At 68.0% G+C, this 57,671-nt stretch carries 40 protein-coding genes, 1 tRNA gene and 2 pseudogenes (2 of these 43 cut by a window edge); 29 read left to right on the top strand and 14 right to left on the bottom strand.

Annotated features, from left to right (window positions below; translation table 11 throughout):
• Nucleotides 1-426 carry the 5' portion of a DUF4245 domain-containing protein gene (locus AC1DC5_RS15950; RefSeq protein ID WP_476865786.1) on the bottom strand. Its footprint begins 321 nt before the window's first position, so the window shows 426 of its 747 coding nt (coding positions 1-426); the start codon lies at nt 424-426; its stop codon lies off the left edge, out of view.
• Between the two features lie 206 nt (nt 427-632).
• On the opposite strand from AC1DC5_RS15950, the gene glpX reads away from it, so the two are divergent.
• Both glpX and galE read left to right on the top strand, forming a co-directional pair.
• Nucleotides 633-1,655, top strand: coding sequence for a class II fructose-bisphosphatase (glpX, locus tag AC1DC5_RS15955; RefSeq protein WP_186329239.1), 1,023 nt, complete (start codon nt 633-635; stop codon nt 1,653-1,655).
• A gap of 109 nt (nt 1,656-1,764) precedes the next feature.
• Nucleotides 1,765-2,739, top strand: a complete 975-nt coding sequence (galE, locus tag AC1DC5_RS15960; RefSeq protein ID WP_441405786.1) for a UDP-glucose 4-epimerase GalE — start codon at nt 1,765-1,767, stop codon at nt 2,737-2,739.
• A 350-nt stretch (nt 2,740-3,089) separates the two neighbouring features.
• On the opposite strand, the gene AC1DC5_RS15965 is transcribed toward galE, so the two are convergent.
• The 5 genes from AC1DC5_RS15965 to AC1DC5_RS15985 are packed head-to-tail and all read right to left on the bottom strand — an operon-like array spanning nt 3,090 to nt 8,840.
• The gene (locus tag AC1DC5_RS15965) at nt 3,090-4,082 is read right to left on the bottom strand and encodes a lipid II:glycine glycyltransferase FemX (RefSeq protein ID WP_441405787.1); all 993 of its coding nucleotides are present in this window, start codon (nt 4,080-4,082) and stop codon (nt 3,090-3,092) included.
• Between the two features lie 4 nt (nt 4,083-4,086).
• Complete coding sequence (manA, locus tag AC1DC5_RS15970; RefSeq protein ID WP_441405788.1) at nt 4,087-5,373, bottom strand: mannose-6-phosphate isomerase, class I; 1,287 nt, start codon at nt 5,371-5,373, stop codon at nt 4,087-4,089.
• A 56-nt stretch (nt 5,374-5,429) separates the two neighbouring features.
• A complete protein-coding gene (locus AC1DC5_RS15975; RefSeq protein ID WP_476865787.1) occupies nt 5,430-7,079 on the bottom strand; it encodes an LCP family protein in 1,650 nt (549 codons plus the stop codon).
• Nucleotides 7,080-7,089: 10 nt separating this feature from the next.
• Nucleotides 7,090-7,695, bottom strand: coding sequence for a 5-(carboxyamino)imidazole ribonucleotide mutase (purE, locus tag AC1DC5_RS15980; RefSeq protein WP_441405790.1), 606 nt, complete (start codon nt 7,693-7,695; stop codon nt 7,090-7,092).
• Nucleotides 7,692-8,840, bottom strand: a complete 1,149-nt coding sequence (locus AC1DC5_RS15985) for a 5-(carboxyamino)imidazole ribonucleotide synthase (protein ID WP_476865831.1) — start codon at nt 8,838-8,840, stop codon at nt 7,692-7,694. The genes purE and AC1DC5_RS15985 overlap by 4 nt, the downstream gene beginning before the upstream one ends.
• Nucleotides 8,841-9,060: 220 nt before the next feature.
• Between AC1DC5_RS15985 and AC1DC5_RS15990 the strand changes: the two genes are divergently transcribed.
• Nucleotides 9,061-9,624 carry a GtrA family protein gene (locus AC1DC5_RS15990; protein ID WP_476865788.1) on the top strand — a complete coding sequence of 188 codons (564 nt, stop codon included), beginning with the start codon at nt 9,061-9,063 and terminating at the stop codon, nt 9,622-9,624.
• Between the two features lie 24 nt (nt 9,625-9,648).
• Here AC1DC5_RS15990 and AC1DC5_RS15995 read toward each other — a convergent pair whose 3' ends face one another.
• Complete coding sequence (locus tag AC1DC5_RS15995) at nt 9,649-10,353, bottom strand: TIGR03089 family protein (protein WP_476865789.1); 705 nt, start codon at nt 10,351-10,353, stop codon at nt 9,649-9,651.
• Between the two features lie 14 nt (nt 10,354-10,367).
• Between AC1DC5_RS15995 and AC1DC5_RS16000 the strand changes: the two genes are divergently transcribed.
• From AC1DC5_RS16000 to AC1DC5_RS16015, 4 genes are all read left to right on the top strand, one after another.
• Nucleotides 10,368-10,589: a hypothetical protein gene (locus tag AC1DC5_RS16000; protein ID WP_476865790.1), complete on the top strand. Its 222-nt coding sequence runs from the start codon at nt 10,368-10,370 to the stop codon at nt 10,587-10,589.
• Between the two features lie 115 nt (nt 10,590-10,704).
• The gene (locus tag AC1DC5_RS16005; RefSeq protein WP_441405794.1) at nt 10,705-11,247 is read left to right on the top strand and encodes a WhiB family transcriptional regulator; all 543 of its coding nucleotides are present in this window, start codon (nt 10,705-10,707) and stop codon (nt 11,245-11,247) included.
• Nucleotides 11,248-11,276: 29 nt separating this feature from the next.
• Nucleotides 11,277-14,669 carry a glycosyltransferase gene (locus AC1DC5_RS16010; protein ID WP_476865791.1) on the top strand — a complete coding sequence of 1,131 codons (3,393 nt, stop codon included), beginning with the start codon at nt 11,277-11,279 and terminating at the stop codon, nt 14,667-14,669.
• Complete coding sequence (locus AC1DC5_RS16015; RefSeq protein ID WP_476865792.1) at nt 14,656-16,419, top strand: DUF5719 family protein; 1,764 nt, start codon at nt 14,656-14,658, stop codon at nt 16,417-16,419. The genes AC1DC5_RS16010 and AC1DC5_RS16015 overlap by 14 nt, the downstream gene beginning before the upstream one ends.
• A gap of 49 nt (nt 16,420-16,468) precedes the next feature.
• Here AC1DC5_RS16015 and AC1DC5_RS16020 read toward each other — a convergent pair whose 3' ends face one another.
• Entirely contained in the window at nt 16,469-17,005 is a 537-nt protein-coding gene (locus tag AC1DC5_RS16020) for a metallopeptidase family protein (protein WP_441405797.1), read from the bottom strand.
• 106 nt (nt 17,006-17,111) lie between these two features.
• On the opposite strand from AC1DC5_RS16020, the gene AC1DC5_RS16025 reads away from it, so the two are divergent.
• The 6 genes and pseudogenes from AC1DC5_RS16025 to AC1DC5_RS16050 all read left to right on the top strand — a co-directional run.
• Nucleotides 17,112-17,501, top strand: coding sequence for a DUF3499 domain-containing protein (locus tag AC1DC5_RS16025; protein WP_441405798.1), 390 nt, complete (start codon nt 17,112-17,114; stop codon nt 17,499-17,501).
• 82 nt (nt 17,502-17,583) lie between these two features.
• The gene (locus AC1DC5_RS16030) at nt 17,584-17,814 is read left to right on the top strand and encodes a Trm112 family protein (protein WP_476865793.1); all 231 of its coding nucleotides are present in this window, start codon (nt 17,584-17,586) and stop codon (nt 17,812-17,814) included.
• A 114-nt stretch (nt 17,815-17,928) separates the two neighbouring features.
• Nucleotides 17,929-19,416 carry an adenosylhomocysteinase gene (gene ahcY, locus AC1DC5_RS16035; protein WP_441405800.1) on the top strand — a complete coding sequence of 496 codons (1,488 nt, stop codon included), beginning with the start codon at nt 17,929-17,931 and terminating at the stop codon, nt 19,414-19,416.
• Nucleotides 19,417-19,543: 127 nt separating this feature from the next.
• A complete protein-coding gene (locus AC1DC5_RS16040) occupies nt 19,544-20,776 on the top strand; it encodes a L,D-transpeptidase (protein ID WP_476865832.1) in 1,233 nt (410 codons plus the stop codon).
• 156 nt (nt 20,777-20,932) lie between these two features.
• Nucleotides 20,933-22,132 (top strand): L,D-transpeptidase, encoded by a 1,200-nt coding sequence (locus tag AC1DC5_RS16045; RefSeq protein WP_441405801.1) that lies wholly within the window; start codon nt 20,933-20,935, stop codon nt 22,130-22,132.
• A gap of 201 nt (nt 22,133-22,333) precedes the next feature.
• Nucleotides 22,334-23,482: pseudogene (locus AC1DC5_RS16050) on the top strand (TIGR01906 family membrane protein); the annotation flags it as partial.
• A gap of 321 nt (nt 23,483-23,803) precedes the next feature.
• Here AC1DC5_RS16050 and AC1DC5_RS16055 read toward each other — a convergent pair.
• Nucleotides 23,804-25,555 (bottom strand): annotated as a pseudogene (locus tag AC1DC5_RS16055) (AMP-dependent synthetase/ligase); the annotation flags it as partial.
• Nucleotides 25,556-25,613: 58 nt separating this feature from the next.
• Nucleotides 25,614-27,326 (bottom strand): dolichyl-phosphate-mannose--protein mannosyltransferase, encoded by a 1,713-nt coding sequence (locus AC1DC5_RS16060; RefSeq protein ID WP_476865794.1) that lies wholly within the window; start codon nt 27,324-27,326, stop codon nt 25,614-25,616.
• Nucleotides 27,327-27,538: 212 nt separating this feature from the next.
• Between AC1DC5_RS16060 and rsmI the strand changes: the two genes are divergently transcribed.
• Together rsmI and AC1DC5_RS16070 are read left to right on the top strand one after the other, a co-directional pair.
• Nucleotides 27,539-28,399 carry a 16S rRNA (cytidine(1402)-2'-O)-methyltransferase gene (gene rsmI / locus AC1DC5_RS16065; protein WP_476865833.1) on the top strand — a complete coding sequence of 287 codons (861 nt, stop codon included), beginning with the start codon at nt 27,539-27,541 and terminating at the stop codon, nt 28,397-28,399.
• 191 nt (nt 28,400-28,590) lie between these two features.
• Nucleotides 28,591-30,090, top strand: a complete 1,500-nt coding sequence (locus tag AC1DC5_RS16070; protein ID WP_476865795.1) for an NAD-dependent succinate-semialdehyde dehydrogenase — start codon at nt 28,591-28,593, stop codon at nt 30,088-30,090.
• Between the two features lie 25 nt (nt 30,091-30,115).
• On the opposite strand, the gene AC1DC5_RS16075 is transcribed toward AC1DC5_RS16070, so the two are convergent.
• The 3 genes from AC1DC5_RS16075 to AC1DC5_RS16085 are packed head-to-tail and all read right to left on the bottom strand — an operon-like array spanning nt 30,116 to nt 35,195.
• Entirely contained in the window at nt 30,116-32,638 is a 2,523-nt protein-coding gene (locus AC1DC5_RS16075) for a transglutaminase TgpA family protein (RefSeq protein WP_476865796.1), read from the bottom strand.
• Nucleotides 32,635-34,143 (bottom strand): DUF58 domain-containing protein, encoded by a 1,509-nt coding sequence (locus AC1DC5_RS16080; RefSeq protein ID WP_476865797.1) that lies wholly within the window; start codon nt 34,141-34,143, stop codon nt 32,635-32,637. The genes AC1DC5_RS16075 and AC1DC5_RS16080 overlap by 4 nt, the downstream gene beginning before the upstream one ends.
• Nucleotides 34,144-34,154: 11 nt before the next feature.
• The gene (locus tag AC1DC5_RS16085) at nt 34,155-35,195 is read right to left on the bottom strand and encodes an AAA family ATPase (protein ID WP_476865834.1); all 1,041 of its coding nucleotides are present in this window, start codon (nt 35,193-35,195) and stop codon (nt 34,155-34,157) included.
• Between the two features lie 441 nt (nt 35,196-35,636).
• Here AC1DC5_RS16085 and AC1DC5_RS16090 point away from each other — a divergent pair, with 441 nt between their 5' ends.
• The 5 genes from AC1DC5_RS16090 to AC1DC5_RS16110 all read left to right on the top strand — a co-directional run bounded on the left by AC1DC5_RS16090 (nt 35,637) and on the right by AC1DC5_RS16110 (nt 42,042).
• The gene (locus AC1DC5_RS16090; protein ID WP_441405807.1) at nt 35,637-36,524 is read left to right on the top strand and encodes a TatD family hydrolase; all 888 of its coding nucleotides are present in this window, start codon (nt 35,637-35,639) and stop codon (nt 36,522-36,524) included.
• A gap of 281 nt (nt 36,525-36,805) precedes the next feature.
• Entirely contained in the window at nt 36,806-37,981 is a 1,176-nt protein-coding gene (locus AC1DC5_RS16095) for a ubiquitin-like domain-containing protein (protein ID WP_476865798.1), read from the top strand.
• A gap of 244 nt (nt 37,982-38,225) precedes the next feature.
• A complete protein-coding gene (gene rsmA / locus AC1DC5_RS16100; RefSeq protein WP_476865835.1) occupies nt 38,226-39,065 on the top strand; it encodes a 16S rRNA (adenine(1518)-N(6)/adenine(1519)-N(6))-dimethyltransferase RsmA in 840 nt (279 codons plus the stop codon).
• An 81-nt stretch (nt 39,066-39,146) separates the two neighbouring features.
• On the top strand, nt 39,147-40,109 hold the full coding sequence (locus AC1DC5_RS16105) for a 4-(cytidine 5'-diphospho)-2-C-methyl-D-erythritol kinase (RefSeq protein ID WP_476865799.1): 963 nt from the start codon (nt 39,147-39,149) through the stop codon (nt 40,107-40,109).
• A 106-nt stretch (nt 40,110-40,215) separates the two neighbouring features.
• Complete coding sequence (locus tag AC1DC5_RS16110; RefSeq protein ID WP_476865800.1) at nt 40,216-42,042, top strand: ABC-F family ATP-binding cassette domain-containing protein; 1,827 nt, start codon at nt 40,216-40,218, stop codon at nt 42,040-42,042.
• Between the two features lie 547 nt (nt 42,043-42,589).
• Here AC1DC5_RS16110 and AC1DC5_RS16115 read toward each other — a convergent pair.
• The gene (locus AC1DC5_RS16115; RefSeq protein WP_476865836.1) at nt 42,590-43,189 is read right to left on the bottom strand and encodes a TetR/AcrR family transcriptional regulator; all 600 of its coding nucleotides are present in this window, start codon (nt 43,187-43,189) and stop codon (nt 42,590-42,592) included.
• Between the two features lie 211 nt (nt 43,190-43,400).
• Between AC1DC5_RS16115 and AC1DC5_RS16120 the strand changes: the two genes are divergently transcribed.
• The 9 genes from AC1DC5_RS16120 to AC1DC5_RS16160 all read left to right on the top strand — a co-directional run.
• Nucleotides 43,401-43,472 (top strand) — tRNA-Gln (locus tag AC1DC5_RS16120).
• Nucleotides 43,473-43,683: 211 nt separating this feature from the next.
• On the top strand, nt 43,684-45,174 hold the full coding sequence (gene glmU / locus AC1DC5_RS16125; protein ID WP_441405811.1) for a bifunctional UDP-N-acetylglucosamine diphosphorylase/glucosamine-1-phosphate N-acetyltransferase GlmU: 1,491 nt from the start codon (nt 43,684-43,686) through the stop codon (nt 45,172-45,174).
• A 5-nt stretch (nt 45,175-45,179) separates the two neighbouring features.
• Complete coding sequence (locus tag AC1DC5_RS16130) at nt 45,180-46,160, top strand: ribose-phosphate diphosphokinase (protein WP_441405812.1); 981 nt, start codon at nt 45,180-45,182, stop codon at nt 46,158-46,160.
• Nucleotides 46,161-46,469: 309 nt separating this feature from the next.
• A complete protein-coding gene (locus tag AC1DC5_RS16135; protein ID WP_441405813.1) occupies nt 46,470-47,069 on the top strand; it encodes a 50S ribosomal protein L25/general stress protein Ctc in 600 nt (199 codons plus the stop codon).
• 111 nt (nt 47,070-47,180) lie between these two features.
• The gene (gene pth / locus AC1DC5_RS16140; protein ID WP_441405814.1) at nt 47,181-47,768 is read left to right on the top strand and encodes an aminoacyl-tRNA hydrolase; all 588 of its coding nucleotides are present in this window, start codon (nt 47,181-47,183) and stop codon (nt 47,766-47,768) included.
• A 188-nt stretch (nt 47,769-47,956) separates the two neighbouring features.
• Nucleotides 47,957-50,698, top strand: a complete 2,742-nt coding sequence (locus AC1DC5_RS16145; protein WP_476865801.1) for a helix-turn-helix transcriptional regulator — start codon at nt 47,957-47,959, stop codon at nt 50,696-50,698.
• Nucleotides 50,685-53,390, top strand: coding sequence for a helix-turn-helix transcriptional regulator (locus tag AC1DC5_RS16150; RefSeq protein WP_476865802.1), 2,706 nt, complete (start codon nt 50,685-50,687; stop codon nt 53,388-53,390). Before AC1DC5_RS16145 ends, AC1DC5_RS16150 begins: the two co-directional genes overlap by 14 nt.
• 873 nt (nt 53,391-54,263) lie before the next feature.
• Nucleotides 54,264-56,999 (top strand): LuxR C-terminal-related transcriptional regulator, encoded by a 2,736-nt coding sequence (locus AC1DC5_RS16155; protein ID WP_476865803.1) that lies wholly within the window; start codon nt 54,264-54,266, stop codon nt 56,997-56,999.
• A gap of 62 nt (nt 57,000-57,061) precedes the next feature.
• Nucleotides 57,062-57,671, top strand: partial view of a helix-turn-helix transcriptional regulator gene (locus AC1DC5_RS16160; RefSeq protein ID WP_476865804.1) — the start only. Its footprint extends 2,084 nt past the window's final position; 610 of the gene's 2,694 nt are visible here — the first part of the coding sequence; the start codon lies at nt 57,062-57,064; its stop codon lies off the right edge, out of view.

Genomic DNA, 57,671 nt, shown 5'->3' on the forward strand with positions numbered 1-57,671 from the left:
GAAGGATTCCTTGGGGGTGAGGAAGCCGACCTCCCAGGTGGGGACGCCGCTTCCCGTTCCGGACTCCCAGCGGGCGTAATTTGCGCGGAATGTTTCGCCGGTGTCCGGGGCCGCGGGTGTGAATCCTGCCACATCTGCAGCGTTCCGCGCCACGGCGCTGACATTGATGTCCGGGCGGTAGCCGTCGGTCTTTGGCGTCGGGTTCATCAGGACGATCGGCAGGAACGTGGCGATGCTCAGGACCAGCGCAATGATCATGCCGATCACGGAGGCATTCGCGCGCTTCGCCGCTCCCGCGGTCAGGACAGGCTTGACGGGCGGCTGGCCGGCCGCGCCGGGCGCTTCCCGGCTGGCAGTGCCGGCGGGGGAGGCTGGGGCTGCGGGGGGCGTTTCCTGCAATTCACTCACCCCTCTATAGTCGCCCATTCCGGTCCGATCTCACATTCGGTGGTGCCGGGCGGGGCAGGTCCTGCCGTTTCACGGAATGGTCATTCCGAGACGCAGCTTTTCGCCGCGACTATGATCAGTAACAGACGAGATCACTAACCAACGAATCACCGCGACGGATCGACCTGTCCGTGCGGCTTCAATGATCGCCACTCGAAGAAGAGGTTCACGTGACACCAGCGCCAATGACCCAGAAGTACTCCACGCTCTCCCCGTCCCTCGCCGTCGGCATCGACGAGCCGGACCGCAACCTTGCTCTGGAACTGGTCCGCGTCACCGAAGCCGCCGCCATCGCAGGCGGCCACTGGGTCGGGTTCGGGGACAAGAACAAGGCCGACGGCGCCGCCGTCGACGCCATGCGCTCCTTCCTCCAGACCGTCCACTTCAACGGTGTCGTCGTGATCGGCGAAGGTGAAAAAGACGAAGCCCCGATGCTCTTCAACGGAGAGCGCGTCGGTGACGGCACGGGCCCCGAGTGCGATGTCGCCGTCGACCCGATCGACGGAACCCGCCTGACGGCCCTGGGCATCAACAACGCCCTGGCCGTCCTCGCCGTCGCCGAGCGCGGCTCCATGTTCGACCCCTCCGCGGTGTTCTACATGGAGAAGCTCGTGACCGGTCCGGAAGCCGCCGACATGGTTGACCTGCGCCTGCCGGTCAAGCAGAACCTGCACCTGATCGCCAAAGCCAAGGGCGTCAAGGTCAACCAGCTCAACGTGATGATCCTTGACCGCGACCGGCACCGCCCGCTCGTGGAGGAAATCCGCGAGGCCGGTGCACGGACCAAGTTCATCATGGACGGCGACGTTGCCGGCGCCATCGCCGCAGCCCGTTCCGGTACCGGAGTGGACGCCCTGATGGGGATCGGCGGTACGCCGGAAGGCATCGTCGCGGCCTGCGCCATCAAGTCCCTCGGCGGCGTGATCCAGGGCCGCCTGTGGCCCACCAGCGACGACGAGAAGCAGAAAGCGATTGACGCCGGCCACGACCTGGACCGGGTGCTCTCCACCAACGACCTTGTCTCCAGCGACAACTGCTACTTCGCCGCCACGGGCATCACCGACGGCGACCTGCTCAAGGGCGTGCGCTACTCCAAGGACAAGGTCCTCACCCAGTCCATCGTGATGCGCTCCAAGTCCGGCACCATCCGTTTCGTGGATGGCGAGCACCAGGCCAGCAAGTGGGAAGGCTACGCGCGCAAGGGCTAACACCTGCCGCAACAGCCTGAACACCCGGATCCCGGGGCGCGTTCCGCGCCCCGGGATCCGCCGTTTCCGGGAGCGCCGGCGAGGCGGCGGGATTGGGTAGGGTGGAACCATGACATGGCTCGTAACAGGTGGCGCAGGATATATCGGTTCACACGTGGTTTCCGCTTTGCGCGGGGCCGGGATCCAGGCGGCGGTGATTGATTCGCTCTCCAGCGGGCACCGCGAGTTCGTCCCGGACGACGTGCCTTTCGTGCACGGCACCATCCTCGACTCGGAGCTCGTGGCCCGCACCATGCTGGACCTCGGCGTCACCGGAGTGATCCATCTCGCCGGCTTCAAATACGCCGGTGTTTCCGTGCAGGAGCCGCTGCTCACGTATGAGCAGAACGTCACGGGCACGGCGGAACTGCTGAAGGCGATGGAGCTCGCCGACGTCGACAAACTGGTCTTTTCCTCCTCCGCAGCCACCTACGGCACCCCCACCGGGGACATCGTCACCGAAGACACCCCGACGAACCCCGAATCCCCCTACGGGGAGAGCAAACTCATCGGCGAATGGCTGATCCGGGACCAGGGCAGGGCCCGGGGACTGAAGCACACCTCGCTGCGCTACTTCAACGTCGTCGGCTCCGGCTCGCCCGAGCTCTACGACACGAGCCCGCACAATCTCTTCCCGATCGTGCTCCGCGCGCTGACCGCCGGGAAAACCCCGCGGATCAACGGCACCGACTACAACACCGCCGACGGTACCTGCGTGCGGGATTACGTCCACGTGGCCGACCTGGCCACCTCGCACGTCGCTGCAGCCCAGGCCCTCGCCGCCGGCAAGCCCCTGGAACGCGTCTACAACCTCGGGTCCGGCGACGGCCTGTCCGTCCGCCAGATCATGACGGCGATGGCCAAGGTCACCGGCATCGACTTCGAGCCGGAGATCGGCCCCCGCCGGACCGGAGACCCGGACCGGATCGTGGCCGACGGCTCCCTCGCCGCACGTGACCTGGACTGGAAGATGCGCCACTCCGTCGAGGACATGGTCGCCAGCGCCTACGAAGCGCAGAAGAAAGCAGCCACCGCCGGAAACTAGCGTCCCGGGTGCCGCGCTCTCTCCCCGGGAGGACATGCCCAGTGCCCACGCTCAGGAATGGACACAGTGGGTTTGTGTCCACCAGCCCCGGCTGACGCGGGACATGTCCAGTGGTGGGCCCAGGTCCGTGCTGCCTCCGGTGGACATGCCCAGTCCTCACGCGCCGGGTGTCACCGCGTCCACGGGACATGCTCAGTGGTTATGCCCCGGTACGAGGTGTGTCAGGGGGACATGCTCAGTCCTCACGCCCAGGAATGGGCATAGGGGGTATATGTCCACCCGCCAAGTCCAGCGCGGCGCATGTCCAGTCGGGCGTGGTGGGTCAGGCGCTGGAAATGCCCTGCTGAGGTCTAGCGGCGGAGTGTGCTGCGCAGCCGGGCGGGCACGGTCCGGGCCGCCTTGGCCCCGCGGCGGGCGGCCTGCGCGCACTTCCTGGCCAGCTGGTACCCGCTGTAGCGGAACTTCCTCACCGGCAGGTCCCAGGTGCCGGGGTACGCCACTTCGCGCCCGCCGAACGATTTCTTGAAGGCCGTGAAGCCGGCCCATTTGTGGTCGGGCTGATCCGCGGGGGCGACGCCCCAGAGGTCCACATGCTTCAGGCCCTTTTCCTTGGCATCGGCCATCAGCGTGACCAGCAGCGGGATCCCGGCGCTGAGCTTCCTGTGTGTATCGTCCAGTGCCGCGTGGGCATAGGTGCGGGTGTCTGCGGAGTCGTAGGCAAGGGCGGCAGCGATGGGCTCGCCCTCGAGCTCAGCGACGAAGAGTGTTGCGGCACCGGCAGGCATCAGTGAGCGGGCAACCTGGGTCAGGTATTCGTCGCTCTGTGGCTTGAAACCGTTGCGGGCCGCCGTCATGTGCAGGAATGCCAGCAGTACGGAGATCTCGTCGGGGTCCTGGCTGGAGCGGAACGTCACGCCTTTCTTGTGGATGTTCCGGTACAGGTTGCGGTTCACCGGCTTCATGTCCGCCAGGACGTCCTTGAAATCCCGGTCCAGGTCAACAATCCAGCTCAGTTCGGGCTGCTGGTTGGCCGGAGCAGGGCGGAGGCCCCGCGTGCGCAGCACGGCATCGGCGTCGGCGGCCGGGAAGCCGGCATCGACCGGTTCAATCCGGACAAACACCGCCCCGCAGCTGCGGGCCAGGTCCGTCAAAGCCGCCAGGGCGGCGTCGAACGCGGCGAGGGAAGCGGCCGCCGGGCCGTAGGGTGCGTAAAGGAGTTTCCCGGCCGGGTTGCTCTCCTCGATGGCCAGGAAGCTCCAGCCGGGGCCGGAGCGCTGGTGTACGGTCCGTCCCAGGCCGCGCTGGAAGTCGGCCCACGGCGGGCTCTGCAGGAAGTGGTCCACGGTCTCAGGCTTTCAGGGCGGTGGTGACGGCGAAGGCAAGGGCAGTTCCGGTGGCACCGGACATGGCGTGCGCATTGACCGGCGCCTCGGCCGCCGCCAGGAAGGCGCTGGCGCCGCGTTCCAGCCGCAGCTCGCCCTTGGGGGAGTCGAGGAGCACGGATCCGGACACCACGATGATGACCGCGGCCCCCGACTGCGCAACCGGGACGGGTTCCGCGCCGGGTTCCAGCTCGATGCGCTGCAGCTGGAATTCACTGAACGGCGGCCGGAAGACCTCCTGCCCCAGCATCGTGGTCTCCGGGCTGAGCATCGGAACGCCGACGGCTTCAAAGGAGATGGTGCGGAGCAGTTCCGGCACGTCCACGAACTTCGGAGTCAGTCCGCCCCGCAGCACGTTGTCGGAGGAGGCCATGACCTCGATGCCGAGCCCGTGCAGGTAGGCGTGGACGTTGCCGGCCGGGAGGTAGACAGCCTCGCCCGGCGCCAGCGAGATCCGGTTGAGCAGCAGCGAGATCAGGACGCCCGGATCGCCCGGGTACTGCGCGTTGAGCGTGACGACGGTGGCAAGTTCCGCCTGGTGCGGCGCCGTCGGGGCGCCGGAGGTCAGGGCCGCCACAATCGCGGCCGCGGCTTCCGTCACTTCGTCGCCGCCGGCGATCAGGCGCTCGAAGGCCGAGCGCAGGGCGGTGTGCTCCTCGGGATGCGCCAGATCCTCCAGCAGCAGCGGAACGAGGGGAGGAAGCTCGAGGCCGGCGAGTTCAAAATCCGCCACCAGCAGCTCGAAGACGGCGCGCGCGTCCGACGCCGGCCGGAAGCCGCACAGCGCCTCGAACGGTGTCAGCGCGTAGATCATCTCCGGCTTGTGGTTGTCGTCCTTGTAATTGCGTTCCGCTGCGCTGCGGTCGACGCCGGCGGCCTCTTCGCGGGCGAACCCTTCCCGTGCCTGCTGGAGGGTGGGGTGCACCTGGAGCGAGAGGGGGCTGTCGGCGGCCAGCACCTTGAGCAGGAACGGAAGCCGGGGGCCGAATTCGGCCACGCTGTCGCTGCCCAGATGGTGCTCCGGGTCTTCCCCGATCAAGGTATCCAGCGCCCGGCGTCCGCCGCGGCCCTCGACCGCCGCGTGCGCGCCCGCGGATCCGGCCGGGCTGAGCGCCACCGACGGTGAGTCCGGGTGCGCGCCTATCCAGAGTTCCGCCTCGGGGCCGCCGGAAGCCGGCCTGCCAAGCAGCCCGGCGATCGCCGTCGTGGAGCCCCAGGCATAGGGCCGGAGGACGTTCTCGAGTTCGTACACTGCCTGGGGGTCCCAATCTGTTGCGGAAGGCTGCTAAGGATAGTGTGGCCGCGGAACTAGAGCGGCGCGCACTGGCCGTTCGTGGCGACCAGGTTGCGGATCGACTGTTCGTCGCCGTTGAGCTTGAACTGGTTCAGCATTTCTTCGGTGATCGGCTCGCCGTCCGGCGTCGTGGTCATCGGTGTGAAGTCCGACGGCGGCGGCGGCGCGGGCTGGGTGCCGGGCAGTGCGCCCGGCAGCGCCCCGGCTGCTGACAGTGGTCCGGGCGCCGGGTACTGCTGGCGGATGCCGTCTTCGGCGGCGCCCGCCGCGGGGGCAGGCGCGAGGAGCGCATCGACCTTCTGGTGGATCTTGTCGAAGTCGGGGACGGTCGAGAAGGAAGCGTCGAAGTCGGGCGGTCCGATGGTCAGCCGGCTCATTTGCTGGCCCTTCGCCTTCATGGCGAGGTCCACGAAACTCCCGAGCTGGCTGGAGGAAATGTTGGAGTCGACCACCTTGGTGCCCGCCTTGACGATGTCCTCGAACTTGGACAGCAGGGTTGCCGGATCCAGCTGCTTGAGCATGGCCTGCTGGACGCACTGCTGGCGGGCAATGCGCGCGTAGTCGTCCACGAATTCGCGCGAACGGCCGTACCAGAGGGCGTGGTAGCCGTCGAGCGTATTGTCGCCTGCCGGGATCCAACCCAGCGGCATGCCGTGGATTCCGCTGGCCTCGTCGATCGTCTCGCCGCTGATCGGGACCCAGCCGCCTGCCTTGATCCGGATGCCGCCCATGGCATCAATCAGCCTGGCGAAGCCGTCCATGTCGACCAGCACGTAGGCCTGGACCTTGATGCCCAGGCTTCCGGACACCGCTTCCATCGTGGCCTGGGCGCCCGGGTCCTCCACCCCGGGGTACAGGTCCTTGTGTTCGTTGGTGACCTCGGTGTTGATGGCGTTGATGAGGCATTCATTGCCGCAGTCGTAGCCGTCGGGATATATCGTGCGCATGGGCGAATCTTCGCTGAACTGCGCGTTCTGCAGATTGCGGGGGACGGAGATGATGGCGGTCGCGCCGGTCTTGGCATCCACACTGATGACCGAGAGGCTGTCCGGCCGGCGGCCGGTACGGTCGGCCCCGGCGTCGCCGCCCATCATCAGGAAGTTGTACCGGCCTTCGGAGGGTTCCATCGCCGGTCCGGAGGAGAAAATGTCGGAAATGGCGCCGCGGCTGACGTTGAGCAGGTAGGCGGCGTAGCCCAGCGATCCGCTGCTGAGGATCATCGCCAGCACCAGCGTGACCACGACGGCGGGGCGCGCCTTGGGGGCCAGCAGCACGGGACGGATCAGCCGCAATGTGTTGATGAAGAGCAGGGCCCAGCCGACGGCCAGCGCCACCAAGCCGATGATGAGCACCAACGAGGCAAAGGAGTTGGTGAACAGGTTGATCAGCGTCGACCGGGAGGCCACAAGGAGCACTGCCGCAAGGACGGCCAACACCCAGACTGTGAGCGTGATGCGCAACGCGATCCGCCCCAGCCGCCTGTCCCCGGCCACGGTCTGGGCGCTGCCGGGCACCAGGAGGGTCATCAGGATCAGCAGGAACGCACGCTTGGTCAGGACCGACGCAGACGCCCCGGCGGGATAGCGGACCGGATCCGTGAGGGACGGTGCAGACGCACGCTTCTGTGGCGCCGGCAGACGGGAGGGGGCGTACCTGTTGGTCATCTGGTGATCCTTAACGGCTGCCCCGGGCGACGGCGTTTGCGTCGGCGAACACTTCGCTCGCCTTCTGCCGCAGGTTCGCGCCCTTCCGGGTGGCGACGTCGTTGAGCTCCTGGGCGAAGTCGACCAGGGCGGCGCGGAGCTGTCCAGCCAGGGGATCCGTGCCCGAAGCCAGCATGCGCACAGCCAGGAGTCCTGCGTTCCGGGCCCCGCCGATGGAGACGGTTGCAACCGGGACACCGGCCGGCATCTGGACGATGGACAGCAGGGAGTCCATGCCGTCGAGGGTTTTGAGCGGCACCGGGACACCGATGACCGGCAAGGGCGTGACGGAGGCGAGCATGCCCGGCAGGTGCGCGGCGCCGCCGGCGCCGGCGATGATGACACGGAGGCCGCGCTCATGGGCCGTCTGGCCGTACCGGATCATTTCGAGCGGCATACGGTGTGCGGAGACCACATCGGCCTCAAAGGGGATCCCGAACTCGGCAAGGGCCTCGGCCGCGGCCTCCATCACCGGCCAGTCGGAGTCTGAGCCCATGACGAGCCCGACGATGGGGCCCTCGGCCCCGGCATCCGCCGGGAACTGGACGCCGGGTTGGGCCGTGCTGCTGGTGCTCATGCGTTCTCCTCGTGGGCTCCGGCTGCGGTGCGCGGCTGGGCCCTTCCGTTCCGGATGATGTTGGCGACCGTGGTGGCGCGTTCGCGCACCGAGTCGACGTCTGCCACGGAGCCGCCGACCAGGTTAACGTGGCCGATCTTGCGGCCCGGGCGGACGGCCTTGCCGTAGCAGTGGACCTTCGCCGCGGGTTCGCTGGCCAGGGCCGCGGGGTAGGCGGAGAACAGATTCTGGTTCTCGCCGCCCAGGAAGTTCTTCATCACAACCACCGGGCTGAGCAGGTCCGTGGCGCCGAGCGGCAGATTGAGGATTGCCCGGAGGTGCTGTTCGAACTGGCTCGTCACCGAGCCGTCCTGCGTCCAGTGGCCGGTGTTGTGAGGGCGCATGGCGAGCTCGTTGATCAGGAAGCCTGCTCCCACACCGGGCGTCTCGAAGAGTTCCACGGCCATCACACCGGTGACGCCGAGTTCGCTGGCGATCCGGAGGGCGGCGTTCTCCGCCGCGGCCGCGACCTCCAGCGGGATGTCCAGGGCCGGGGCGATGACTTCGTCGCAGACGCCGTCGACCTGGATCGTGTGCACTACTGGCCAGGCCCGTGCCTCGCCGTCGGGGGTCCGGGCCACGAGGGCAGAGAGCTCGCGGCTGAATTCAACCTTGGCTTCCACGAGCAGCGGGGACATCGACTCGAACCAGTCGGAGGTTTCCGCCGCGTCTGCCGCGGAGTCCACGATCCGCACGCCCTTGCCGTCGTAGCCGCCGCGCGGGGTTTTCAGGACGACCGGCCAGCCGGTCTCGTCGCCGAACGAAATAAGCCCGTCGACGTCGTCCACCGAGGCCCACGGGGGGTTGGGCAGTTCAAGCCTGTCGATGGCGGCCCGCATCACGAGCTTGTCCTGGGCGTTGACCAGGGCGTCCGGTCCGGGGTGGACGTTGACGCCTGCCCGCTGCAGGGCACGAAGGTGCTCCGTGGGGACGTGCTCATGGTCGAACGTCAGGACGTCCAGGCCGCGGGAAAACTCAAGGAGATGGTCCAGATCGGTGTAATCACCGACCGGGGCGTTGGCCACGGCCGAGACGGCCGAGACGTCCTCGCCTTCGGCAAGGACGCGGAGCTCGAAGCCCAGGGCTGTGGCCGCCGGGGCCATCATTCGGGCGAGCTGGCCGCCGCCAACCACACCGATCACAGGAAAAGTCACAAGTCCCAGCCTACCGAAAGCCTCGCCATATCCCGGCTTTTTGAATTTCCCGTGCGGGTGACGCGGGGTATTCCGCCGCTTTCAGGCGGACCCGGACCCGGGCTCCCGGCTTTCGGCGCTAAAATGGGCCGTTGGGCCAATGGCCGACAGTTCAAGACGGCCACGGAGGGTCATGATTAATACACTTACGGAGCGCATGCGCGGGCTCGCCTCGCTTTTCTGGCGCGAAGTGGCCAAGTTCGGTGCGGTGGGCGGTGTTGCGTTCATCATTGACAACGGACTCACGTACTACCTGATGCACGGCCCGATGACGGACAGCGAGGCCAAGGCCCGGTTCGTCGGCGCCAGCATCGCCACCGTCTTCTCCTGGATCGCGAACCGCTTCTGGACCTTCCGGCACCGCCGCCAGGACAACGTGGTGCGCGAATTCCTCATGTTCATCCTGATCAACGGCATCGGCATCGGTATCTCCACCGGATTCACCGCCCTCGCCAAGTACGCCTTCGGCGTCACGGACAAGAACATGCTGTTCGCAGCCGGGGTCGTTGGCATCCTGGTAGCTACCGTGGTGCGCTTCTTTGCGTACCGCTTCCTCGTCTTCAACAAGGAACTCGACGAAGAGCCGGAGTTCTCCCACGACCACGAGATCATCGAACGGCACCCCCACACCAAGCCGGGGGTCCGCGTCGAGAGCGTGGCCGTCAAGGATCCGGAGCTGCCGGGCCCGCAGCTCTAGACGGCCCGCGGTATGAGACGGCGCTCAGTTGCCGTTGACGCGCTCGTCGGCGAGCAGCTTCTCCGTCACCACGACGTCGGGGTGCACCAGCACCACTGATCCGTCGCCGTGCCAGGCGCCCAGCGACTGGGCCAGGGCGGACTCGAGGCCGTCGCCGGCGGGCACCAGCAGGCGCACGCCGTCGTCGTGCGCCGCCGCGAAGCCGTCCAGCAGGTCACCATGGGTGTGGGCCGTCCCGGTGGAGGCCAGCACGGCACGGCGCGTCGCTTCCGGATCCACGTGCGCCATAAAAACGTCCCCGTGGGAGCGCACATCGGCGGCATAGTCGACGACGCCGGTGGGCAGCACTCCGGGCCACCGCATGGCCAGCGCCGGCAGTGCTACTGCCACGACGGCGTCGAACGCCCCCTGCGCCGCTCCGGGGGCCGGGTCTGCGGTGGCGAGCAGTTCAGCCTCGGCATCGCCGAAGACGACCTCCATGCCGAGCTGCCAGGCGGCCAGGGCGAGGATCACGGACTTCCAGTGCGCCGGCAGGTCCACGCGCAGCCGCGTTCCGGGTTCGGCGTCGAGCTCGTCCTGCAGAAGGTTGCTCGTCTTCGCCACCCAGTTGTCCAGCACCCGGCCGGACAGCTCTACGCGCTCGGCGTCGGGGCCGTACCACGTGAGCCGCGGCGAGGTGGCTTGGCCGGAACGCAGGGCTGTCATCAGTTCGATTGCCGGGATGCTCATGGCTTCATCTTGCCATGGCGAATGCTGCTGTGATCTCCGTCATACCGGGACTGAGGGCCGCCGGCCGCCGCGCCTGGACCAACCCGGAAAGTTTCCCGAAAATTCAACAAAAACCTCCCGAAGTGCTCAGCACCCTGATTATTCCGCGGGTTCTGCGGGGCTGGCCCGAAAAAACGCGGGCGTGGCGTGCCCCGGAATTAGGTCTCAAGTTGATTATTATCTCCGCCGTGGCTTGACTCGCGGATACTTACACACGTGTAATTAGGTATCGAAGGCCAATGCGCAGAAACCGGCACACAACCGAGTGTCCGAGGGTCAGGCAAAGGCTGCAAAATCAGAGAGGGAACGCCAATGGGGCTAGCAGAGCGTATCCATGAAGAGGCCGTCGTTGCTGGGCAGGCCACGGCCAAATACCGTTCACGCGGGGTGCCGAGTGACTGGTATGTAGATCCGGCCGATCCGGACGCCGCGGACCGGTACAACGAACACACCAACGACTCGCTGCAGGACCAGGCGACTGCCTTCCTCGCGGCGCACGACGAACTTCTGGCCGGTCCGGACCAGGACAACGATCTTTCCGATCCGCCGATGGAGCTCCAGACCCTCCATTCGGGAACCACCGCGCAGCCGGTATGGATCGGGCTGCCCTCCCAGCAGGACTTCGACGATGAAGGCGAACTGGGCTGGCAGACGGACGCGCTGTGCGCACAGACCGACCCGGAGGCATTCTTCCCCGAGAAGGGTGGCTCCACCCGCGACGCCAAGAAGGTCTGCGGGGCGTGCAACGTCCGCTCGCAGTGCCTCGAGTACGCCCTGTCCAACGACGAGCGATTCGGAATCTGGGGTGGCCTCTCCGAGCGCGAGCGGCGCCGGCTTAGGAAGCGAGCGATCTAATTCTTCAGGAAGTACGAGTCACCGCCGTCGTGGTTTCCCACGACGGCGGTGATTTTCTCCCCAGGACCCTCGCTGCGCTAGCGGCCCAGACCCGGCCCGCGGACACCTGCATCGGGGTTGATACCGGCTCCCGCGACCATTCCGCGGCCCTCCTCGAACAGGCCTTCGGCACAGCCAACGTCACCGTCTTCAACCAGGCCCGCAGCGGTATGGGCGCTGCGGTGCAGGCTGGACTCAGCGCACTGGCCCCCGGGCGGGACGGCGGCGGCGACGGTACTGCCGCCGCACCGGCAGCCGAATGGATCTGGCTGCTGCACGACGACGCGGCCCCTGCCCCCGAAGCCCTTGCCGAGCTTCTCCATGCCGTGGAGCGCGCGCCGTCCGTCACCGTGGCCGGCTGCAAGCAGCTTGACTGGCACTCCGAGCGGCGGCTGATCGACGTCGGACTCTCCACCAGCCGCTGGGCGGAACGGCTGACCCTCATCGACGCCGACGAACTTGACCAGGGACAGTACGACGGCCGCAGCGACACCTTTGCCGTCAACTCCGCCGGCATGCTGGTCCGCCGCGACGTCTGGGAGGACCTCCGCGGCTTCGACCCCGCCCTGCCGGGCACCGGCGACGACGTCGACTTCTGCTGGCGGAACCGGCTGGCCGGACACCGCGTGGTGGTGGTCCCCAGCGCCCGGATGCACCACGTCACACACCGTCCGAACGCCCTGGGCAACTCGACGGCGGCCCGCAAGGCCCAGGTGCACTTGCGGCTCAAGCACTCCTCCGCGTGGAAGGTGCCGCTGCACGCCGCCGGCGCCCTGCTCGGAAGCCTCTTCAAGCTGGTCCTGAGCATCGCGGTCAAAGACCCGGGCCACGGCTTCTCGCAGCTCCTGGCCACGTTCGGTGCGCTTGGACGTCCCGCGGCCGTGTTCCGCGGCCGCCGCAACGCAGCCCGGACCCGCCGGATCCGGCGTTCGGTCATTAAAGGGCTCCAGACTCCGCGGCGTGAGGTCTGGGCCCACCGCCGCTCCCTGATGGAGGCCCTCGGATCCGACGACTCCGGGGAAGGCCTTACCGGGAACGACCCGCTGGCCGAGCAACCGACCGGCGACTCGGCTGACGACTTCGCAGCCCTCACCACCTCGGAGCGGGGCTGGGTGGGGAACGGCGCGCTGCTCGCCATCCTGATCACCACCGCCGCCTCCCTGATCGGCCTGCTGAGTCTGTTCCGGGCCGGGGCAGTCTCCGGCGGCGCGATGATTCCGGTTTCGCCGCGGCTGGGGGAGATCTGGGGCCATGCCTCCGGCTGGTGGATCACCCTTGGAGCGGGACTTCCCGGCCATGGCGACCCCTTCGGCTACGTACTGTGGGTTCTCGGCGTCCTCGGTGCCGGCAACGCCAACAGTTCGCTCGGCTGGCTGTTGATTCTGGCCATGCCGCTCTCCGCCCTCGGCGCCTGGTTCGCCGCCGGCGCCCTGACGCAGCGCCGCCGCCTGCGCCTGGCCGCCGCCCTCGTCTGGGCCGGAGCTCCTGCCCTCCAGGTGGCACTCAACCAGGGCCGCGTGGGTGCCCTTCTTGTCCACGTGATGATGCCGCTGCTGGTGCTCGCCCTGCTGCGGGCCACCGGCTCCGCAGCAGGACGCGGCCGCTACGCCGTTCCGGCCCCCGGGGAGCGGCGCTTCACCGAACCGCCCCCGGCCAAGCCCGGAATCAACGGCACACCGTCCTGGACCGCCGCCGCAGCAGCCGGCCTGGCGCTGGCCGTCGTCACCGCGGCAGCCCCCTCGCTGCTGCTGCCCGCCGTCGTGCTCGTGGCACTTTGCGGCACTCTTCTTGGCCGCCGCGGCCGCACCGTATGGTGGGCGCTGCTGCCCAGCCTTGCGCTGTTCGTGCCGTTCCTGGTCTCCACTCTTGACCGTCCCCGCGCCGTGCTCGCGGACCCCGGCCTGCCGCTGGCCTTTGACGCCGCACCGCTCTGGCAGCAGGCCCTGGGCCAGCCGCTGCGCTTCGCCGCCGGGGGCGGCCTCACCGGCCTCCCGCTGTTCGGCCCGGACTCCGCCGTGCCTTGGGCGCTCCTGCTGGCGCTGTTGGTCGGCCTGCCCGTCCTGCTCCTGGCCGTCACAGCGCTGTTCCTCCCCGGCCTGCCGCCGCGGGTGGCCCGCGCGCTCTGGACGGCGGCCCTCCTGCTGCTGGCCGGCGGGTGGCTCAGCAGCCAGGTCGCCACCGGAGCCAGCGCCGACGTCATGGTTACCGCCTTCACGGGACCGGCCGTATCGGCCGCCGCCTTCGCCATCCTGGGCGCGGCGCTGGTCGGCGCGGCGGGACTGCTGGACTCCGCCGACCGTGCCGCTGCCGCGGCGGCGGGCCGCAGGATCCTGCTCCGCACCACCGCGGTCACCGCCATGGTCCTCCTGCTGGCCGGACCGCTCGCCGGCCTCACAGTGTGGGCCGCGCAAAACGTCCTGACGCCGGCTGCCGGAGCCCCTGCCACGGAGGCATCCGCCGCATCACCCGGAGCCGACGGCGCCGACCCGCTCGGCGCTGCCTCCCTCGGCACGACGAGACTCGTGCAGCCGGCCGAGTCCCGGACCCTCCCGGCCACGGCCATCGACCGCGGCGAGGGGCCGGAACAATCCCGCACGCTCCTCATCTCCACCGGCGAAAACGGCTCATTCGACGCCACGCTCATGCGCGGTGCCGGAACCACCCTTGACGCCCTGTCCACGATTGCCGCCGCCCGCCCGATCATGGGGGAGCCGGGGCAGGAAACCGTCCGGGACGACGACGCCGTCGCGGCGTCGCTCCGCAACGTCGTGGCCTCCATCGTGGCCGGCCAGGGTGTCGACCCGCGCGAAGAGCTCGAGCAGCTCGGCGTCGGCTTCGTCGTCCTGCGGGCCGCCGACACCGCGGCCCAGCTCACCGCGAGCCGCATGGACGCAGTCCCCGGAATCGTCGCTGTTGGCAAGACCGACGTCGGCTGGCTTTGGCGCATCAGCCCACTGAACCAGCCGGTGATCCAGGCGGCCGACGTCGCGCACCGCGTGCGGATCGTCGACGGCGCCGGAGCCACCGTCGGGCTGGTCCCGGCCGAGGCGGTGTCCGCCGATGCCGCGGTTCCCGCCGGGCCGGAGGGCCGGCTCGTGGTGCTGGCGGAACGCGCCGATCCGGGCTGGAGCGCCTGGCTCGACGGCCGCCGCCTCACCGCCACCACGTCCGGCTGGGCGCAGGCCTTCACTCTGCCGGCGCAGGGCGGCCAGTTGAGCCTCCGCTACGAAGCGCACTGGGCCATCTGGACGGGCGTGGCCCAGGCCGTGATCATCGGCTTGACCATCCTGCTTGCCATCCCCATGCCCGCCCGCCGGCCGAACACCGGCCTCTCCAGGGACGAAGGCTCACTGCGTAAGGAACATCACCATGCCCAGGGATGACACCCCCGCGACCAACGCCCCGGAAACCCCCGACACCGCCGGCAGCTCCGCCGGGGCGCCCGACACCGCGGGCAGCCCCCACGGCCCGACGTCGGAGCGGTCCGGCCGGTCCGCGCGCCGGTCAGCCGCGCCGCTGCTGTCACGCTGGAAGGCGCTGCCGCATGCCGGGCGGCTGGGTGGAGTCCTCTCCGCCGTCGTCCTCGTCGCCGCCGGAGGTGGACTCGTTTCCGCCACGGCGCTCTCGCCCCAAGGCCCCGGCAGCAGCCGGACGGTCGCGGCTCCGCTGGCGGCGGTCCCCGCGGGCAGCAGCATCGGCGTCTGCCCGGGGCCGGCGCGGCTTCTAGAAGGCGCTCCCGTGGGCACCGATCCGCAGTTCAGCCCGGAGTCCGCGACCGCCAAGAGCGACGTGAATGCCGTGGTGCTGGGCTCCAGCGCCGGCGTCCTGCCCGGCAGCCGCCTTGCCTCGCTCAAGGGCAGCACCCTGGTTGAACTCGCCAAGGCCACACCGGCATCCGCAAGCCCTACGGGCACCGCCACAAGGCCCGCGAACGGCACCCCCATCCCACTGGCCGGCGTGGTGTCCCAGCGGGGCGTTGACGACGTGAGTGTCCTGAGCGCTGACTCACAGGACGGCAGGCAGGCCTCCGCGGGCGCTGTCATGCGTTATGCCGCCGAGGACGGGGACCTCCGCGGTTCGGCGGCAGCGGCGTGCCAGCAGCCCGCCAACGATCTCTGGCTCGTCGGCGCGAACACCGCGCTCGGCCGGACGGCCGTGCTCAACCTCACCAACACTTCCGGCAGCCCGGCCACCGTCAGCCTGGACCTCTTCGGAGCCAAGGCCCAGATCCAGGCCCCGGGCAGCCGCGGACTCCTCGTGGCCCCCGGCACCACGCGCGCCGTCATCCTGGCGGGGCTCGCCCCGGGAGAGGAGAGGCTCAGCGTCCGGGTCCGCAGCGCCGGCGGGCCGGTGGCCGCGGTCATCCAGCAGAGTGTGCTGCGGGGGCTCACCCCCGGCGGAGTCGAGTTCATCGCGCCCGCCACAGCACCGGCCGTACGCCAGGTGATCTCCGGCGTCGACATCCAGGACCCCGCCGGGCTGGCGGACCTCACCGGGAAGCCCGGCTTCGCAGATGCCGGGCCGGCGCTCCAGATCACGGTGCCCGGGTCGGCCGACGCCGTCGTTGCGATTAAGCTGTTCGGACGGGACGGCCAAAAGGCTTTGCCCGGCGGCGGAGTGGTCACGGCCAAGGCCGGAGCCGTGACCGAGGTCCCGCTCTCCGGAATGCCGGCGGGGTCCTACACGGTGGCCGTCAGTTCCGATGTCTCCTTCACCGCGGCGGCCCGCGTCACCAGGGGCCTCGATCCCGAGAATGCCTCCGACTTCGCCTGGTCCGCGGCGTCCGCCAGGCTGGGAAGCCAGCACGTCGTGCCGGTGCCCGGCACAGGCGACCGCTACCTCGTCTTCGGCGCTCCGGAGGGCCGGGCGACGATTTCCTACACGCCGGTTACGGCGGACGGAAAGATCCGCGCGGCCGCAGCCGCCGACATCGCCGGCGGCACCACAGCCTCCATCAAGGTCCCTGCCGACGTCGGGGGCTCACCGATCGTCGGCTACGTGGTGTCCGCCGCGGGAGATCCCGCCTTCGGCGCCGTCCTGCTGCAACAGGAGGGCAGGCCGGACATCGCCACAGTTGCGATTGCGCCCGGGGCAACGGGCCAGGAGCAGGTCCCGGTCACGCTGGGCTACTGACCGGGCCCCGGCCGTCCAGTTCCGGGAATGGGTTTCAGGCCGCGCTTGCCTAGTAACGCCGGCGGTAGACCGGGTCCAGGGATTCGGGCGGCACACCGAGCATCTCCGCCGTGTACTCCACCACGACGTCATGAACCAGGTCCTGGAGCTCCTCCCGGGTGCCGCAGGCCTGCTCGACAACCCGGCGGTACAGGGTGATGACGGGACCCTCCTCCGCTGTCGCGGGGGTGTAGGCGCCCATCGGGGCGGGAGCCCGGTCCGCCACGAGCTGCTCGAGCCCCGGCGGGATCTCGTCGACGGCGAAGCGGACGCCGTCCAACGGTTTGCCCCAAATGTCGTGCAGCCGCTCGGCTGAGTCCAGGACGAAGTCGTCGAAGCGGTCCGAACGCGTGCGGTAGCCGGGCAGCGTGGGCAACATGATCTCGCCGCGGAGCCCGCGGCCGTGCCGGTTCCTACGCCGCTGCCGGAAGCCCCTCGGCGTCACGGTGCGTCCGGTGCCTGATGGTGCGGAACCGGCGTCGTGGCGTCCGGCGGCGGGTTCAGCCAAGCGGACCGTAAACCCCGGATCGTGGTGCGATGACTGCATATCTCGACTCTAAACCCGGCGAATGGTTTACGCGATATGGCCCGCCCGACCCGCCGTCAGCGCGTCGGACGGCGTCCCGGGCCCCGGGGGAGTAGTCTGTGATGTCGTGGGTGCAATTCGTCTTTGTTCAAGGTCAGCCTGCCGCAATTCGGCGGTGGCAACTTTGACGTACGTCTATGCGGATTCAACGGCCGTCCTGGGGCCGCTGGCAACCTACGCCGAACCGCACTGTTACGACTTGTGTGAACAGCACGCCGGATCGTTGACCGTCCCGCGCGGCTGGGAAGTCCTGAGGCTGGCCATGCCCGCCACCCCGGCAGGACCCGGCCCTGATGACCTCCTGGCCCTCGCCAACGCTGTCCGGGAGGCGGCCTCCCGGCCGGCCGCGCCGGAATCCGGCCCGGGCCAGCGCGGCATCCACGCTGCCCTTGAAGCCCCGGCCCCGGCCGAGGGCACCCGCCGGGGGCACCTGCGCGTCCTGCGAGAACCTTCCTAGGCTGCAACTGGCGGTAGGCTGGGAACTGCAAAATCCGTAAGCCACCGGCGCCTGCTGCGGCGCCCATCAGGGAGCGTTCACCATGCCGAAGATCAGTCCCGAACTGTTGTCTGTCCTGCGATGCCCCGTCACCGGTTCTCCGTTGCTGCAGGACGGCGAGGAACTCGTCACCACGACGGCCGGCCCCTCCGGAGAGAAGCTGCGCTACGCGATCGAGGATGGCATCCCGCTGCTGCTGCCGCCGGAACTCCTCCCCGCCGCCGCCGCGGCGCCCTCTTTCCAGCACGACGCCGGCCAGCCCGCCGCAGGCTAGCCTGCCGTCCCATCGCTGCACCTTTCGGCACCGAAGTACTTTCCAGCCACCGATAAGCACGTTCCCAGGCAGCCGGGTTCCGGACGGGCACGCCGGCCACAACGAAGGAAACACATGACTCTCGATTACAAGATTGCGGACATCACCCTGGCCGAGGCAGGCCGCCACCAGATCCGCCTCGCCGAGCACGAGATGCCCGGCCTGATGTCCCTGCGCGAGGAGTTTGGCGCCAGTCAGCCGCTCAAGGGCGCCCGGATCGCCGGCTCCCTGCACATGACCGTGCAGACCGCCGTGCTGATTGAAACCCTCACTGCCCTCGGCGCCGAGGTCCGCTGGGCCTCCTGCAACATCTTCTCCACTCAGGACGAAGCAGCAGCCGCCGTCGTGGTCGGCAACGGCACGGTCGAGGACCCCCAGGGTGTTCCCGTGTTTGCCTGGAAGGGCGAGACGCTGGAGGAATACTGGTGGACGGCCGAGCAGATCCTGACCTGGCCCGGTGCGGACAGCAACCCGGACCTGGGTCCGAACATGATCCTCGACGACGGCGGCGACGCCACCATGCTGGTCCACAAGGGTGCCGACTTCGAGGCGCTCGGCGCGGTCCCCGCCGCCGCTGAGGACGAGTCCGAGGAAGGCCGCGTCTTCCTCGACGTGCTGCGCGCCTCGCTGCAGGCGGACCCGCAGAAATGGACCCGCATCGGATCCCGATTGCTTGGCGTCACTGAGGAAACCACCACCGGCGTGCACCGCCTCTACCAGCTCGCGGAACAGGGCAAGCTGCTCTTCCCGGCCATCAACGTCAACGACTCCGTCACCAAGAGCAAGTTCGACAACAAGTACGGCATCCGCCACTCCCTGCCGGACGGCATCAACCGCGCCACCGACGTCCTGATGGGCGGCAAGGTCGCCGTCGTCTGCGGCTACGGCGACGTCGGCAAGGGCGCCGCGGAGGCGTTCCGCGGCCAGGGCTCCCGCGTCATCGTCACCGAAATCGACCCCATCTGCGCGCTCCAGGCAGCCATGGACGGCTACCAGGTCGCGAAGCTGGAATCCGTCCTCGGCGAGGGCCACATTTTCATCACCACGACGGGCAACAAGGACGTCATCATGGCCGAGCACATGGCCGGGATGCGTGACAAGGCGATCGTGGGCAACATCGGCCACTTCGACAACGAGATCGACATGGCCGGGCTGGCCCGGATCCCGGGCATCAAGAAGGTCGAGATCAAGCCCCAGGTCCACGAGTGGGTCTTCGAGGCTGACGCGGCCACGGGAGCGGACAGCCGTTCCATCATCGTGCTGTCCGAAGGACGCCTGCTGAACCTTGGCAACGCCACCGGACACCCGTCCTTCGTGATGAGCAACTCCTTCGCCAACCAGACGATCGCGCAGATCGAGCTCTTCACCAAGCGCGACCAGCCGGAGGGGGAGCGGGAGTACGACAAGCAGGTCTACGTGCTGCCGAAGATCCTTGACGAGAAGGTCGCCCGGCTGCACCTGGACGCCCTCGGCGTTGAACTCACCGAGCTGTCGAAGGAGCAGGCCGACTACCTCGACCTCGAGGTGTCCGGCCCGTACAAGCCGGACCACTACCGCTACTAGGAACCGCGACTGCCACGAGGGCCCCGGGCTTCCGTCCGGGGCCCTATTCGTGACCGGATCGTGCCGGGACCGACGGCAATTCCCGCCCTAAACTCACCTATGCTTTCAAGGTAACGTCTGGAAGGACCTGAGTATTGTGAACGCCCCGAGAAGCCGCACAGGCCGCAAGCTCGCCGTGCTCGGGGCCGTCTGTGCCCTCGCCGCGGCCGGCGGTGTGTTCGCGGCAGGCCCGGGGCTGGCCCGCGCATCCTTCGCGTCCGAGGCCGCCTCGCCGGAACGCTCGACGCCGGGACTCGCCTTTCCGGTGGTGGCGCCGGCAAAGCTGGACGTCGTCCCTGCGGACGAAGCCAAACAGGTCAACCCTGCCGCGCCCGTCACCCTGAAAGTCATAAACGGCCGCATTGACCGCGTCTCGCTCACGAGTGGCTCCGGTGACGCCGTGGACGGAACCCTCAGCGCAGATGCTTCCAGTTGGACGGCGACTGGACCGCTGAAGTTCAACACCCGCTACAGCTACACCTTTTCCGTGGTGGACGGCGCCGGCCGCAAAGACAACGTGACGCGGACCTTCAGCACGGTCTCCACCGCCAACGAAGCCGACGCCGCCATCTACCCCCTGGACGGCATGAGCGTCGGAGTGGCCCAGCCGCTGCAGATTACCTTCAGCGAGCCTGTCCTGAACCGGGACGCCGTGGAAAAGGCGATCAAGATTAGCTCCACCTCCGGGCAGGTGGGGGATTTCCATTGGTTCAGCAACTCGATGGTCAGGTATCGCCCGGAGAATTTCTGGACCGCAAACAGCACGATCACGATGGACATGCAGCTGTTCGGCGTGGAGCTCGGCAACGGGCAGGTCGGTAATTTCAACAAGAAAGTCACCGTCCACATCGGCGACAAGAGGGTCGCCATCGCGGACGCGGCGGCGCATACGTTTACGGCCAGCATCAACGACCAGAAGGTCGGCCAGTGGCCCGCGACCATGGGAGACACCCGGTTCCCCTCGGCGCGGGGGTATCTCGTATTCATGGAGAAGTACCGCGTGGAGCACATGGATGCGTCCACGATCGGGCTCAAGCCGGGCGACCCTGCCTACTACGGCCAGCTGGACGTTAACTTCGCGACTCGCCTGACCCCGAGCGGGGAGTTCATCCACCAGGCCACGGACTCCGCCATGCCTTACCTCGGCGTGGCAAACCTCTCGCACGGCTGCATTGGCCTGGGGCCGGACGGCGCGCAGTGGGTCTTCGAACACATGACAACCGGCGACGTGGTCCAGGTTGTCAACACCGACGGCGACTTCGCCGCCGTGGACGACGGTTTCGGGGACTGGAATATCCCCTGGGCGCAGTACGCAAACTGACATGGCCCGCTGCAGGTCAGCGAACGGCGGAAAGACACTATTGGGGGACCTTACATGGACGAGATAACGACGGAACCTGGCATGCGGCCAAGACGCGGCGATTCCGTAGCCGGCGAGCACCGACCAGCCGGCCAGAGCCGCAGGAGAAGCGGAAAGATGCTGGCTGTGCTGGCACTCTGCGCCGCGGTCGGAGCCGGCGGGATCGGCATCGCAACGGCTCCGGGGCGGGCCGAAGCGGAAATGCCTTCAGAGTCATCGGCTCCGATGCGGAACGTGTCCGGCCTCGCCGCACCTGTCGTGAAGCTGGTGGAACTCGGCGTCACCCCCACCGACGGCGCCAAGGCCGTCAACCCGGCCGCCACGCCCTCGGTCAAGGCCGTCAACGGCATCGTGAAGGACGTCGTCCTGGTCCCCGCAGCCGGGGGAGACCGCGTCCCGGGGACCACGAGCCCGGACGGCTCGACCTGGACCGCCGAGGATCCGTTGGAATTCGACACGAAGTACAAGTACAGCTTCACTATCGTGGACCAGGCCGGACGCGAAACGAAAAAGGCACAGAACTTCGCCACCGTGGCCAAGGCCAACGAGGCGGATGCCGCGGTGTACCCGCTCAACGGCACCACCGTAGGCTCCGGCCAGCCCATCGAAATCGTCTTCAGCGAGCCCGTGCTGAACAAGGAGGCCATGGAAAAGGCCGTCACCGTCACGGCATCCTCCGGCCAGCCCGTGGCCTGGCGCTGGTACTCGGACCGCCGCGTCCGGATCAGGCCCGAAGCGTTCTGGGCTGCCAACAGCGAGATCACCGTGGACCTGAAGCTCTTCGGCGTGGACTTCGGCAACAAGATGATCGGCAACTCCGACACCAAGGTCGCGTTCAAGGTCGGGCCGCAGCGGCTCGCCGTCGTTGATGACATCACCAAGACCATGAAGGTGTACTTCGACGGCCAACTGGTCAAGACAGCGCCGGTCACGCTGGGAGACAAAGAGTGGCTCTCACCAACCGGCTTCGCCGTCATCATGGAGCAGGAGCGCAACTCCAAGTTCAACGCCGGCAGCATCGGGTTGAAGCCCGGCGACAAGGGGTACTACCCGCCCCTGACGGTGGAATACGCCAACCGCCTCACCAGCTCCGGCGTCTACGTCCACCAGGCCCTCGAATCGGCCTGGGGTGCGGTGGGCAGGTTCAACGTCTCGCACGGCTGCGTCGGGCTGCTCCCGGCGGACGCCGCCTGGTTCTTCAACAACATGAAGACCGGTGACGTGGTCCAGACCCTCAACACCGGGGCTCCGGTCGTGGAGCCGCTCGAAGGCTTCGGCGACTGGAACATCCCCTGGGCGCAGTACGCCAAACGCTGACCGCAGGGGACGCTCCCCTGAACCTGCCCGGCTGCCCCGGCGGGCAGGGGGCCGGTTTCACCGAAACCGGCCGCTGAATCCCCGTCCTCCACGGGGTGGCACCTCGCCCACGGCGAGGCTGTGGAGGTAGGCTCGGAAGCAGATATGTAGCGTTGCCGGGCCCCGGCCGGTGGCGCGGACGCCTACGGAAGCGAAGCTGCAGTGACTGACTCAAGTCCCACCCCTCCGAATCGGCAGGATCCGCAACTGGATCCGGCTGATGACGCTGACGAACCCGCGTTCGACTGGATGAAGCCGAGCTCCGCGGACAAGCGCCCCGCCGCGTCTTCTGCCGGCGCAGCAGGTACGGATGCCCGCAACGCTCCGGACACCGCGGCCGCGCCGGCGACAACGGCGCCGTCCCCATCCACGCCCTCCCCAACCACGCCGTCCACCACGACGGCGGCCGGGGGCCAGGCCGGCAGCCGCGCGGACCGCAAGGCCGCGGAAGCCGCCGTCGAACCGGCGCCCAGGGGCAACGGCACGCACTTCAGTGAGCCGCTGCCCACCTCCGCGCTGCAGGTCCGCCCGCCGGAGGAGGAAGTTCAGCGCCGGAACGCCGAACGGGAACACGCGGCGAACGCCAAGCCGGTAGCCCCGCGCGTGATGCAGGTCCTGCTTGCCGTGTGCTTCCCGGTCATCCTGCTGGTGCTGGCTGTCCGCGCCGTCGCCAGCCCCCTGTTCCTCTGGGTGGAATACAACCGTCCGGGTTTTCCGGGCGACGGCTATGGCTTCAGCAGCGACGACCGCATGACGTACGGCTCGTATGCCGTGGACTACCTCAGCAACTGGTCTGGACCGCGGTACCTTGGCGAACTCGTCAACCGCAGCGGCGACAAGCTGTTCGGGGAAGGCGAAGTCAGCCACATGGCCGACGTCAAGGTCGTCATCCTGTCCGCCTTCGGCGCCGGAGCCGTGCTGATCCTGCTCAGCCTGATCGCCGTGATTTACTTGCGGCGCCGCAGCCCCGGGGGAGTCCGGCGCGGGCTCTTCGCTGGGTCCATCATCACCCTCGTCATCATCATCAGCCTGGGCGTGCTGGCCGCGCTTGGCTGGGAACAGTTCTTCGCCCAGTTCCACAGCGTCTTCTTCGCCAGCGGCACCTGGACGTTCGCGCTGCAGGACACCCTGATCCGGCTCTTCCCGGGCCAGTTCTGGGTTGACGGCGGGATCGTAGTCGCCGGCCTGGTGCTGATCGCCTCACTCGTCACGCTCGTCCTCACCTGGCCGACGCGCAAGCGCCGCGGGCTGCCGAAAAAGGGTGCCGCGGACGTGGAAACGGATCCGGCGGGGGACGAACCGACTGAGGCCGACCCCGAAGCCGCTGTCCCCGCCAAGCGGTCCCGCTTCCGCCGGGAAAGGACAGGCAAGTCCGGAGGATCCACCGCCGGCGGCGCAGCCACCGCGGACGCGTCCGCCACTGAAGAAACGGTGGATGAAACTGCGGATCCGGCCGCCGGAAACACCGCCACGGCGGCGTCGGCAGTGAACCGCCCCGGCACAGCCTCCTCGGGGACCGGGGATTCGGGGAGCCCGGACTCCGGGACGCGCGGCACGCCGATGCGGGGTCACTCCAGCACCGTCTAGGCGCAGGAACCCACACCCGGCAGGCACGAAGAAGCGGGCGGCCCCCACGTGCCCCCCCCCGGTGAAGTCGGCGTCCAGCACAACGAAGCTGCGGATGGATTCGGCCTGGGAGACAAGGGCGTTGGCCTCGTCCACGGCGCGCTGCAGGGCCACGCGGACCAGGTCGTTGCCCTTGGCCTCGGCGGGGCTCATCACGGGCACTTTGTGCACGGCGCACCAGTTTTCCAGTCCGTCCGGGTCCAGGTTGATCAGGGCCGACACGAAGGGCCTGCCGTCCCCGACTACCACAGCCTGCAGGACCAGTTCGTGTTCGCGGATCTTCTCCTCAAGAGGCCCGGGGGCGACGTTCTTGCCGCCGGCCGTGACCAGCAGGTCCTTCTTCCGGCCGGTGATCGTCAGGAAGCCGTCCTGGTCCAGCGACCCGAGGTCGCCGGTCCGGAAGAACCCGTCCACAAACGCCTCCGCATTGGCCGCGGCGTTGTTGTGGTAGCCCTTGAAGACGCCGATGCCCTTGACCAGGATCTCGCCGTCCTCGGCGACCCGGATGGTGGTTCCGGGCACCGGGATGCCGACAGTGCCCACCTTGGACCGCGTCGGCGTGTTGGCCGTGCACGGTGCCGTGGTTTCGGTGAGGCCGTAGCCTTCGAGGACGGGGATGCCGGCGCCGCGGAAGAAGTGCGCGTCGTGGGGGCTCAGCGGGCTTGCCCCCGAAACGGTGTAGTGGAGCTGGCCGCCGAAAGCCTGGCGCAGCTTGGGGTACAGCAGCCGGTCGAAGAGGGCATGCTTGGCCCGGGTCACCAGTCCGGGGCCGGCGCCGTCGCCGCGCGCGGCAGCGTCGAGGGCCCTGGAGTAGTCGATGGCGACGGCGGCGGCCGCCTCGAACAGGCGTTCCTTCCCCGCGAGGGCCGCCTTGTGGGCGGCGCCGGCGTAGACCTTCTCGAAGATCCGGGGCACCACCAGCAGGAACGACGGCTTGAAGCTGGCCAGGTCCTCCAGCAGTTCCTTGGCGGTGGCGGTGTGGCCCACAGTTGTCCCGGCGCTCAGGCAGATCACCTGGACAGCGCGGGCCAGGACGTGGGCCAGCGGAAGGAACATCAGGGTCCGGGTGCGGGGCTGCAGCAGGATCTCCGGAAGGAACAGCACAATGTTCCTCGCGACCAGGGCGAAATTCCCGTGCGTGACTTCGCAGCCCTTGGGCCGGCCCGTGGTTCCGGACGTGTAAACGAGAGAGGCAACGTCCGCGAGCCCGGCCGCGGACCGGTGCCGCTCCAGTTCGGCGTCGCCGACTCCGGTACCGGCCGCGGCAAGGCTGGCGAGGTTGGGGGCGACGTCGTCGTAGTCCATCCGCACGACGGGGAGAATGGTGTCGCCCAGCAGCCCGGAGCTGTCCAGTACCGCCTGGACCAGGCCGGCCTTTGCCTCGTCCTGCGCGAAGATGCGCCGCGCCGCCGAGTCGTGCAGGATCCATTCGATCTGGCTGGCCGAGGACGTTTCATAGATGGGAACGGCGACGCCGCCGGCGAACCAGATGGCAAAGTCCACCACCGTCCACTCATATCGGGTGGCTGACATCACCGCCACAGTTTCCCCGGGGGTGATGCCGCCTGCAATCAGGCCCTTGGCGAGTGCCCGCACCTGGTCCAGGAACTGCTGTGCGGTGACATCGGCCCAGCCGGCCGGTCCTTTGCGGGAGTAGAGGGCGTGCACCGGGTCCTTGGCGTGCTGCTCCAGGAGCAGGTCCGTTACGTTGCTGCCCGGATCGAGCTCGACGAGCAGTCCGGTGCTTGCTTCTCTCACAGCCGTTTCTCCATTCCGGGTCCGCCTCGTGCCGGCGGACGTCCCCTGCAATCCTGCCCTAGATCCAGGACGGCATCCACATCCGGAACCGCCAATCCTGGTAGGTAATGGTCTCGGCGGTCCACACCGGATAGAAGAAGGCCGAGACGACCACGGCCGTGACCACAAAGAGGGTCACGAGGAGGAGTCCGGAGCGCCGCCGCCACGGCGGGTCCGTGCGCTGCCCCAGGACAAGGCCCAGCCCGTAGGCGAGGGCCAGGATCAGGAAGGGCTCAAAGGACACGGCGTAGAAGAAGAACATGGTGCGTTCCGGGTACAGGAACCAGGGCAGGTAACCTGCGGCCACGGCCGCGAGGACGGCGCCCGCACGCCAGTCGCGGCGCCCGGCCCACCAGAAGAGCAGCACGCCCAGGCAGACGGCGGCGCTCCACCAGATGACGGGGTTGCCGACGGACAGGATCGCCGTTGTGCAGCTGGCGGTATCGCACCCCGGGCTGCCCTGCTTGGGGGATTCGTAGAAGAACGACGTGGGCCGGCCAAGCACCAACCAGCTCCAGGCGCTGGCCTCGTACGGGTGGTCCGAGCTGAGCCCCTGGTGGAACTTGTAGGCTTCCAGATGGTAGTGCGCGAGGGACCGGACGGCGTTGGGCAGCCAGCCCCATTCCGCCGAGGGAACCGTCTCGGCCCAGTTCCGGAAGTAAGCGTCCTTGGAGCGGAACCAGCCGGTCCAGCTGGCGGCGTACACCAGCGCGGCCACCGGGACGATGCTGAGAAAGGCCGGAATGCCGTCCTTGAGGATCCCGCCGCTGATCCAGCCATGGATTCCAGCGATCCGGCGCGCGCTCAGGTCCCAGAAAACCGTCAGCAGCCCGAATCCGGCCAGGAAGAACAGCGCCGACCATTTTGTGCCGACAGCCAGTCCGAGGCACACCCCGGCCGCCAGGCGCCACCAGCGGATGCCCAGCCAGGGGCCAGACGCCAGTTGGAGCAGGCTGGGCCGCCCGTCCGGGGAGGCTGCGGCCTGCCGGCCCAGCCGCCTTGCAAGCCGGCGGCGGCCGTCGTCGCGGTCCATCAGCAGGGCGCCAAACGCGGCGAGAACCCAGAACATCAGGAAGATATCCAGCAGGGAGGTCCGGGACATCACCAGATGGTGGCCGTCCACGGCCAGCAGCACACCGGCCACCGCCCCGAGGGTCAGCGAGCGGAAGAGCTTCTGGGCGATCAGGGCCAGCAGGAAAATGGACAGGGTGCCTGTCAGGGCCGCCCCGAACCGCCAGCCGAAGGGATTGTCCGCGCCGAACAGCCACATGCCGGCGGCGATCATCCATTTCCCGACCGGCGGGTGGACGACGTACTCGGGGCCGGGCAGCAGTACACCGGGATTGCCCGCGATGAAGGCGTCATTGGCCTTGTCCGGCCATGCCCGTTCGTAGCCGCTGACCAGGAACGAGTAGCCGTCCTTGACGTAGTAGGTTTCATCGAAGACCAGGTTTCGGGGCGAATCCAGCCGGACGAAGCGCAGGATTCCGCCGAGGGCCGCGGTGATGACCGGTATGAGCCAGAACCACAGCCGGAGCGGGGGCGGATAGTCCCGCCAGCTCCGGATGTTGCCGATCAGGCGGTCCTTCAGGGCCTCGGGGGTGAATGCTTCCGCCGGGCGGCTGATCCAGCGGTGCCCCTCCAGGTTGCGTCCGGGGCTGGTGGCTGAGGGCGCCGATCCGGTGGAACCGGCGTCGACAGGCCGCGTGGGGGTCTGCGTCACGATGCCCATGCTACCTTTTGCGGCTGTGGTCTCCGGCCGTGCCGTTCGCCCGGTTCGTCAGCCAGGTTCACCACCACGTTCCGTCGGCCTGCGTGAGGTGCCGGCAGTAGGCTGGTCGTGTGGACCCTCAACTCAGCACCTCCCCAAATCTTTCCGGCGACGACCCGGGGCTGCCCGACGACGTCGAGGATGGCGCCGGTCCCGGTCCCGGTGAAAGCCCCGTGACGGCGCCGGCGGCCCAAAGCGGCGGTCCCGGGCGGATTGTGCTGGCGGCGACCCCGATCGGCAACGTCGGCGACGCCACGTACCGGCTGGTCGAGCTGCTGACGACGGCGGACATCGTCGCCGCCGAGGACACCCGGCGGCTGCACCGCCTGGTCCAGAACCTCGGCATCACCGTGGCCGGCCGGATCATCAGCTACCACGAGCACAACGAGGCCGCCAAGACCGGCGACCTGCTGGACCAGGTGCGCGCCGGCAAGACCCTGGTGATGGTGACCGACGCCGGCATGCCGTCCGTCTCGGACCCCGGCTTCCGCCTGGTCGAGGGTGCCGTGGCCGCGGGGTTGACGGTCACAGCGGCTCCCGGACCGTCGGCGGTGCTCACCGCCCTCGCGCTCTCCGGCCTGCCGACCGACCGCTTCTGTTTCGAGGGGTTCCTGCCCCGCAAGGCCGGAGAACGGTCCTCCCGCCTCGCCGATCTCGACGCCGAGCGCCGCACCATGGTCTTTTTCGAGGCACCGCACCGGCTGGAACCCATGCTCCGTGCGCTGCGTGAACGGTTCGGCGCGGACCGGAGTGCCGCCGTCTGCCGTGAACTGACCAAGACCTACGAAGAGGTCATCCGCGGCACCCTGCGCGAACTGCTGGAGTGGGCCGAATCCAGCGAGGTGCGCGGCGAGATCGCCGTCGTCGTGGGCGGCGCCCCGGAGCGGGAGCCGGGCAAACCGGAAGACCACGTGGCGGACGTCAACGCGCTGATTGCGCAGGGAATCCGGCTCAAAGAGGCTGTCGCGGCCGTGGCCGAGGATGCCCGGGTCAGCAAGCGGGAACTCTACTCCGCCGTGCTCGCAGCCCGGTAGCCGGGCCGGCCCGCGGCCGGAACGCCTGCTGTGCACCTGCACAGCGAACCCCGCGCGACGTAGTGCGGGGATGCGTAGACAGCCCGGAGAATCCGGCAGTACCGTGGCAGTAAATCCAGTGCATCCGAATGGTCATTCGGACAGTGCTGAATCCCAACCCATTCACCCAACCGCTGACGAGGGAGTCAACCGTGACTGTAACTGCCCAGCCCATTGTTACCGCCGAGCGCGAGAGCGCCCTGCTGGCCACTGTTCCCACAGGTCTGCTGATCGACGGCCGGTGGCGCCCGGCCGCGTCCGGGAAGACCTTCGACGTGGAGGATCCCTCGACCGGCAAGGTCCTGCTGAGCCTCGCCGACGCCGGGCCGGAAGACGGGGCGGCGGCGCTGGATGCCGCGGCCGCCGCGCAGGAATCCTGGGCGAAGGTTCCCCCGCGGGAGCGCGGGGAGATCCTGCGCCGGGCCTTCGAACTCGTCACTGAACGGGCCGAGGACTTCGCGCTGCTGATGACGCTGGAGATGGGCAAGCCGCTGGCCGAGGCCCGCGGCGAGGTCACCTACGGCGCGGAGTTCCTGCGCTGGTTCTCCGAGGAGGCCGTGCGCGCCTTCGGCCGGTATTCGGTGTCCCCGGACGGGAAGTCCCGGCTGCTGGTGACGAAGAAGCCGGTGGGCCCGTGCCTGCTCATCACGCCGTGGAACTTCCCGCTGGCCATGGCCACCCGCAAGGTCGCCCCCGCGGTCGCCGCGGGCTGCACGATGGTGCTGAAGTCCGCGAACCTGACTCCGCTGACGTCCCAGCTGTTCGCCGCGGTGATGCTGGAGGCCGGGCTGCCCGCGGGCGTGCTCAATGTCATCCCGACCTCCACGGCCGGCGCCACCACGGGGCCGCTGATCAAGGACTCCCGGCTCCGGAAGCTGTCCTTCACCGGGTCCACCGAGGTCGGACGCCGGCTGCTCTCGGACGCCTCGGAGACGGTCCTGCGGACGTCGATGGAGCTCGGCGGGAATGCCCCGTTCGTGGTGTTCGAGGACGCCGACGTCGACGCCGCCGTCGCGGGGGCGATGCTGGCGAAGCTGCGGAACATGGGCGAGGCCTGCACCGCGGCCAACCGGTTCATCGTGCACGAGTCCCTCGCGGATGAGTTCGCGGAGAAGTTCGCCGCGAAGATGGCCGGCATGACCACCGCCCGCGGCACCGAGGCGGAGTCCAAGGTCGGCCCGCTGATCGATGCCAAGAGCCGGGACAAGGTCCACGAGCTCGTCTCCGATGCCGTGTCTGCCGGTGCGGTGGCCGTGATCGGCGGCGCCGCGGTCGAGGGTCCGGGCTACTTCTACCAGCCCACGATCCTCAAGGGCGTCACCGAGGGCACCCGGATCCTGTCCGAGGAGATCTTCGGGCCGGTCGCGCCGATCATCACCTTCGACACCGAGGACGAGGCCATCCGGCTCGCGAACAACACCGAGTACGGCCTGGTGGCCTACGTCTTCACGCGGGACCTGAACCGCGGGATCCGGATGGGTGAACGCCTCGAGACCGGCATGCTGGGCCTGAACGCCGGCGTGGTCTCGAACGCCGCGGCACCCTTTGGCGGGGTCAAGCAGTCCGGCCTGGGCCGCGAAGGCGGCCTCGAGGGCATTGAGGAATACCTCTACACCCAGTACATCGGCATCGCCGACCCCTACGCCGGCTAAGAACCCCGGCTGCCGGCAAGCCTTTTCAGCTCCGGCGCAGCCAGCGCACCCGGCGCACCGCCCCGCGGGTCCTTGACCAGGCCCGTGCCAGGCCGCGCCGGGTGCGCTGTGCTGTGCGGCGCGCGGCGCGGAACGGCGCCGTGGCGGCCCGCCGCCAGGCGGCCATGATGGAGGGCGGAAGCCACGCCGCACGGAACCGCACCAGCGGACCGGCATGGGAGCGCAGCGCGGCGCTGACCGCAGCGATCCGGTGGGCCCCCGATGGTTCCGGGGTGGCGTCGCCGTCGGTCCCGGACGGCGGGCGTCCGTATTGCCGGCGTTCGAAGTCCACCGTGAGGGATTTGACGGCCTGGTGGCTGTCCGCGTCCAGGCCTCCGGGCTCTCCGAGGGCCCCCGCAGCGCGCAGCCGTTCGGAGAAATGACGCGGAGTCTCACTGGTCTGTGGCGACACACCGTAATCCATGGCGAGGTCACGCAGCTCCGCCCAGGCGTGCAACGCTGCTGCGCCGTGTCCCCGGGCACCGTTGAGCCGGCGGCGGCGGAGTGCCGTCCGCGCCAGGTGCGGCGACGCCAGCACCAGGCCGAGGAACAGCAGTGCCCCGGCGGAGTAGAGCACGGGCAACATCACGCTAACCGGGTCCGCCTGCGGGGCCGAGCCCGGGAGCGGCAGCGGCGCCACGTTGGGCAGCGGCGTGGGGTTGGCGGAGTTGCCCGGGATGAGGCCATCGTTGTTTTCGTTCGTGCTGGCGCCGCTGGGCGCCTGGGCTTCCGTGGCATAGGACGGGACCACTCCGCGCGAAGGGGTCGGCTCGAAGGGGACCCAGCCCAATCCCTGGAAGTACAGTTCCGGCCACGCATGGGCATCCCGGGCATCGACCTCATATTCCGGCAGGGCACCCTGGCCGCCGATAGAGACTGTGGCGCCCGTTGACCGCCCGGGGGCGTAGCCCACGGCGATGCGGCTGGGGATGCCTTCCAGCCTGGCCATCACGGCCATGGCCGAAGCGAAATGGATGCAGTATCCGCTCTTTTGGGTCAGGAAGTCCGCCAGTACGGACAGTCCGTTGCCGTCATAGCCGCCCTGCACCGGGGACTGCAGGGAATACGTGAAATCGACGGAGCGCAGGTAACGCTGGATGGCCATGGCCCGTGCGTACGCAGTGGTGCTTCCCGCGGTCACGGCATCGGCGGTGGTGCGCACGATCTCGGGGACATTGTCCGGCGTCCGGATGAACTGCTCAGGGACGCCCTGCGCCGGGCCCGTGGCCTGGGCCAGCAGGTCCGGGGTGAGCTGCGGGGCGACCGAGAGCACCACATACTGCTGGTCACGGGTGTTGGCGTCGACCCCCTTGATGCTCAGGGTGGCCGGATCCCAGCTCCAGCGGCCGCTGAGGCCGTTGACTGCCTCCGGGGCGTAGGGCGCCGGCAGGTAGGGACTGGTGAACTGGCCGGTGTTGACCGCGGTGACCACCCGGACCTCCGTGGCGATGGACTCGAAGCCCGGGTCCATCCGCCCCGTGCCCATCCGGCGCGTATCGTCCCGGTCATCCGGTGCCCAGTTGTCGCCGTTGAAATTGTCCACGGTTACGGAACGCAAGTAAGGGGTGCTGGGCGCGTTCGTGGCAAAGGTGATGCGGCCGTCGCCGGTGGGGCTGCGCAGGCTGTTGCCAAGGCTGATCATCGGGTTGAGCCCCGAGGCGCTGCCGAAGGGGTTCAGCCGCGAGCCTTGCGGGAACGTCCCCTGGTCGAACCCCGGGACCACCAGCTGGAGCAGCAGGGTGACCGTCAGCGCCACGGCGCCTGTCACGGCCCCGCGTCGGAACTGGCCAGGATTTCGCGCGGTGTCGGCGCCGGTCCGCGGGTCGGGCGCGAACCAGTGGCTGCAGCCGAGGATCAGGAGGTAGCCGGCGGCGGCCGCGGCGAAGCCCAGCGCGCCGACGCTCTGCGGCTTGATCATCGCGGGAACGATCAGGATGGCGAGGATCCCGAGGCCGCTCGTGGCCGGCAGCGCCAGGGGATAGGCGAGGGCATCGACCAGGATCACCAGCAGCCCCAGGGCGGCGCAGACCAGCAGGACGATCCCGGCATTCGGGGCCACCGGCGCGCTTTCCCCGAGCACCGTCTCACTGGCCCGGCGAACGTACCGTCCCAGCTGCGTCATGGTGGCGCCCGAGGGAATGAAGCCAAGGATGCTTTGCGGGCGGAAAAAGGTGAACGTCAGGATCAGCGCAAGCGCCCCCAGCGCACCGGCCATCACGAACACGCTGCGCCACCGGAGCGCGCGGAGGCCGGCCAGGGTGAACGCCACCGTGAGGACCGTCGAGAGGACGGGGGAGTACCAGGCCCATCCCCGCAGCACGCCGTTCAGGCTCAGCGCCGCACCTCCGACGGCGACTGCGACGGCGAGGGCCATAAGCCACGGCTGTGCGCCGACCTTCGTCCGGGCTCTCCGGGTCCCCGGGAAGGAACCCGGCCCCGGAGGGGCGCCGCCCCCCGCGGACACTCCGGGCTGGCCGGAGTGCGCGCTGCGTTGTGGTGTCAGTGTCATGGCCGGACCCCCGCGCCGCGCCGCACATCGGTTGCAGCCGACAGCGTCTCGGCCCCGCCCTCGTCGAAGGCCGCCCACGCCGCGGGCAGGGACGCCGAGGGGGTCACGGCGACCGCCCGCCAACCGCCGAGCCGGAGGGTTTCGAGCACGTCGTCGAGTTCCCGGGACCTCTCCGTGACGACCAGGGCGAACGCGTTAGCGGCAAAGCCGGCAGCCGGGGACAACGCGCGGGCCTCGGCCGGCGTGAGGTTTCCCAGGATCGCCAGCACCGGCCCCCGCATCCGGTGGGCCGCCAGTTTGTCCATGAGCCGGTCGTCGAACGGCTGCGGGCCGGCCTCCGCCCCTAGGGGGTGGCGGCCGCGCGCCCGGGAAGAGTCTGCGTCCCTGGCGTCCCTGCGGTGGTGGGACCCGGTCAGCTGGATCGCTGCGAGGCTCTCGGCGACGGACTGCAGCCCGGAAGCGCCGATGTACTCCTCGGCCTCCGGCTCGGGTGCTGACGGCGAATGCTGGAATGCGGGCTCGCCGGCGGCGTCGAGGAAACGCAGCGCGTAACTCCGCTCGGACAGATGCGCGCCGATGGACATCGCGGCAGTCACGGCCCATTCGAAGGAGTCGCTGGTGATGAGGTCGTGGCCGTCCGGGACTCCAGCGCCACGCTGATCGGGTATGCGGGAATCGGTCCCGCGCGGGCCGGCGCCGAAGGGGAGGCGGGGACGTGAATTCGAGCCGGCAGAAAATGCGCCTCGGGTGAAGGCCGGGAACCGCTGGTCGAGGATGATGGTTGCCTCGGGAGTCGTGACGGACTCCTCCTGGCGGACCATCAGCTCCCCGTGCCGTGCCGTCGCGGCCCAATGCACGCGGCGCATGGGATCGCCGTGGCGGTATTCCCGGGTCATGACGTCGTCGTCGCTCGGGTTGGCCCGGACGCGGGTGGCGGTGACGCCGTCGTGCCCCCGGGCGCCGGCCAGCCCGGTCACGGGCAGTTCGACGGCGGCGGGCGTCACGGTGAGGATGTCGCCGTCGTCGATGGCGTGGCGGTGCAGGGACAGCCCGAAAGGGTCGCTGAACTCGGCGGTGACCGGCCCGATCACGAACTGGCCGCGTTTGCCGGACCGCAAATGGTATTCGTACCGGCTGGCCCCGCCCGTGGACGACCGCGCCGGGAACCGGAATACCGGGGATTCGCCGAACCGGGGAGGCAGGTGTTCCTCCATGAGGGCGTGGCCGGAACCAAATCCGGTGCGGGCGACGGCCAGCCGGACCGTCGTCGTGGCCGCAGTTTCCACACTGGCGGGGTTGAATTCCCGGTAGACCTGGAAATTCGGCTTGAGTACCCGGGTTCCTGCCAGAGAAAGCACCGGCAGGGCAAACAGCAGGACGGCCAGCGCCAGCAGGTCCCGGCGTCCCATCACCTGGGCCGCGAGCAGGAAAACCGCGCCCGCGCCCAGCAGGCCCCAGCCGCGGGATGTGAAGATGTGCCTCGGGAACCGGTCGATCAGCGCCACGGCAAGGCCACCTAGCGGCTGTTCGGCAGTGTGGCCGCCGGGGCGGCCGACATGGCGGCAGCCTTGTCACGGGCGGCACGGCCGGCGGATGCGGGCGCCGCCGCCGCCATCTCCGGGCTGACCGGGAGCTTCGCCAGCACGGCACGGATCACGCTCTGCGCGGTCTCGCCGGTGCTCGCAGCTTTGCGGTCCAAAATGATCCGGTGGGCCAGGACGGATTCGGCAACGCTGACGACGTCGTCCGGCAGCACAAAGTCCCGGCCCTCCAGGGCCGCGGTGGCCTTCGCCGCGCGCAGCAGTTGGAGCATGGACCGGGGGCTGGCGCCGAGCCGGAGCATGCCGCTTTCCCTCGTCGCGCGGCCCAGGGACACGGTGTATTCCTTGATCGACTGGGAGACATAGACCTGCCGCACCGTGGCGATCATGGACGCGACCTCGCCGGCGGTGACGACGGCGGTGACCTTGGTCAGCGGGGACGTCGACTGGTGGGTTTCCAGCATTTCCATCTCGGCGTCCTTGTCCGGGTACCCCATGGAGATCCGTGCCATAAAACGGTCCCGCTGCGCCTCCGGGAGCGGGTAGGTGCCCTCCATCTCAATCGGGTTCTGGGTGGCCACCACCATGAAGGGCTCATCGAGCTTGTAGGACTTGCCGTCCACGGTGACCTGGTGTTCCTCCATGCATTCCAGGAGGGCGGACTGCGTCTTGGCCGACGCACGGTTGATTTCGTCTCCGATGACGATGTTCGCGAACACCGCTCCGGGCCGGAACTCGAAGGACCGGGAGGCCTGGTTGTAGATGGACACGCCCGTGACATCGGAGGGGAGCAGGTCGGGGGTGAACTGGATGCGGCTCACGGAACAGTCGATCGTGCGGGCCAGTGTCTTCGCCAGCAGCGTCTTGCCGACGCCCGGGACGTCCTCAAGGAGCAGATGGCCCTGTGCCAGCAGCACGGTCAGGGCCAGTTTGGCCGCTTCCGCCTTGCCATCGATCACGGTGTTAATTGCGGTCAGGATGCGCTCGCTGGCGGAGCTGAACGCCTCCGCATCCATGGCCGCCGGCGGCTGGGCCGGACGCCGGGTACCCGGGCGTGAAGTCACGGCTGACTCTTCCCTGAGGCCCTGGCCCTCAGGGAGGGCTTCGTCTAGGGAGATGCGGTGGTAGTCCATCGGTAGCCTTTCAGCCCTGGTGGTTTCCCGGGACGGATCGGCATGGAGCGTGCCGGCCCACTCGTCGGGTGGTTGCCTGTGTTCCTGACCGTCTGTGTTCCTAGCCGTCTGTTCTCTGACCATTGTTTACATCCGTTGTAATAGCCAGTGTTTATAACAGAGTACTAACATAACTGCCGGGCCTGACAGAGAGTTCCGGTGAAATATCTGCCGGCCCCCACAGCGGAACGGTGCGCGGAACGGTCCGGGAAATGGCGCGGGCAGGTTAACTCCGCCCCGCGGGCCGGGTACAGCCGGCCGGAGGACCGCCGATAGGGTAGAAAGATGTGCAATCCGCTGACTCCCGTCCCGTTCCGCGCGCCCGGCAGTGACGGCGCCGGCAGGCAGGGCTACCCGCCGGCGCCGGAGCCGCTTCCGGTTGCGGTCATGGACAACCACACACACCTGGATTTCCCCACGGAGGGACTGAAGGTCGGCATTGGCGACGCCCTGGATGCCGCCGAAGCCGTCGGGGTCCGGGGTGCCGTGCAGGTGGGGTGCGACCTCGAATCGTCCAGGTTTACGGTGCAGGCGGTCGAGCTGGATACACGGCTCCTGGGTGCCGTCGCGCTGCACCCCAATGACGCTCCGGAGTACGCCGCCCGCGGCGAACTCGAGGCGGCCTTGGCCGAGATCGAAGCCCTCGCGGCACACCCGCGGATCCGGGCCATCGGCGAGACCGGACTGGATTTCTTCCGAACGGAGGGCGAGGGGCTGGCTCACCAGCGCTATTCCTTCCGCCGGCACATCGATATTGCCAAGCGCCTCGGGCTGACGCTGCAGATCCACGACCGTGACGCCCACGACGACGTCGTCCAGGTTCTGCGGGAGGAAGGCGCCCCTGAACGGGTGGTGTTCCACTGCTTCTCCGGCGGGGACGAGCTGGCCCGGATCTGCAACAGCGAGGGCTGGTACATGTCCTTCGCGGGGACACTGACGTTCAAGAACGCCGCCAACCTGCGTGCCGCGCTCGCCATCGCCGAGCCGGAACGGATCCTTGTTGAAACCGACGCCCCGTTCCTCACGCCTCACCCCCACCGGGGGCGGCCAAACGCGAGCTACATGGTGCCCTACACCGTCCGGGCGATGGCCGAATTGACTGGATGGGAGCTCTCGGAACTGTGTGCGCGAATCGCCGGAAATACCGTGCAGGCATACGGATCCTGGGACTGATGTGACGAAAGTAAACGTGGATCGCTAGATACCCGGTATGCACGATTTGTTGGTTGCTTTATAACGCTCCGGTTACAGTGGACAACTATTAGCCGGGGTCGGGGAAGGCCTTCGGATAATTTCACTCCTGCAGGGCGCGCATCGTGGCCAACGAACCATGGGCGCGCTCTCGTTTGTGAGTGTGGCAGTGCACACAGCTGCCGCGGACATAACGCACCCCTGCGGTGCTGCCTCAAGGCTGTCCGCGGCGGGTGAATCTGTGCGCTTTTCCCCGTGCCCGGATGGTCCAAAAGATACGGGCAATCGTGGTCAAGTTCTTTACATCGGATGGCAAGTTCAGCTTCGTCAAGGTCGGCACTCAGCTCGTCGTTCTTGTGGCGCTCGTGCTGGGACTCGTCGCCTTCGTGGGCAACAACAAGACAGTCACCCTCAACGTTGACGGCAAAGTGAGTTCCGTCCAGACCTTCGGCGGCACTGTCGGCCAGGTCGTGAAGGGTGCCAACCTCGAACTCCAGGCCGCCGACAGGGTCACGCCTGCAGCTGACTCCCATGTTCAGGACGGGTCCGTCATCAACGTCAACCTCGCCAAGGCCGTCAAGGTCAGCCTGGACGGCGCGGAACGGACCATCAACACCACTGCCCCCACGGTCGAAGGCCTCGTGACGGAACTCGGCGTCGCCAGCGCCTCGGAACTGTCCGTTCCGAAGGAAGCGCAGCTCGCCGTCTCCGGTTCCTTCGTTTCCATCTCGACGCCGAAGACCGTGAGCGTCGTTGCTGACGGCAAGGCCGCCAAGACCACAACGACGGCCGCCGACGTCTCCCAGTTGCTCGCCGACGCCGGTATCACGCTGGGCGCCAGCGACCGCGTCTCGCAGCCGGGCAACGCGCCGGTTGTCAATGACATGGTGATCAAGGTTTCCCGCGTGGACGCCAGCAAGACGGCGGACGAGACCGCGGCCGTCCCGTTTGAAACCCTCACCACGGAAGACGCCGCGATGACCAAGGGCGAGAAGAAGGTGACCCAGCGTGGTGTGGCCGGGAGCATCAACAAGAGCTTCAAGCTCGTGCTCGTCGACGGCCGCGAAGCCTCCCGCACACTGGTTGCCCAGTCCGTCAGCACCCAGCCGGTCACCGAGAAGGTCACCGTCGGCACCAAGCCCAAGGCTGCAGCCCAGGCCGGCGCGAACACCGGCGCCGGAGCCCCCGCCATGATGAACGAGGCTATGTGGGACAAGATCGCGCAGTGCGAGTCCACCGGCAACTGGTCCATCAACAACGGCAACGGCTACTACGGCGGCCTGCAGTTCGACATCCGGACCTGGCTCGGTTCCGGTGGCGGCGCGTACGCCCCGAACGCCAGCCTGGCCACCAAGGCCCAGCAGATCGATATCGCCAACCGGGTCTACGCACAGCGCGGCCTGCAGCCGTGGGGCTGCGGTTGGGCAGCCTCACGCTAGAGACACACGCCAGACCCTCCGGCTCCGGCAGAGGGGGATTGACTCTCCACGGCGTCCGCAGCAGTTGACCACGGCTGCGGACGCCCGGTACAGGCCGGGTCCGGATTTCCGGGCCCGGCCTTCGCCATGCCCGGCATGGGCAACGGGATAGGATACCTAGGTGACTGAACCGACCCCCTCCGCGCCAGGCAGTACGCCGATCACTGCTCCCGGCGGCACGCCAGCAAACGCCCCCGCCCCGCTGATGGGAGCCTCGGACATCCGCCGGCTGGCAGAGGAGATCGGGGTCCGGCCCACCAAGACCCTCGGCCAAAACTTTGTTATTGACGGCAACACTATCCGCAGGATCGTCGCTGCCGCCGACATCCACCCGGACGAGACCGTCCTGGAGGTGGGGCCGGGGCTGGGGTCGCTCACCCTGGGCCTGCTGGATGCCGCCCGCTCGGTTGTCGCCGTCGAAATCGATCCGGTCCTCGCGGGCAAGCTCCCCGCCACCGTCGCCCAGTGGCGGCCGGAAGCCGCCGGGAATTTCCACCTTGTCCTGGCCGATGCAATGCGCGTCACCGAACTCCCCGTGCAGCCGACAGCGCTCGTGGCAAACCTCCCGTACAACGTTGCCGTCCCGGTGGTCCTGCACCTCCTGCAGCACTTCCCGAGCCTCCGCCACGGACTGGTCATGGTCCAGGACGAGGTGGCCGACAGGCTCGCAGCCGGGCCCGGGTCCAAAACCTACGGCGTGCCCTCGGTCAAGGCGGCCTGGTACAGCAGCATGCGCAAGGCCGGCGTCATCGGCATGAACGTTTTCTGGCCAGCACCCAAGATCCACTCCGGCCTCGTGGCGTTCACCCGCCGGGAACCACCCGTCACCACTGCCACCCGGGAACAGGTGTTCGCCGTCATCGATGCCGCCTTCGCCCAGCGCCGCAAGACCCTCCGCGCCGCACTGGCCGGATGGGCCGGCAGCGCGGCGGAGGCCGAGCGGTGCCTTCGGGCCGCAGGCGTCGATCCCACGGCGCGGGGCGAAGTGATCGACATTGCGGCGTTTTCCCGGATCGCCGAAGCACGGGCACTGCCGGTTCAGTGAGCGCCGCGGCAGTTCCCGGACGGAGAACCCGCCCAGAGGCTGTGCTTGGAGCCTGACCCTGCCATGCCATAGCGTGGAGCCATGAACGCAGTGAGAGGGCGCTTTGCCGCGAGGACTGTCCGGGTCAAGGCTCCCGGTAAGGTAAACGTCTCACTGGATGTGGGCCCCCTGCGGCCGGACGGCTACCACTCGGTGGCCAGCGTTTATCTCGCCGTCTCGCTCTACGAAGAAGTTGCCGCCACGAGCACGGACACCGGGGAAATAACCGTCAGCATCAGCCCGGCTAGCACCCTCGACCTCGACGGCGTCGACATTCCCCTCGATGAGCGCAACCTGGCCTACAAGGCCGCCGCCATCATGACCGACGTCTCCGAGCACTCCACCGGCGTGCACCTCGAAATCACGAAGCGGGTGCCCGTGGCCGGCGGCATGGGAGGCGGCTCAGCCGACGCGGCAGCCACCTTGCTCGCCTGTGACGCGCTGTGGAACAGCGGGCTGTCCCGCGACGAACTCGCCCACCTTGCCGCGGAACTCGGCGCCGACGTGCCGTTCTCCTTGCTCGGCGGAACCGCTGTCGGACTCGGTTTGGGCGACGAACTCTCGCCGGCCCTCGTCAAAGCCCAGACCGACTGGGTCCTGGTGTCAGCGGACTTCGGCCTGCCCACCCCGGAGGTCTACCGGACCCTGGACCGGCTGCGCGCGGCCGAGGGGTCACTGGCCGACGAACCCACGGGCGTGGACCCGATGATCCTCCACGCCCTGCGCAGCGGTGACGCCGACGCCCTGAGCCGGGCGCTGATCAACGACCTCCAACGCGCCTCCATTGAGCTGGCGCCCAGCCTCCGGGAAACACTCGGGCTCGGTGAATCCCTGGGGGCGATCGCCGGAATTGTCTCCGGCTCCGGACCGACGGTCGCGCTGCTGGCACACAGCCCCGCGGCGGCCGAGGGCCTGGCTGAAGACCTCCGGCACCACGGCCTCGACGCCATGGCGGTGCACGGTCCGGTTCACGGGGCACGCATCATCTCCGATACGCTCCTTTAATAGGTTCGTCGACTTCCGCGCGACGTATTTGCCTCGGGCCGATCCGGCCTGACCAACTTTTGCTCGATATTTCGCTTGTCATTTTTCTCTAGGAAAGCAGTTCCCAGTGGCACACCTGCTCGGCGGCGAGAACCTCACGGTCTCGTATGCAACCCGTACCGTCCTCGATGGCATCACCCTCGGCCTTGAAGAGGGCGACCGGATCGGCATGGTGGGCCGCAACGGCGACGGAAAGTCAACCCTCATGCGGCTGTTGGCGATGCGCTCCACCCCGGACTCCGGCCGGGTGACCAAGCGCAGCGAAGTCAACATCGGCTACCTGGACCAGAGCGACGTACTCGACGGCGACCTCACCGTCGGCGCGGCAATCGTGGGGGACCAGGCTGACTATGAATGGGCCCGCAATCCCCAGATCCGCGAAGTCATGGGCGGACTCGTGTCCGACGTCGACTGGCACGCCAACGTCCATGCGCTCTCCGGCGGGCAGAAGCGGCGTGTGGCGCTGGCTAAGCTGCTGATCGAGGACCACGACGTCATCATGCTCGACGAGCCCACCAACCACCTCGACGTCGAAGGCGTCGCGTGGCTGTCCCGGCACCTGAAGACCCGCTGGCGGGCCAACCAGGGCGCCTTCTTGGTGGTCACCCACGACCGCTGGTTCCTCGATGAAGTCTGCAACAAGACGTGGGAAATCCACGACGGCATCATGGACCCGTTCGACGGCGGCTACGCCGCCTATGTGCTGGCCCGGGCCGAACGCGACCGTTCGGCGTCGGTTATGGAAAGCAAGCGCCAGCAGCTCGTCAAGAAGGAGCTCGCCTGGCTGCGCCGCGGCGCGCCGGCCCGCACGGCCAAGCCCAAGTTCCGGATCGAGGCGGCCAACGCCCTGATCGCCGATGTCCCCGAACCGCGCGACTCGACGGCGCTGAGCAAGATGGCCACCGCCCGGCTCGGCAAGGACGTCCTGGACCTTGAGAACGTCTCCCTTGACTTCCTTGGTGGCGATCCCGGGCAGAAGCTCTTCGACAACATCACCCTGCGGCTCGCGCCGGGTGAGCGGCTGGGCCTCGTTGGCGTCAACGGCGCCGGCAAGACCACCCTGCTGAAGCTCCTCAACGGCGAAATCCAGCCCAGTTCCGGCAAGGTCAAGCGCGGCAAGACGGTGGTCACCGCTGTCCTCACCCAGGAGGTCAAGGAGCTCGACGACGTCTCGGACCTGCGCGTGATCGAAGTGATCGAACGCGAAAAGCGCTCCTTCAACGTCGGCGGCAAGGAATTCACCGCCGGCCAGCTCGTGGAGCAGCTCGGCTTCACCAACGAGAAGCAGTGGACCCCGGTCAAGGACCTCTCCGGTGGCGAACGCCGGCGGCTCCAGCTCCTGCGCCTGCTCGTGGGGGAGCCCAACGTGCTGATGCTCGATGAGCCCACCAACGACCTCGACACCGACACCCTCGCCGCCGTCGAGGACGTCCTGGACGGCTGGCCGGGCACGCTCGTGGTCGTCAGCCACGACCGCTACCTGCTGGAACGCGTCACAGACCACCAGATGGCCCTCCTCGGCGACGGCAAGATCCGCGCCCTGCCCCGCGGCGTCGACCAGTACCTGGAACTGCGCGAAGCGGCGATGGCCGGCTCTACGATCACCGGCGGCGGCAACCCTGTCACCGCCGCCAGCGGCGGTTCCGCTACCGTTGCCGGCCCCTCGGAAGCCGAGAAGCGGGACGCCCGCAAGGCCAAGAACCGGATCGACCGCCAGCTGGGCAAGCTTAAGCAGCAGGAAGACAAGATCCACGCCCAGATGACCGCCGCAGCCGCCGACCCCTCCGCCGTCGGCCAGCTCGCCGGGCTCAACAAGCAGCTCAAGGACCTCTCCGTCGAACGCGAAGCCCTCGAGCTCGAATGGCTGGGAGCCCTGGAAGTCCTCGGCGAGTAGGTCTCCCTGCGCTGGCTGGGTTGGGTGCCGGAGCCGGCCCTTCCGCGTCGCTTAGCGCGTAAGTCCCTTCCCAACACTCGCAAGCTCGCGTCGGGGCCCGCGGGACGACGCTTACGACGCAAAGGGGACGTTCCGGTCGCTGGGCGACCTCCGCGCTCCGATGTGCTGCGATGCGCTCCTTTCGGAAGGACCGCCTCCGGCGCTCCGAGCGTCACCTTACCGAGGGGAACAGTCCCCGAACGGAACGGTCCGCACCAGCGGCGCGCGGCCTTCGGCATCTGCGAACGGTGACCGTCACGGTAGGCGACCTTCGGCGAACGTGACTTTCGGCAACTGCGATCGGTGACCGTCACTGTAGGGGACCTTTGTCGAACGTTGGGGGGCCCGCACAAGCGGAGCGGGGGACCTTCGCGTAGTCGCGCATCGCGGCGCATCGGGCTCCGGAGGTCGCTCAGCGACCGCAGGGGCCCTTTTGCGTCGTGTCTAAGCGACGGCGAAGGGCTCCCGCGCCGCGGAGGTGGGCACACCGGGAAAGTTGCCCCGAAGACTAGTCGTCGCTGCGGAGCTCGGGGTCTTTTTGCAGGCCGGTGAGGCCGTTCCAGGCGAGGTTGACCAGGTGCGCGGCTACTTCGCGCTTGTCCGGGGTCCGGCTGTCCTGCCACCATTGGCCCGTCATGGCCACCATGCCGACCAGCATCTGCGCGTACATGGCCCCGTCGGCCGATGTGAAGCCGCGGTGGGCGAACTCGTCGGCCAGAATGTACTCCACACGCGCCGTGACGTGCGAAAGCAGGGTGGAGAAGGCCCCTTCGGGCTGGGTCGGCGGGGCGTCGCGCATGAGGATGCGGAAGCCTTCGGTGCGGTCCTCGATGTAGCTAAGCAGCGCCAGCGCGGCCCGTTCGACCAGGACACGCGGTTTGGCTTCCTCGGACAGTGCGTCGTTGATGGAGCTCAGGAGGATCCGGAACTCGTATTCGACGACCTGGGTGTACAGGCCTTCCTTGGAGCCGAAGTGCTCATAGATCACGGGTTTGGAGACGGCGGCGGCGGCGGCGATTTCCTCGATCGTGGTTCCGTCCAGCCCGCGGAGCGCGAACAGTCCGCGGCCGATGCCGATCAGCTGGCTGCGGCGCTGGGGACCCGTCATCCGGATCCGGGGTACGTAGTCGGCGGACCTAACCGGCCTGCCGCTGCGGCCCTCCGCCCCTCCGGATACCCCTGCGCTGTTGCTCACAGCACCATCATGCCCCATCAGCCACAGGGAGGGGCCGCCAGCCCTGCACGCCGCAGCAGCACCGGGCGGCAACGCAGTATGGCAGAATTGATTCTCGTGCCACAGGCTCAGCGCCTTGGCATGGTCCGCCCTGGTGTAATGGCAGCACCCCGGCCTTTGGAGCCGTGGAGTATAGGTTCGAGTCCTATGGGCGGAACTTGTGGCCGTCGCGGGGCCGGTAAACGGCGCCCGGCGGACGCGGGCCGGTGCGAGTCCAGTAGGATGAATATGGCGCCGCGGCCGGACTCCGGCCCGCCCGGGCCGCGCGGATCCGGCAACCGCGGTGCACCACCAAGCCTCAGCCGCCGGCCACCCAGATCCACCGAACAGCGGCATGAGCTAAGCCACTGAGCAAGGAGAGCCCGTACGTGAGCCCCGAGAATACCGGCCCAGCCGCCGTAATCGTCCTAGCTGCAGGCGCCGGTACCCGGATGAAGTCCCGTACCCCCAAGATCCTCCACGAGATCGGCGGCCGTTCACTCGTCGGCCACGCGCTGCACGCCGCCCGCACCATCCGGCCGCAGGAACTGGCCCTCGTCGTCCGGCATGAACGCGACCTCGTGGCTGCCCACATCGCCGCAGTAGACCCAGCCGCCCTGATTGTCGACCAGGACGAGGTGCCCGGCACCGGCCGCGCCGTCGAAGCCGCCCTCGATGCGCTCGACGCGCTCCACCCCCAGGCGCAGCTCAGCGGAACGGTGGTGGTCACCTACGGCGACGTCCCTCTGCTCACCGGCCAGCTGCTCGGCGAGCTCGTCGCCAGCCACGAGGCCGGGCGCAACGCCGTCACCGTCCTCACCGCCGTCCTGGATGACGCAACCGGCTACGGCCGTATCCTCCGCGCCGCTGACGGAACGGTCACCGGCATCCGGGAGCACAAGGACGCCACGGACGCCGAACGCGAAATCCGGGAGATCAACTCCGGCATCTACGCCTTCGACGCCGCCGTACTGCGCGACTCGCTGGGCCACGTCACCACCGACAACGCCCAGGGCGAAAAGTACCTCACCGACGTGCTGGGCCTGGCCCGCGCCGCCGGGGGCCGCGTCGCCGCCGTCGTCACCGAAGACCGCTGGCAGGTCGAGGGCGCCAACGACCGGGTCCAGCTCTCGGCCCTCGGTGCCGAGCTCAACCGGCGCACCGTCGAGGCGTGGATGCGTGCCGGCGTCACCGTCGTAGACCCGTCCACCACCTGGATCGACGCCACTGTCACCCTGGACGAGGACGTGCGGCTGCTGCCGAACATCCAGCTGCACGGCACCACCACGGTGGCGCGCGACGCCGTCGTCGGCCCGGACTCTACCCTCACCGACGTCCAGGTGGGGGAGGGCGCCAAAGTGATCCGCACCCACGGTTCCGGCTCCACGATCGGCGCCAAGGCGAGCGTCGGCCCGTTCACTTACCTGCGCCCCGGCACCGTCCTCGGTGCGACCGGTAAAATCGGCGCCTTCTACGAGACCAAGAACGTCACCATCGGCCGAGGCTCCAAGCTTTCCCACCTGGGCTACGCCGGCGACGCCGAGATCGGCGAAGACACCAACATCGGCTGCGGAAACATCACTGCGAACTACGACGGCGAGAAGAAGCACCGCACGGTCATCGGTTCCGGCGTGCGCACCGGCTCCAACACCGTTTTTGTTGCTCCCGTCCAGGTCGGCGACGGCGCCTACAGCGGCGCCGGCGCAGTAATCCGCCGCGACGTGCCGCCCGGCGCCCTGGTCCTGTCCCTGGCCAAGCAGCAGAACGCCGAGGGTTGGGTCCTGGAGAACCGCCCTGGCTCGCTCTCCGCGTCCCTGGCCGAGGCGTCCGGCGCCACCACGACTTCCTCCAGTACTCCGGCATCTACAGAAGAGGGCTAGCAAAAATGAGCGAAATTACGGCACGCGGCGAGAAGAAGCTGGTGCTAGCCGCTGGGCGCGCGCATCCCGAGCTGGCGAGGGAAATCGCCAAGGAGCTCGGCACCGAGCTGCTGCCCCTGGATGCCTACGACTTCGCCAACGGCGAGATCTACGTCCGGGCAGGGGAGAGCGTGCGAGGCACCGATGCCTTCGTCATCCAGGCGCACCCCGCCCCGCTGAACAACTGGCTGATGGAACAGCTCATCATGATCGATTCGCTCAAGCGGGCCTCGGCCAAGCGCATCACCGTGGTGTCCCCGTTCTACCCGTACGCCCGGCAGGACAAGAAGGGCCGCGGCCGCGAACCGATCTCCGCGCGCCTCGTTGCCGACCTCTACAAGACCGCGGGCGCGGACCGGATCATGAGCGTGGACCTGCACACCTCCCAGATCCAGGGCTTCTTCGACGGTCCCGTGGACCACCTCATGGCCATCCCGCTGCTCGCGGACTACATCCGCACCCGCGTCGGCGCTGACGACATCACCGTGGTTTCCCCGGACACCGGCCGCGTCCGCGTCGCCGAGCAGTGGGCCGAGCGCCTCGGCGGGGCGCCGCTGGCGTTCGTCCACAAGAGCCGCGACCTCACCGTTCCGAACCAGGCCGTCTCCAAGACGGTCGTCGGCCAGATCGAAGGCCGCACCTGTGTGCTGATCGACGACATGATCGACACCGGCGGAACCATTTCCGGCGCGGTCCAGGTGCTCAAGAACGCCGGCGCCAAGGACGTCATCATCGCGGCAACACACGCAGTCTTCTCCGACCCGGCGGCCCAGCGGCTCTCCGAGTCCGGCGCCCGCGAGGTCGTGGTCACGAACACCCTGCCGATCGAAGCAAGCAAGCGCTTCCCGCAGCTCACCGTGCTGTCCATCGCACCGCTGATTGCCCGCGCCATCCGCGAAGTGTTCGACGACGGCTCGGTGACCAGCCTGTTCGACGGCAACGCGTAGCCTCCCGCTGGGGCAGGCCCGAGTCTGCTCCAGCCTGCTCAAGCGCCCGCCGGTGCGGGGCCGTTTTCAGAATTGCGGCCCCGCACTGGTAGCCTTGAACCGAAACCTTGGCGAGGGAGAGCGCCGGTAGACCGCTTGCATGAGTTGTATGCACGGTCAGCCGGATTGCTGGTATCCGTTATCGACTGGGTCTGAATCTCCTTCTGAAGGGCCGCTGCACAGCAGCCCGGCGTTGAAGGTCGCAAACAGACCTCCGCCCTTGCTGAACACCGTTAGTCCCACAGCTTGAAATCCAACGAGGAGATATCCATGGCTGAGCAGAAGCTCGCAGCAGAAGTCCGCACCGAATTCGGCAAGGGCTTCGCCCGCCGCGCCCGCATGGCCAACCTGATCCCGGCCGTCATCTACGGCCACGGCGCCGAGCCGATCCACATCACCCTGCCGTCGAAGGCCACCACCCTGGCCGTGCGCACCGCCAACGCCCTGCTGACCCTGGACATCAACGGCGAACAGCACCTTGCCCTCGTCAAGGACATCCAGCGCAACCCGATCAAGCAGATCATCGAGCACCTGGACCTGTTGACCGTCCGTACCGGCGAGAAGGTCACCGTGGACGTCCCCGTCCACCTCAGTGGCGAACTGGCTCCGGGCAACGTCCACAACCTGGAAATGACCACCGTCTCCCTCGAGGCCGAGGCCACCCACCTGCCGACCGCCATCGAGGTCAGCATCGAAGGCCGCGCAGCCGGCGAGCACATCCACGCTTCCGACCTCGTCCTGCCGAAGGGCGCCACCCTGCTGGCCGACCCCGAGGCACTCGTGGTCAACATCTCCGAAGCCACCGAAGTCACCGAGGAAGAGGCGTCCGAAGGGGCTACCGCCGAAGCTTCCGAGGCATCAGCCGAGTAATTCCGGCGAAACCTCCGGCGGCCGGGTCCCTCTAGGGCCCGGCCGCCGTCGTCTCCGGCCGGAATGCCGGTCCCCGGGGCCGGGAACTGCCCTTTAGCGAAGGACTCACCCATGACTGACACCTGGCTGATCGTAGGCCTTGGCAACCCGGGAGCGGAGTACGCCCACAACCGGCATAACGTAGGGCAGATGGTCCTTGACGAACTCGCTTCCCGGATCGGGAGCGGCTTCAAGTCGCACAAGTCCCGGGCCCATGTCCTGGAAGGGCGGCTCGGTATCGGCGGCCCCCGGGTGGTGCTGGCCAAGCCCCTGAGCTACATGAACGTTTCCGGCGGCCCGGTCGCGGCGCTGGCGAATTTCTACGGCATCGAACCAGGCCAGGTCATCGCCGTGCACGACGAGATCGACATTCCCTTTGACACCGTGAAGCTGAAGCTCGGCGGGGGCGAGGGTGGCCACAACGGGCTGCGGGATATTTCCAAGGCCCTCGCCACCAAGGACTACTTGCGGGTCCGGGTCGGTGTAGGACGCCCGCCAGGCAGGATGGACACCGCAGACTTTGTGCTGAAGGACTTTTCCGGCGCGGAAAAGAAGGAACTGCCCTTCCTGATCGATACAGCGGCAGACGCCGTCGAGACGCTGGTCCGTGATGGCCTGCTGGAAGCCCAGCAACAGTTCCACGCCGCGAAGACGCCCTAGCCGGAACCCGCGGGGGACCTCCGCTGCGGCGCCGCGCGTAACGCACCGTCGCCGACCCTCGAATTGCTTCCAAGGTTTCTGAAATGCCGTTATGATCGCTCTACTCTCATATCGGGGGATAGGGATACGCTACTTCTAGGCGGACGGTCTCAGGTTTGCCGTCCGCAAAGCGGTACGAAGGAAACTAGATGTCGAGGCAATCACTGGGCTGGGGGAGTGTTTCCACTACATTGGCACCCGCCGTAGAAGAACCTGCAGGTCCGCTGGACCGGCACAGGTGGTCAGGTCTGGCGCGCAATGCGGACGCCGACCGCGTTCGCAACGCCCTGCTCGGCGACGACCGGATGGGCGTGGTGATCACCGGCGACCGCGGCGTGGGCAAAACCCAGGTAGGACGCACGGCGATCGCAGGCTTCGGTCCTGACGTCTACACCCTTCAGCTCCGCAGCTCGGGACCGGGCTCGGCAACACCCTACGGTTGCTTGGCGTTCACGCTCGCCCGCCTGCCACAAAGCTCCCTTGGCTCCCCGACCGCCATCCTCCACGGCATCACCTCTCTGATCCGGGACGACGCCGCCGGACGAAAATGCGTCATCCTGCTGGACAACGCCGGGGCCCTGGACGAACTGAGCACGGGCGTGCTCCTCAATCTGCTGCAGACCCGGACGGCGCGGCTCGTCGCCACTGCCCAGCGCACGACGGACCTTCCGCCGGACTTCTACTGGCTCATCACTTCCGGCCAGCTGGCCGAGGTCCGGTTGGCCAACCTCACAGAAGTCGAAACCCTGGAGGTGCTCAAAGCGGCGCTTGGGCACAGAGTTTCCAGTGCCCTGGCGAGCCAATTGCACCAGCTCGTTGGCGGCAGCCCGACCCTGCTGCAGGCCGTGGTCTCCGAGCAGATTGAACGGGGCAACCTGGTGCTGTCCGGATCTGTCTGGACTCTGGTGGATGAGGTGGTCCTTGACGGGCGCACAGCACTGGAAGATATCGTGCGGGCCCGGTACGCCCGCGAAACACCTGTGGCCCGGGAGCTCATCGAGGTGCTCTCCTGCGCCCGGACCCTGCCGCTGGCCAGGCTCGCGCGGATGTACAGTCCCGGGGTCATTGCCGACATGGAAGATGCAGGGCAGATAGTCGTCGACCGGACTGACAGGCACCTCGTTTCGCTGGGGGACCGCTATCTGGGCGACATCGTCCGCAACTGGCTCAGTGTGGAGCGCAGGCTGGAGCTGCGGGACAAGGTTCCGGGGCACCAGCAGGACGAGCTGAATGAGCTGACCGTGGAAGACCTGCTGGCCTACGCGGCGTGGACCCATGACTGCGACGCGCCCCTGGCACCCGCCCACGCCGTGGCCGCGGCGGGCGCCGCCGTCAAGCTCTTCGACCCGAAGTTTGCGCTCAAGTGCGCCGGCAGCCTGAGCCCGGAGGACCCGGAATGGACGGAAGGGCAGCTGCAGAAGTCCGCCGCCTACCTTCAACTCGGGCTGCCGCTTCAGGCCATGTCTGCACTGGACGATGTCTCGGAGGCGCAGATCAGCGCCCTCAGCGCAGAGGCGTTCGCTGAGCTGGTGGCAGCCAAGGTGGACTGCATGTCATGGCTCGAGGACCGGACGGGACAGGTGCCCGAACTGATCCGGCAAGGCAGGCTGCGGCTCCACGAAATCGGTGAGAATCATCCGGCAACCACACCGCAGGAGTTGGCCAGGGCCGGTCTGTCCCTGGACCTCAGCGAATTCAACTACCTCTCCTTTGTCGGTGACTATGGGCCCATGATGGACAGGCTCAGCGCGGCAGCGTCGTCGGAAGTGGATGACATCAATCCGGTGCACCGGCTGAGATCGGCAATCATTTTGATGGAAGCCCTCTGCATGACGGGCAAGGAAGTCGAGGCCCGCAAGCTGCTGCGCGACATCGGCGGTCAGCTCGGGGAGTGGTCCAACGTCCCGCGGATCCGCGAGAACTTCGCGTGGAGATCCTTCAATGTGCTTCTGCTTTCCGGACATTGGCGCCAGAGCATCGACATGCTCAAGGACGCCAGCGGTCGGGCCGGCCACGGGCTGCATTCGGGCAGTGCGCCCACCGATCTGGCTGTCGGACTCGCCTACGTCTATGCGGGCCGCGGCCACATGGCCCTCGACCCCCTCCTGGCTGCGATAGCGCAGCTCGAAGTCCGGGCCAGCCTGCACTCGTTGCGGCAGGCGTACGCTGCTACGGCCTTCGCCTACGCCCAGACCGGGAATTCCGTGCAGGCCACCGTCTACCTGGACCGGGCACGGTCAGCGGACGGTGCCGCCCGCTTCGCGATCCGAAGTTCCGCCGAGTTCTGCATGGACATGGCTTCCCGCTGGCTGGGCGATCCGGAGGCGAAGGACCGGCTTGTGCACGCGGCCGAGGAACACTACCGGAGCGGCCGGTACACACTGGCCGGCATCTTCATGCTTGGCGCGACAGTCAACGGCACCGCCAAGGACTTCCAGTTCATGGAAGACATCGCGGCCCTGCGGCAGGGACCGCTCGCGGAGCTGTCCCGGATCATCGCCGTGGGCAGCCGCAAGAAAGACGCCACCATCATGCTGGAAGCCGCCGGCCAGGCCGCAGCCATGGAACTCGACGCCGTCCAGGCCAGATGCGCGGCCCTCGCTTTCGACTTCGCCAAGGCTGCGGGTCTGAGCGGGAAGGCGAGCGCCGCCCACGCCATCCTTGAGAGCCTTGCGGACTCCGTCCCGGCCCTGCCCATCATGCCCAGAAACAAGGGTCCGCTGCTCACAGAGCGGGAGCGGCAGATAGCCACCCTCGCAGGCAACGGGGTCTCCAACAAGGACATTGCCCTGGCCATCGGCATCTCGGTGAGAACAGTGGAGGGACACCTGTACCAGGTGTTCACCAAGCTGGGAGTTTCTTCGCGAAGTGATCTGCTTGGACTCATCTAGGAACCGTGCACCCGCCCCCGAGGAGGCGGGTAGAGCCACCCCCCTGACCGGGCGGACGGAGGACCTGGGGTCGGCGGTCGAGGCGCTCCAAGGCAGCACGCATGTCGCGGTCCTGCTGCTCGGGGACAGCGGGATCGGCAAATCCACGCTGCTGGACGCCGTCGTGGCCGAACTGGAGTCCACGGTGACGCCCGTACGTATCCATGGCAGCTCGTCCCTGACGAACGTCCCGTACGGGGTGCTCGGTCCTTTCATTGTCGGCCTGCCGGTACAGGAGGCCACCTCGCAGCTGGCGGTGCTCAGGACCTTCTGGTCCGGGCTGGAGGAAGAGCGCCGCGCCTCACAGAAGCCACTGCTGCTCATCGTGGATGACGCCCATGACCTTGACGAGGCGACCGCGGGGATCCTGGTGGAACTGGCCGCTGCCGGCTGGGCGAAGCTGCTTGTGGCCTCGGCGACCCGGCCGGGCTTGCCGGAACCGCTGCTGCAGCTGTGGTTTGAAGGTATTGCCGAACGCATCGACCTCCGCCCCCTGACGCAGGGGCAGACGGCTGACATCCTGGAACGGGCGCTGGGAGCCCAGGTCCTGCCGAACGTCACCGAAATCCTCTGGGAAGCCTCCGAGGGCAACCCGCTGCTGCTCAGCGGGCTGATCGACGACGCGAAGAACGACGGCACGCTGCTTCAACGCAACGGGGTCTGGCTGCTCGCGCGTCCCCTTAATAGTCACGGTGACCGCTTGACCGACGTCGTGCGCCGGCAGTTGCTTCGGCGCTCGCCCCAGGAGCGCCAGGCGCTGAACCTGGTTGCCCTGGCCGAGCCCGTGTCCCGCGAGCTGATCGAGGCCACGGTGGGCGAGGACCCGGTTGCCGTTCTTATCGAACACGAGATGATCCGCGTCACGCCGGCACCCTACCCTCAACTGCGGCTTTGGCACTCGATCTATGGCGACACGCTGCGCAACCTCATTTCTCCGGCGCGCAGCCTCCAGCTCCGGCAGAGCCTCCTGCGGCTCATGGACAGCGAGCCCACGTCGGCAGAAGGCCTGCTCCGCCAAGTGAGCTGGTCAATGGAATGCGGGGCCGAGGTCGACGACCGCCAACTGCTGCGCGCAGCCGTTTTGGCCAGCCGGCTCTACGAGGACGAGCTGGCGCGCAAGGCAGCTGCACTGGTCAAAGACCCTGAACTTCAGGTGGCGGCCAGGTCTGTGACGGCCCGCACTTACTTCAACACCTCGGACTATGCGGCCGCGCGGGACATCCTGGAGGCTGACTTCGCAAAGGGGCTCAGCGTGGCTGTCCTGCTCACGGGAACCCTGATGTGGGCTGCCGTGCAGGCCGCCCTGGGCAACAGCCCCGCCGACATCATGGATCGGGCCGGAGCGCTCCTGGAGGCAGGCGAGCGGCTAGCCAGGGAGAACCCGGAAGACGGCGAGGAAATCCTGTCAGCCACGCGGGAGCGGTTCGCCACCATGCGCGCAATGGTCTTCGCCCTCGCCGGCGAGTATCCGGAAAGTGCCGGCCCGGAAGCTGGCGTGTTGGACGGCCCGCCCGCCAACCCCCTTGAGGCGGCGTTCAGACTGGCCCTGGAATCGGAAGGGCTCCTGGTGCAGGGGAAAGCCGTCCAAGCCTTCGCAAGGGTGTCCGAGGCGCTGGAATCCGCGGGATCCGGACACGACGAACTGTACTTCCTCGCGGAGTTCCTCGTGGCGCGGGCGACAGCTGCTGTGATCCACGGGGGCGACTGGGAAGCGGCCGAAACACTGCTGGCAGGAGTAGCCGCCGGCCCCGGGCCCAACCGAATTTCGTTCGGCGGGGGCGTCCATGCCGCGCACGGCATCATCCTGCTGTACCAAGGCAAGGCCGCCCAGGCACTGAACGCCCTTGGCGCGGCACTGGAGTCGCTGCGGCTCGCGGATCCCCAGCAGCTCTTCGCCGTGACCTCCTCGATGGCGTTTGCCGCCGCCGCCGACGTCGGGGCCAAGGACAAGGCAGCGGTCTTCCTCGCCGACTACAAGGCTGCGCCGCCAGCGGTGTCACGGTACCTGCGGATCCTCTCGCAAATGGCAGTCACCTATGGAAAGGCCCGCCTCGGCAATTACCCTGGAGGCATTGACGAACTCCGGGCGTTGGGCCGGCCGCACGGCGACGGTTCCACGCCAGGCCTGGAGTTCGACTCGCTTGCCTTCTGCCTCGCGTTGGGGGACCGGGACGCTGCGTCCCGGCTGCTCGAACTGCAGCCGGAGTTGGAGGGCCCCCGGGCCGCCGCGATCTGTGACTATGCGGCTGCGATCAGCACGGACTTGCCTGCGGACCATCTGGACGCTGGCAAGAGCTGTGAAGACGCCGAGCTGTGGGGCTTCGCTGCCCTTGCGTATGACGCCGCCGCGAACGGCTACCGGGCGGCCGGCGACACGCTGCGGGAGCGCATGGCGATGTCCCAGCGGAAGCGGTGCCTGGACAGGGCAGACAGTGTTTCCGGGCAGGAACAGGAAGCCGAGACCGACGCCCTTGGCCTGCTGACACGCCGTGAGCGCGACATCGTGGCGCTGGCGGTGCGCGGTCTCAGCGACCGTCAGATTGCCGCCGAGCTGCATGTTTCCATCCGCACGGTCGAAGGCCACCTGTACCGCAGCTATGCCAAGCTCAACGTCAAGGGCCGGGACCAGTTGCCCGGAGTGTCCCCACCGTAGCCGTCCGTCCCGTCGTCCGGTCCGACATTGCCGGCAGGTGAGGGCAACAACCCCGCCCCGGCTCCGGCGTGCGTAGCTCCGGGAAGCCGGCAAGTAGGCGCCGGGCTACCCGCGTAGGGGGACCACGTAGCCGGACCCCGCCAGCGTCGGGAGCCGGCCGTCGTGGCAAGTACCCTTAATTGCGGTTCGTTCGGAACCCGTCGCGAATTCGAGTACGGACTACCGGTGTGCCAGTGCCGTCCGGTTCGCTAGATTGTAGTCAGCACCAGGAACCACCCGGCTGAAGCACCCGACAAAGGACTGTGAACGTGGAGCCATCATTGCGGAAGCGGCCCCGGCCCTCCGATGAAGCTGCCAGGATCGCCTGTGTCGAGAACGATGGTCCGCTCTGGTGCAATAGACACTAATTCTTTGTCCAATGGTCTCCCCAAAATGGTTCCGCCGAGTGCGTGAACCCCTTTGACGGAGCCGACGGCGTCGGAACCTTCTGAGACCGAGGTTCCTCCCCCCAGCCGCCGTCGGCTCCCTAGCTTTGATCGGCCCAGTCCTGGCTCGGCCGCCCGCAGGCCGGGCGGCCGTGCCAAGACTGTGTCAGTGCCGATTCCGAGGAGTAATCCGGGGAACGGCAAGTTGCAGGCCGTTGAACTGGAGCGATACACCCAGCGTGTAGATGCATTCTGCCACCGGGCCCGGAGCGCGTTTCCGACTACTTGGTTTTGTCACCCGGAGCCCGGCAAATTCTGAGTACACCTGCGTAGCCCAGGGCCCAGCACCGCGCCGGGAATCGAGTAGCACTTACGCATCCCGAAAATTCGCCACCTCCTTAAGTTGGACCTATCGGTAGTCAATACTTTGATTGCGAAGGTCTCTCTCATGTTTCAGCAAGAAGCCGGCCTGCCTGCGGGCAGCGGCAGAACAGATATGATTTCAGCCGCCCAACGTCTGGGGAAGGGGTGGCACCAGAAGCACTACACCCGGCACAAAACCGTCGCGGATGTAGTAGCCGCGCTCACCTCGGGTACCGGTTGCGGGGCAGTGATTGTGGGGGAACACGGGGCTGGAAAGTCCTTTATTGCCCAGCGGGCTTTGGAACAGCTTGGTGACGAGTTCCTGGTGGTCCAGGTCCGGGGCAGTTCCATTTCCGCCAAGCTCCCCTATGGCGCACTCAGCGTGCTCCTCAACGAACTGGACGCCTCCCACCTTGAGCACCCGCTGATGGTCCTGCGTGGCTTGACCCAGCTGCTCCACACCCGGGCCCAGGGCCGCAACGTCGTACTCTTCGTCGATAATGCCCATGACCTCGATGAGCTATCCACGATGATGGTGGCCCAGCTCTGCGCCGGCGGGCATGTTCTGCTGCTCGCCGCGTGCGTTGACCTGCCCAATCTTGGCAGCGACATCATGGGGCTCTGGAAAGATGACCTGCTGCGCCGGGTTGATCTTGGCCCCTTCGATTTCAGCGAGACGGTGGACAGCCTCGCGCAGGAATACGGCGGACACTTCTCCCATACCGCGGCACGCGCCCTCTGGAACGCCAGCGGCGGCAATGCCCTCTTCCTGCACTCCTTGGCCCGGGAGCAGATCAAACTGGGAATCATTGTCCGCCATGAGGATTCCTGGGTCCTTGGAGACAGGCCGGTTGCCCTGGCGGGCGAGATCCGGGATGTGCTCAAGGCCCGCCTGAACCGGCTCAGCCCGGGCCAGCGTGATGTTTTTGAGCTCTTGTCGCTCGCCGGAGCGTTGCCCCTGCAGACCCTGATGAACGTATCGAAGGCGCAGGACATCGACACCCTCCAGGAACGCGCCCTGATCCGCGTCAGTCATGACCACCCTCCCATGGTGAGCATCGCCAACCCGGTCACTGCGGGCATCGTCGCCAGCGTGGTGCCGCCCGGGCGCAGCGCCGAGCTTCGCCGCCGGCTGGGCGCCGTGCTGCAGGACCTGGACCTCGACGAATACACGGGATCTACAGCTGTGGCATGGGCGCTCGACTGCGGAGAAGAGGTGGATCCCCACCTTGCCTTGGCCGCTGCACGACTCGCGAACAAGGCATCCGATCCGCAGTCCGCCCTGCGGTTCGCCCGGGAAATAGCCGGGCGGGAGAAGCTCGCGGACGTGGCCGTCGAATCGGCCCGGGCATTTATCTCGTTGCACAATGACGAAGCTGCCCGCCGCATTCTGACGGACGTCGAACACCGGGCCGGTGACGGCCTGGCACTGGATGAATGGGCCTCACTGCATCTCCTGTGGGCTGAGCTGGACAGGCACAACCCCGCCGCGGCGGCAAGTGCACTGGCCCGGCTGCAGGAGATCGAGTTGCGCCTCACGGTCTCCGGAGACGCCGGGACGGGACCGGGGTCGGTGGCCGAGCGCGTCCAACTGGCCTATGCCGGGCTGGCCGCCTTCGAGGGCCGGTATGGCGATGTCCTGCAAATGTTCCAGGATAAGGATCCCACGGACCTTGGCAGCGAAGCCAAGATTTTGGCCGCGAGCCTGTTGTGCGAGGCGAAGGCAGTCACGGGGGACGTTCTCGGCGCCGTGGCGCTGGGCCGGCAAGTCATTCTTGCCGCCGGCTTCCTGGATCTGTCCGACAGTTCGATCCGCGACATCAGGGGACGGTTCCTGCTGCTTCTGCTGTTGTCGGCAAGGTTCCGGGAGGCCGCAGAGTTCATTGCGGGCGCATCGGAAGCCTGGGACGAGCAGGCGAGGCTGGGCGGCATGTTCGAGATCGGACAGGGGATCGTCGACCTCCACCGCGGTCATCTCACTGTGGCGGTTCAGCGCCTGCAAAGCGGAGTCTGGCAGCTGAGGGTGCAGGATCGGGATGCTGTAGCCGGACTCGCAACCGCAGCCTGTGCCTATGCCTACGCACTCCAGGGGGATGAGGAAAAGGCCGGGGCCCTGTTGGTGGACGTCGAGGAGCCGCAGCCCCGGTCGTCCTGGCTGGTGAACCGGATCACGCGGTTTTTCGAGCTGTCTGCCAAAGCGGAAATCGGTCAGAAGACCGAAGTCCTGCGCGCGCTGAAGCTGGAAGCCGACAGTGACACCGAAGCCTCCGCGCTTGCGACCGGGCTGCAGTTCCTCTCTGCGGTGGCCCGGCTGGGGGACCGTCAGGCAAGCCAGAAACTCAGCGGTCTTGCCGACCAGGTCACCGGGCACTTCGCCGGCCTGTGCTCCCGGCTCGCGGAAGGGTTGAAGGATTCCGACAGCGAGGAGTTGCTGGCGACATCCAAGGACGCCGATGCAGCCGGCCATGCGATCTTCGCCAGGGATGTGACCAGGAAAGCGGTCAGCTTCGCCAATGACGCAGGGAACCGCATCTCCCTGAGGATGGCCCAGCGCACGCAGCAGTCCCTCGAGGACCGCTTCGGCAACCCGAGAAACGGTGTGCTTTCCCTGCTCACCTCGACACTTACAGCCCGGGAATCGGAGGTGGCAGTGAGGGCGGCCGCGGGTACCTCCAACCGGAAAATCGCTGACGAAATGCATGTTTCTGTCCGCACGGTTGAGGGACACCTGTATCAGGTCTACGCGAAACTGCACGTCGCGAGCAGGTCGGAACTCAAAGATGTCATCGCCGGACCAGTGGAACACGCTCGCCTCGGCTGACCGACCCGGCCACCTCTCCTCCGGGCGGGCCTGGAGGCGCCGCACCGCAGGAAGGGCCACTAGTGGAAAGCCTGACTGAGTCCGCCACACTGGTCGGCCGGTCCGGCGTCGTCAAGGACATCCTCAGATGCCTGCGCGACGGCGGGACGTCCGGCGCCCTTATCGTCGGCAACCCGGGCGCCGGGAAGACCGCAGTTTCCAGGGCGGTCATCCGGGAGCTCAGGCCGCACACAGCCGTGATTCGACTCGCAGCAACACCGGCGCTGTCAGCCGTGCCATTCGGCGCCCTGTCGCCCTACCTCGGCCAGCTGCCCGCACATGACCTGGACTCGTTCTCCGCCGTGGTCAAGGCCGTCACCGACAGCATCAAATCGCAGTCAAGCAAGCCGCTCTTCGTGATCGACGACGCCCAGTGCCTGGACCGCGGGACAACCCAACTCGTCGCGCAGGCCGTCGCCACCGGTTCTGCCAACGTGCTGGCCACCTGCCGGCCGGGTTTGCTGATCCCCGAGGAATTCCTGGCCCTCTGGGATGACGGGATCGTGGCGAAGTTTGACCTGGAACCGCTCACCCGGGCCGAGGTGCACCAGCTCTGCGAGCAAGTGCTCCGCGCGGATGTCTCGCCCTGGGCGACCGCACTGCTGGCCGAGGCCTCCGCCGGAAATCCGTTCA

It is taken from the genome of Arthrobacter sp. 10L424 (assembly GCF_056395325.1).

What these genes read in the sequence shown, in the direction of transcription:
- AC1DC5_RS16075 (WP_476865796.1), bottom strand. Translation starts at nt 32,638, where the DNA reads ATGACACTGACACCACAACGCAGCGCGCACTCCGGCCAGCCCGGAGTG.
- AC1DC5_RS16030 (WP_476865793.1), top strand. Translation starts at nt 17,584, where the DNA reads ATGCCGAAGATCAGTCCCGAACTGTTGTCTGTCCTGCGATGCCCCGTC.
- AC1DC5_RS16115 (WP_476865836.1), bottom strand. Translation starts at nt 43,189, where the DNA reads ATGACGGGTCCCCAGCGCCGCAGCCAGCTGATCGGCATCGGCCGCGGA.
- rsmA (WP_476865835.1), top strand. Translation starts at nt 38,226, where the DNA reads ATGGGAGCCTCGGACATCCGCCGGCTGGCAGAGGAGATCGGGGTCCGG.
- AC1DC5_RS16060 (WP_476865794.1), bottom strand. Translation starts at nt 27,326, where the DNA reads ATGGGCATCGTGACGCAGACCCCCACGCGGCCTGTCGACGCCGGTTCC.
- ahcY (WP_441405800.1), top strand. Translation starts at nt 17,929, where the DNA reads ATGACTCTCGATTACAAGATTGCGGACATCACCCTGGCCGAGGCAGGC.
- AC1DC5_RS16015 (WP_476865792.1), top strand. Translation starts at nt 14,656, where the DNA reads ATGCCCAGGGATGACACCCCCGCGACCAACGCCCCGGAAACCCCCGAC.
- AC1DC5_RS15990 (WP_476865788.1), top strand. Translation starts at nt 9,061, where the DNA reads ATGATTAATACACTTACGGAGCGCATGCGCGGGCTCGCCTCGCTTTTC.
- purE (WP_441405790.1), bottom strand. Translation starts at nt 7,695, where the DNA reads ATGAGCACCAGCAGCACGGCCCAACCCGGCGTCCAGTTCCCGGCGGAT.
- pth (WP_441405814.1), top strand. Translation starts at nt 47,181, where the DNA reads ATGACTGACACCTGGCTGATCGTAGGCCTTGGCAACCCGGGAGCGGAG.
- AC1DC5_RS16145 (WP_476865801.1), top strand. Translation starts at nt 47,957, where the DNA reads ATGTCGAGGCAATCACTGGGCTGGGGGAGTGTTTCCACTACATTGGCA.
- AC1DC5_RS16085 (WP_476865834.1), bottom strand. Translation starts at nt 35,195, where the DNA reads ATGGATGCGGAGGCGTTCAGCTCCGCCAGCGAGCGCATCCTGACCGCA.
- galE (WP_441405786.1), top strand. Translation starts at nt 1,765, where the DNA reads ATGACATGGCTCGTAACAGGTGGCGCAGGATATATCGGTTCACACGTG.
- AC1DC5_RS16105 (WP_476865799.1), top strand. Translation starts at nt 39,147, where the DNA reads ATGAACGCAGTGAGAGGGCGCTTTGCCGCGAGGACTGTCCGGGTCAAG.
- AC1DC5_RS16135 (WP_441405813.1), top strand. Translation starts at nt 46,470, where the DNA reads ATGGCTGAGCAGAAGCTCGCAGCAGAAGTCCGCACCGAATTCGGCAAG.
- AC1DC5_RS16045 (WP_441405801.1), top strand. Translation starts at nt 20,933, where the DNA reads ATGCTGGCTGTGCTGGCACTCTGCGCCGCGGTCGGAGCCGGCGGGATC.
- AC1DC5_RS16000 (WP_476865790.1), top strand. Translation starts at nt 10,368, where the DNA reads ATGGCGAATGCTGCTGTGATCTCCGTCATACCGGGACTGAGGGCCGCC.
- AC1DC5_RS16090 (WP_441405807.1), top strand. Translation starts at nt 35,637, where the DNA reads ATGTGCAATCCGCTGACTCCCGTCCCGTTCCGCGCGCCCGGCAGTGAC.
- AC1DC5_RS16130 (WP_441405812.1), top strand. Translation starts at nt 45,180, where the DNA reads ATGAGCGAAATTACGGCACGCGGCGAGAAGAAGCTGGTGCTAGCCGCT.
- glpX (WP_186329239.1), top strand. Translation starts at nt 633, where the DNA reads ATGACCCAGAAGTACTCCACGCTCTCCCCGTCCCTCGCCGTCGGCATC.
- AC1DC5_RS16155 (WP_476865803.1), top strand. Translation starts at nt 54,264, where the DNA reads ATGTTTCAGCAAGAAGCCGGCCTGCCTGCGGGCAGCGGCAGAACAGAT.
- AC1DC5_RS16020 (WP_441405797.1), bottom strand. Translation starts at nt 17,005, where the DNA reads ATGCAGTCATCGCACCACGATCCGGGGTTTACGGTCCGCTTGGCTGAA.
- AC1DC5_RS15975 (WP_476865787.1), bottom strand. Translation starts at nt 7,079, where the DNA reads ATGACCAACAGGTACGCCCCCTCCCGTCTGCCGGCGCCACAGAAGCGT.
- AC1DC5_RS16005 (WP_441405794.1), top strand. Translation starts at nt 10,705, where the DNA reads ATGGGGCTAGCAGAGCGTATCCATGAAGAGGCCGTCGTTGCTGGGCAG.
- AC1DC5_RS15985 (WP_476865831.1), bottom strand. Translation starts at nt 8,840, where the DNA reads ATGATGGCCCCGGCGGCCACAGCCCTGGGCTTCGAGCTCCGCGTCCTT.
- AC1DC5_RS15995 (WP_476865789.1), bottom strand. Translation starts at nt 10,353, where the DNA reads ATGAGCATCCCGGCAATCGAACTGATGACAGCCCTGCGTTCCGGCCAA.
- AC1DC5_RS16095 (WP_476865798.1), top strand. Translation starts at nt 36,806, where the DNA reads ATGGTCCAAAAGATACGGGCAATCGTGGTCAAGTTCTTTACATCGGAT.